This window comes from Streptomyces sp. NPDC023723 (assembly GCF_040639815.1).
In the GTDB taxonomy this organism is placed as follows: domain Bacteria; phylum Actinomycetota; class Actinomycetes; order Streptomycetales; family Streptomycetaceae; genus Streptomyces.
The window spans coordinates 1-48,072 of sequence record NZ_JBFAAP010000055.1 but is presented as its reverse complement, the minus strand read 5'-3'; the positions used below and the strand labels follow the sequence as shown (position 1 = coordinate 48,072).

33 protein-coding genes are annotated in these 48,072 nt (G+C 71.2%); 15 read left to right on the top strand and 18 right to left on the bottom strand.

Annotated features, from left to right (window positions below):
• Positions 1–248: 248 nt before the first annotated feature.
• A complete protein-coding gene (locus AB0G32_RS33965) occupies positions 249–2,096 on the top strand; it encodes a cellulose synthase catalytic subunit (protein ID WP_361172405.1) in 1,848 nt (615 codons plus the stop codon).
• Positions 2,097–2,099: 3 nt separating this feature from the next.
• Positions 2,100–4,058 (top strand): kelch motif-containing protein, encoded by a 1,959-nt coding sequence (locus AB0G32_RS33960; RefSeq protein WP_361172396.1) that lies wholly within the window; start codon positions 2,100–2,102, stop codon positions 4,056–4,058.
• Between the two features lie 3 nt (positions 4,059–4,061).
• Here the strand turns inward: AB0G32_RS33960 and AB0G32_RS33955 are convergent, their stop codons facing one another.
• Entirely contained in the window at positions 4,062–5,045 is a 984-nt protein-coding gene (locus AB0G32_RS33955; protein ID WP_361172393.1) for a glycoside hydrolase family 6 protein, read from the bottom strand.
• 174 nt (positions 5,046–5,219) lie between these two features.
• On the opposite strand from AB0G32_RS33955, the gene AB0G32_RS33950 reads away from it, so the two are divergent.
• The 3 genes from AB0G32_RS33950 to AB0G32_RS33940 all read left to right on the top strand — a co-directional run bounded on the left by AB0G32_RS33950 (position 5,220) and on the right by AB0G32_RS33940 (position 7,907).
• The gene (locus tag AB0G32_RS33950; protein WP_361172390.1) at positions 5,220–5,729 is read left to right on the top strand and encodes a MarR family transcriptional regulator; all 510 of its coding nucleotides are present in this window, start codon (positions 5,220–5,222) and stop codon (positions 5,727–5,729) included.
• A gap of 54 nt (positions 5,730–5,783) precedes the next feature.
• Positions 5,784–6,122, top strand: coding sequence for a DUF3817 domain-containing protein (locus tag AB0G32_RS33945; RefSeq protein WP_361172387.1), 339 nt, complete (start codon positions 5,784–5,786; stop codon positions 6,120–6,122).
• Positions 6,123–6,206: 84 nt separating this feature from the next.
• Positions 6,207–7,907, top strand: a complete 1,701-nt coding sequence (locus AB0G32_RS33940) for a methylmalonyl-CoA mutase family protein (protein WP_361172384.1) — start codon at positions 6,207–6,209, stop codon at positions 7,905–7,907.
• Positions 7,908–7,968: 61 nt separating this feature from the next.
• On the opposite strand, the gene AB0G32_RS33935 is transcribed toward AB0G32_RS33940, so the two are convergent.
• Both AB0G32_RS33935 and AB0G32_RS33930 read right to left on the bottom strand, forming a co-directional pair.
• The gene (locus AB0G32_RS33935) at positions 7,969–8,727 is read right to left on the bottom strand and encodes a sporulation protein (protein WP_361172381.1); all 759 of its coding nucleotides are present in this window, start codon (positions 8,725–8,727) and stop codon (positions 7,969–7,971) included.
• An 82-nt stretch (positions 8,728–8,809) separates the two neighbouring features.
• Entirely contained in the window at positions 8,810–9,445 is a 636-nt protein-coding gene (locus AB0G32_RS33930; protein ID WP_361172378.1) for a TetR/AcrR family transcriptional regulator, read from the bottom strand.
• Positions 9,446–9,680: 235 nt separating this feature from the next.
• Between AB0G32_RS33930 and AB0G32_RS33925 the strand changes: the two genes are divergently transcribed.
• From AB0G32_RS33925 to AB0G32_RS33910, 4 genes are all read left to right on the top strand, one after another.
• The gene (locus AB0G32_RS33925) at positions 9,681–10,655 is read left to right on the top strand and encodes a tetratricopeptide repeat protein (protein WP_361172375.1); all 975 of its coding nucleotides are present in this window, start codon (positions 9,681–9,683) and stop codon (positions 10,653–10,655) included.
• 652 nt (positions 10,656–11,307) lie between these two features.
• Entirely contained in the window at positions 11,308–11,937 is a 630-nt protein-coding gene (locus AB0G32_RS33920) for a DUF6230 family protein (protein ID WP_361172372.1), read from the top strand.
• A 91-nt stretch (positions 11,938–12,028) separates the two neighbouring features.
• Positions 12,029–12,514, top strand: coding sequence for a DUF6114 domain-containing protein (locus tag AB0G32_RS33915; protein WP_361172369.1), 486 nt, complete (start codon positions 12,029–12,031; stop codon positions 12,512–12,514).
• The gene (locus tag AB0G32_RS33910) at positions 12,504–13,862 is read left to right on the top strand and encodes a hypothetical protein (RefSeq protein WP_361172366.1); all 1,359 of its coding nucleotides are present in this window, start codon (positions 12,504–12,506) and stop codon (positions 13,860–13,862) included. The genes AB0G32_RS33915 and AB0G32_RS33910 overlap by 11 nt, the downstream gene beginning before the upstream one ends.
• A 69-nt stretch (positions 13,863–13,931) precedes the next feature.
• On the opposite strand, the gene pyk is transcribed toward AB0G32_RS33910, so the two are convergent.
• From pyk to pta, 3 genes are all read right to left on the bottom strand, one after another.
• Entirely contained in the window at positions 13,932–15,362 is a 1,431-nt protein-coding gene (gene pyk / locus AB0G32_RS33905) for a pyruvate kinase (RefSeq protein ID WP_361172364.1), read from the bottom strand.
• Positions 15,363–15,447: 85 nt separating this feature from the next.
• Positions 15,448–16,662 carry an acetate kinase gene (locus tag AB0G32_RS33900; RefSeq protein WP_361172361.1) on the bottom strand — a complete coding sequence of 405 codons (1,215 nt, stop codon included), beginning with the start codon at positions 16,660–16,662 and terminating at the stop codon, positions 15,448–15,450.
• On the bottom strand, positions 16,659–18,764 hold the full coding sequence (gene pta, locus AB0G32_RS33895) for a phosphate acetyltransferase (RefSeq protein ID WP_361172358.1): 2,106 nt from the start codon (positions 18,762–18,764) through the stop codon (positions 16,659–16,661). The genes AB0G32_RS33900 and pta overlap by 4 nt, the downstream gene beginning before the upstream one ends.
• A 190-nt stretch (positions 18,765–18,954) precedes the next feature.
• On the opposite strand from pta, the gene AB0G32_RS33890 reads away from it, so the two are divergent.
• Positions 18,955–19,980 (top strand): ATP-dependent 6-phosphofructokinase, encoded by a 1,026-nt coding sequence (locus AB0G32_RS33890; RefSeq protein ID WP_361172355.1) that lies wholly within the window; start codon positions 18,955–18,957, stop codon positions 19,978–19,980.
• Positions 19,981–19,991: 11 nt separating this feature from the next.
• Here AB0G32_RS33890 and AB0G32_RS33885 read toward each other — a convergent pair whose 3' ends face one another.
• The 6 genes from AB0G32_RS33885 to AB0G32_RS33860 all read right to left on the bottom strand — a co-directional run bounded on the left by AB0G32_RS33885 (position 19,992) and on the right by AB0G32_RS33860 (position 33,502).
• Positions 19,992–20,696 (bottom strand): helix-turn-helix transcriptional regulator, encoded by a 705-nt coding sequence (locus AB0G32_RS33885; protein ID WP_361172352.1) that lies wholly within the window; start codon positions 20,694–20,696, stop codon positions 19,992–19,994.
• 100 nt (positions 20,697–20,796) lie between these two features.
• Positions 20,797–21,630 carry a carbohydrate ABC transporter permease gene (locus AB0G32_RS33880; RefSeq protein WP_361172349.1) on the bottom strand — a complete coding sequence of 278 codons (834 nt, stop codon included), beginning with the start codon at positions 21,628–21,630 and terminating at the stop codon, positions 20,797–20,799.
• Positions 21,627–22,493, bottom strand: coding sequence for a sugar ABC transporter permease (locus AB0G32_RS33875; RefSeq protein ID WP_361172346.1), 867 nt, complete (start codon positions 22,491–22,493; stop codon positions 21,627–21,629). The genes AB0G32_RS33880 and AB0G32_RS33875 overlap by 4 nt, the downstream gene beginning before the upstream one ends.
• Positions 22,490–23,857, bottom strand: coding sequence for an extracellular solute-binding protein (locus AB0G32_RS33870; RefSeq protein ID WP_361172343.1), 1,368 nt, complete (start codon positions 23,855–23,857; stop codon positions 22,490–22,492). Before AB0G32_RS33870 ends, AB0G32_RS33875 begins: the two co-directional genes overlap by 4 nt.
• A 246-nt stretch (positions 23,858–24,103) precedes the next feature.
• Entirely contained in the window at positions 24,104–24,460 is a 357-nt protein-coding gene (locus tag AB0G32_RS33865; protein ID WP_361172340.1) for a hypothetical protein, read from the bottom strand.
• Positions 24,461–24,538: 78 nt separating this feature from the next.
• Positions 24,539–33,502, bottom strand: a complete 8,964-nt coding sequence (locus tag AB0G32_RS33860) for a polymorphic toxin-type HINT domain-containing protein (RefSeq protein ID WP_361172337.1) — start codon at positions 33,500–33,502, stop codon at positions 24,539–24,541.
• A 454-nt stretch (positions 33,503–33,956) separates the two neighbouring features.
• Between AB0G32_RS33860 and AB0G32_RS33855 the strand changes: the two genes are divergently transcribed.
• Positions 33,957–34,232: a hypothetical protein gene (locus AB0G32_RS33855; protein WP_361172334.1), complete on the top strand. Its 276-nt coding sequence runs from the start codon at positions 33,957–33,959 to the stop codon at positions 34,230–34,232.
• A 414-nt stretch (positions 34,233–34,646) separates the two neighbouring features.
• Here the strand turns inward: AB0G32_RS33855 and AB0G32_RS33850 are convergent, their stop codons facing one another.
• Complete coding sequence (locus AB0G32_RS33850) at positions 34,647–35,324, bottom strand: response regulator (protein WP_361172331.1); 678 nt, start codon at positions 35,322–35,324, stop codon at positions 34,647–34,649.
• Positions 35,321–36,922, bottom strand: a complete 1,602-nt coding sequence (locus AB0G32_RS33845) for a sensor histidine kinase (RefSeq protein ID WP_361172328.1) — start codon at positions 36,920–36,922, stop codon at positions 35,321–35,323. Before AB0G32_RS33845 ends, AB0G32_RS33850 begins: the two co-directional genes overlap by 4 nt.
• Before the next feature lie 145 nt (positions 36,923–37,067).
• Between AB0G32_RS33845 and AB0G32_RS33840 the strand changes: the two genes are divergently transcribed.
• The 4 genes from AB0G32_RS33840 to AB0G32_RS33825 all read left to right on the top strand — a co-directional run bounded on the left by AB0G32_RS33840 (position 37,068) and on the right by AB0G32_RS33825 (position 41,735).
• On the top strand, positions 37,068–38,456 hold the full coding sequence (locus tag AB0G32_RS33840) for a cation:dicarboxylase symporter family transporter (RefSeq protein WP_361172325.1): 1,389 nt from the start codon (positions 37,068–37,070) through the stop codon (positions 38,454–38,456).
• Positions 38,457–38,622: 166 nt separating this feature from the next.
• Entirely contained in the window at positions 38,623–39,021 is a 399-nt protein-coding gene (locus AB0G32_RS33835; RefSeq protein ID WP_361172322.1) for a MerR family transcriptional regulator, read from the top strand.
• 11 nt (positions 39,022–39,032) lie between these two features.
• Positions 39,033–39,347, top strand: coding sequence for a thioredoxin (gene trxA, locus AB0G32_RS33830; protein ID WP_361172402.1), 315 nt, complete (start codon positions 39,033–39,035; stop codon positions 39,345–39,347).
• 165 nt (positions 39,348–39,512) lie between these two features.
• On the top strand, positions 39,513–41,735 hold the full coding sequence (locus AB0G32_RS33825; RefSeq protein WP_361172399.1) for an ATP-dependent DNA helicase: 2,223 nt from the start codon (positions 39,513–39,515) through the stop codon (positions 41,733–41,735).
• Positions 41,736–41,940: 205 nt separating this feature from the next.
• On the opposite strand, the gene glgB is transcribed toward AB0G32_RS33825, so the two are convergent.
• The 4 genes from glgB to AB0G32_RS33805 form a co-directional block, all read right to left on the bottom strand.
• Complete coding sequence (gene glgB, locus AB0G32_RS33820) at positions 41,941–44,448, bottom strand: 1,4-alpha-glucan branching enzyme (protein WP_361172319.1); 2,508 nt, start codon at positions 44,446–44,448, stop codon at positions 41,941–41,943.
• A 37-nt stretch (positions 44,449–44,485) separates the two neighbouring features.
• A complete protein-coding gene (locus AB0G32_RS33815) occupies positions 44,486–45,877 on the bottom strand; it encodes a maltokinase (protein WP_361172316.1) in 1,392 nt (463 codons plus the stop codon).
• 75 nt (positions 45,878–45,952) lie between these two features.
• Complete coding sequence (gene treS, locus AB0G32_RS33810) at positions 45,953–47,656, bottom strand: maltose alpha-D-glucosyltransferase (protein WP_361172313.1); 1,704 nt, start codon at positions 47,654–47,656, stop codon at positions 45,953–45,955.
• Positions 47,653–48,072, bottom strand: a 420-nt coding sequence (locus AB0G32_RS33805; protein ID WP_361172310.1) for a DUF3459 domain-containing protein, incomplete at its 5' end; no start/stop codon positions are given. The genes treS and AB0G32_RS33805, both read right to left, overlap by 4 nt.

The following is a 48,072-nucleotide window of genomic DNA, read 5'->3' as shown; positions in this document are numbered from 1 at the left end:
GGGCGCCTCTCCCGGTTACCCCCCGTTTTTCCCCCCCCCCCGGCCCGCCCCCCCCCCCCCCCCCCCCCCCCCCGGCCCCGACCCACCACCCCACCGTGGGCGCTACGCGCACCCCCACCGAACCCGCACAGGCGCCGCAGGCACACCCGTACCCCCACCCACCTGGACGCCCCCAGTTCGACACGCCCCCAAATCTCCACTTTTGTATGGGTAGATCGCTGGATCACTCCCACTCACTGGAGGGCGCTGTGCGGCCGGAGGGCTACGACTACGACACCCACAGCCGACTGGCCGGACCGCTCATGGAGCCGTCCGGCACCGCCTACCGGGTGCAGTACACCTCGCTGCTCTCCCGCGAGCCCCAGCGAATAAAAGCCGTCCTCCTGATGACCCTCGCGCCGCTGCTCACCGGCGCCCTGCTGGTCTACCTCGTCTGGCCCACCCACTGGGTGGAAAGAGAGGGCGCCGACGCCTGGCTGACCACCCTCGACGTCATCATGCTCATATCGATCGGCCTGATCGAACTGTTCATGGTCGTCAACGTCGCCTCCGTCGCCCACGCCACGATGGTCGCCCGCGACCCCGTCCCCGTCACCCCCGAACCCGGCACCCGCGTCGCCTTCCTCACCACGTACGTCCCGGGCAAGGAACCCCTCGGCATGGTCCGCGCCACCCTGGAGGGCGCCACCCGCCTCACCCACACCGGCACCCTCGACGTATGGCTCCTCGACGAGGGCGACGACCCCGAGGCCAAGGCGCTCTGCGCGGAGCTGAACGTCCGCCACTTCACCCGGCACGGCATCCCCGACTGGAACCAGGCCACCGGCGTCCACAAGGCCCGCACCAAGCACGGCAACTACAACGCGTGGATCGCCATGCACGGCGACGCCTACGACTTCTTCGCCTCCGTCGACCCCGACCACGTCCCGCTCCCCAACTTCCTGGAGCGGATGCTCGGTTACTTCCGCGACCCGGACGTCGCCTTCGTCGTCGGCCCCCAGGTGTACGGCAACTACCACAACCCCGTCACCAAGGCCGCCGAGTCCCAGCAGTTCCTCTTCCACGCCCTGATCCAGCGGGCCGGCAACCGCTACCGCGCCCCCATGTTCGTCGGCACCAACAACGTCGTACGCCTCACCGCCGTGAAACAGGTCGGCGGCCTGTACGACTCGATCACCGAGGACATGGCCACCGGCTTCGAGATCCACCGCCGCAAGAACCCCCGCACCGGCCACCACTGGCAGTCCGTCTACACCCCCGACGTGCTCGCCGTCGGCGAGGGCCCGGCCTCCTGGACCGACTTCTTCACCCAGCAGATGCGCTGGTCCAGGGGCACCTACGAGACCCTCATCAAGCAGTACGGCAAGGCCGTCTTCCGGATGCCGCCGGGCCGTCTGCTGTCCTACACCCTGATGCTCGTCTACTACCCGATGACGGCCGTCAACTGGTTCCTCGGCATCCTCAGCTGCCTGCTCTTCCTCTGCTTCGGAGCCTCCGGCACCGAGGTCGCCGCCTCCGTCTGGCTGATGCTCTACAGCGATGCCGCCGCCCTCCAGGTCGGCCTCTACCTCTGGAACCGCCGCCACAACGTCTCCCCGCACGAACCCCAGGGCTCCGGCGGCCTGGCCGGCATGGCCATGTCGGCGATCTCCGCGCCGATCTACCTGAAGTCCTTCAGCGAAGCGCTCCTGCGCCGGCCCAGCCGCTTCGTCGTCACCCCCAAGGGCGACGGCGCCAGCCCCGACCGCCCGCTCACCTTCCGCATCCACCTCACCTGGGCGCTCGTCCTCGGCACCGCCCTGACCGCGTCCGCCGTCCTGGACCACACCCACGTGGCGATGCGCACCTGGGCGTTCCTGGCCATGGCGATCTCGCTGGCCCCGTTCACGGTCTGGGCCACCACCGCCTGGCGCGCCCGCGGGGCCGCACCCGCCGGCGCCCAGGCCACCGCCCAGCCGATCCAGCCGATCCCGCCGATGCCGGCCTCGCCCCCCGAGGCCACCGCGCCGGCCACCTCGGCCACCTCGGCCACCCCCGCCTTCGCCGCCACCGGCATCACCTCGACCGTCTCCGGCACGATGACAGGAGGCAACTAGGCCATGGCCTACACCCTCTCGCAGAAGACCAAGAAGACCGTCCTGGGCGTCGGCGGCCTGGCGGTCCTGGCCGCGCTCAACGCCCCCGCCGCCCTCGACTTCGCCGGCGAGAAGTACCACGCGTACAAGATCTCCCGCCCCTCCTACAAGGCGAAGTACGGCTCCTGGAACCAGATCGGCATTCCGGAGGAGTACCGCACCAACGCCATCCACGCCGCCCTCCTGCACACCGGCAAGGTGCTGATCGTCGCGGGCTCCGGCAACGAGCAGAAGAAGTTCGACAAGGGCTCCTTCGACACCGTCCTGTGGGACCCGGAGAAGAACACCTTCAAAAAGGTCGACACCCCCGACGACTTCTTCTGCTCCGGCCACGCCGCCCTCCCCGACGGCCGCATGCTGGTGGCCGGCGGCACCGCCCGCTACGAACTCCTGGACGGCGAGGTGGACCGGGCCGGCGGCGGCATGCGGGTGAAGAACGAGAACCCCGACAAGCCCGTGCACCTGCCCAAGGGCACCCGCTTCCGCTCGCCGGCCGGCGTCGAGTACGTCTCCAGGTTCGACGTCACCCTGCCGAAGGCCAAACGCGCCTTCGAGATCACCCGCGACGAGCGCGGCGTCGTACAGCCCTACAAGACGAAGATCACCGCCAGCGAGCGCCGGGTCTTCGTCGAGGCCGCCGAGAAGGGCCCGCTGTCGGTCACCGACAGCCAGGCCCAGTACGAGATCGTCGGCCTGAAGGGCGAGGCGGCCGACAACACCTACGGCCTCAGCGAGAAGATCACCCTGGAGAAGCAGGACTTCCAGGGCATCCGCGCCGCCTACGAGTTCGACCCGGTCGCCGAGAAGTACGTCCCGGTCGACCCGATGGACAAGGCCCGCTGGTACCCGACCCTGGTCGGCCTCGACGACGGCCGCATCCTCGCCGCCTCCGGCCTGGATGACGTGGGCGTGATCGACCCCGGCGACAACGAGATCTACGACCCGGACACGAAGAAGTGGTCACCGGGCCCCAAGCGCTACTTCCCCACCTACCCGGCCCTGTTCCTCACCAAGGGCGGCAAGCTCTTCTACTCCGGTTCCAACGCCGGCTACGGCCCCGCCGAGAAGGGCCGCGTCCCGGGCCTGTGGGACCTGAAGGACAACAGCTTCAAACCGGTCCCCGGCCTCACCGACCCCGACCAGCTCGAAACCTCCGCGTCCCTCCTGCTGCCCCCCGCGCAGGACCAGAAGGTGATGGTGCTGGGCGGCGGCGGGGTGGGCGAGTCGAAGAAGTCCACCGAGCGCACGGCCGTCGTCGACCTCAAGAAGGAGAACCCGGCCTTCGAGCCCGGCCCCGACCTCCCGCAGGGCACCCGCTACCTGAACAGCGTGATCATGCCGGACGACACCGTCTTCACCTCCAACGGCTCGTCGGACTACCGGGGCCGCAGCGCCAGCAACATCCTCAAGGCCCAGGTCTACGACCCGAAGAGCAACGCCTTCCACGAGGCCGCGTCCCCCGCCGTCGGCCGCAACTACCACTCCGAGGCGCTGCTGCTGCCCGACGGCCGGGTCGCCACGTTCGGCTCCGACCCGCTCTTCGACGACCAGCAGAACACCAAGCTGGGCCACTTCGAGCAGCGCATGGAGGTCTTCACCCCGCCGGCCCTGCACCGCAACACGGCCGCCCGCCCGGTCCTGAAGGACGGCCCGAAGACCGTCGACGCCGGCCAACGCGTCACGTACCGTACCGCGCACCCCGACCGGATCGCCAAGGCCCGGCTGATGCGCCCCAGCGCGGTCACCCACACCACCGACGTCGAACAGCGCTCCATCGAACTCGACGTGACCAAGAAGGGGAAGGCGGTCACCTTCGACATCCCGAAGGACCGCGCCCTGGTCCCGCCCGGCTGGTACATGCTGTTCGTCACGGACGCCGACGGCACCCCGTCGAAGGCGAAGTGGATCCAGGTGAAACCCTGAGCCTCACTCGGAGTTGCGGGCCAGCCCGAGCGCGTACTCCGGCCACCACCGCCCCGCGTCCGGCCCGCCCGCACAGGTGCCGTCCGACTCCCCGGGCCGCTTGATCCACAGATAGGCGTCGACCACCGGGTCACCGGTCCGGGTGGTCGGCCGGGTGCCCAGCGCCCGGCCCGGCGGGTTGCACCACACCCCCGGCAGCGGCCCGTTCCCGTTGCGGCTGGTGTCGATGACGAAGTGCTTACCCCCCAGCCCCTGGGACAGCTTCTTGCCGTACTCCGTGGTGTCCTCGTCGGTCTGGAAGTTGGAGACGTTGAGCGCGAAGCCGTCCGCCGCCGCGATCCCGGCCCGCTTCAGCGGGTCGACCAGCGCCCAGGGGTCCTTGATCCACGCCGGATTGCCCGCGTCCAGGTACACCGCGACGTTCGGCTGGGCCTTCAGCCGGATGATCGCCTCGCCCAGCAGCGCCTCCCGCTCGGCGTGCAGCTCGCGCGGGGTGCAGCCGTCCACGATGTGCGCGACGGCGTCCGGCTCCAGCACCACCAGTGCCTCGGCGTCCCCGATCGCGTCGGCGAACCGGCCGATCCACTGCCGGTAGGCCGCCGCGTCGGCCGCGCCCCCGGCGGAGTGCTGGCCGCAGTCCCGGTGCGGGATGTTGTAGGCGGTCAACAGCACCGTCCGGCCGGCCTCCGCCGCCGCCCCGGTGGCCCGCCGCACCAGCGGCGTGGGATCGATCTCGCCGGCCGGCCACAGCGCGGCCGGCTGCCCGGCGATCCGCTGGAGCAGTTCGGCGTCCTGGCTCCGGCCCTGCCGCTGCCACAGCCGGCCCTGCCGGGCGGCCGGGCTCTCCGGATCGACCCAGAACTCGGAGCCGGCCTTCTTGGAGGGGACACCGGCCACCGACGCCTCGTCGACGTCGGCGGCGGAAGAGCAGCCCGCGGTGAGTCCGAGGGCGGTGAGGACGGCGAGGGTCTGGATCAGCCGGAACATGCTGCTCCCTGAAGCAGAGGTAACGATGCGTAACGATCCGGTGCTTATCGTGACATATCGGGCGTGTCGCGCGGTGCACCGCCATGCCCGCAACCGGGTCGGCCGGCGGCCCCCGCGGTCCGAAAAGCGGGACGGAGCTGACCAGCATGTGACCGGCCGGTAAGGTCTGATGCCGTGCCGAAGCCGCTCAGTCTCTCCTTCGACCCCATCGCCCGCGCCGACGAAAGCTGGAAGCGCCGCTGGGGCAGCGTGCCCTCCATGGCCGCGATCACCTCGATCATGCGGGCGCACCAGATCCTGCTGGCCGAGGTCGACGCGGTGGTCAAGCCGTACGAGCTGACCTTCGCGCGCTACGAGGCGCTGGTGCTGCTCACCTTCTCCAAGTCGGGCGAGCTGCCGATGTCCAAGATCGGCGAGCGGCTCATGGTGCACCCCACGTCCGTGACGAACACCGTCGACCGCCTGGTCACCTCGGGGTTCGTCGCCAAGCGCCCCAACCCCAACGACGGCCGCGGCACCCTCGCCTCGATCACCGACCGGGGCCGCGAGGTGGTCGAGGCCGCCACCCGCGACCTGATGGCGATGGACTTCGGCCTGGGCGCCTACGACGCCGAGGAATGCGGCGAACTCTTCGCGATGCTCCGCCCGCTGCGGGTGGCGGCGGGGGACTTCGAGGAGGACTGAGCGGCGCGGAACCCGCCGCAAGATCGCCCGGAACGCCTCGTTACGCTCATACCCATGAAAAAGAGCGTGCTGACCCGCTACCGGGTCATGGCGTACGTCACCGGCGTGCTGCTGATCCTGCTGTGCCTGAGCATGATCGCCAAGTACCTGCTGGACATCAACGGTGCCGACGACCTCACCCGCGTCGTCAGCATCGCGCACGGCTGGCTCTACGTCATCTACCTGATCTTCGCCTTCGACCTCGGCGCCAAGGCGAAGTGGCCGGTCAAGAAGCAGCTGTGGGTGCTGCTCGCCGGAACCATCCCGACGGCCGCGTTCTTCGTGGAGCGCCGGATCACCCCGGAACTCCAGGCGAAGATCACCGACGGCCGCCCCGTGGTCGCCAAGGCGTAACGGCCCGCGCCGCGTCGTACCGCCGTACACACGTACGGCGGTCTGCCATCGACATTTACTAGGACGTCCTAGTAAATTTGGAGTATGGACGCTGACGCGATACAGGCGGGCCGCCGACGCTGGCAGGCCCGGTACGACGCGGCGCGCAAGCGCGCCGCGGACTTCACCACGCTCTCCGGCGACCCCGTGGAGCCGGTGTACGGGCCCCGGCCCGGGGACACGTACGAGGGCTTCGAGCGGATCGGCTGGCCGGGCGAGTACCCCTTCACCCGCGGCCTGTACCCGACCGGCTACCGCGGCCGGACCTGGACGATCCGCCAGTTCGCCGGGTTCGGCAACGCCGAGCAGACCAACGAGCGCTACCGCATGATCCTGCGCAACGGCGGCGGCGGACTCTCGGTCGCCTTCGACATGCCCACCCTGATGGGCCGCGACTCCGACGACCCGCGCTCGCTGGGCGAGGTCGGCCACTGCGGGGTGGCCATCGACTCGGCCGCCGACATGGAGGTCCTCTTCCGGGACATCCCGCTCGGTGACGTCACCACCTCGATGACGATCAGCGGCCCGGCGGTCCCCGTCTTCTGCATGTACCTGGTCGCGGCGGAACGCCAGGGCGCCGACCCGGCCGCGCTGAACGGCACCCTTCAGACGGACATCTTCAAGGAGTACATCGCCCAGAAGGAGTGGCTCTTCCAGCCCGAGCCGCACCTGCGCCTGATCGGCGACCTGATGGAGTACTGCGCGGCCGGCATCCCCGCCTACAAGCCGCTCTCCGTCTCCGGCTACCACATCCGCGAGGCGGGCTCGACGGCCGCGCAGGAACTGGCGTACACGCTGGCGGACGGCTTCGGCTACGTGGAGCTGGGCCTGTCCCGCGGCCTGGACATAGACACCTTCGCCCCCGGCCTGTCCTTCTTCTTCGACGCGCACCTGGACTTCTTCGAGGAGATCGCGAAGTTCCGCGCGGCCCGCCGGATCTGGGCCCGCTGGCTGCGCGACGTCTACGGGGCGAAGTCGGAGAAGGCCCAGTGGCTGCGCTTCCACACCCAGACCGCCGGCGTCTCGCTCACCGCCCAGCAGCCGTACAACAACGTGGTCCGGACCGCGGTGGAAGCCCTGTCCGCCGTCCTCGGCGGCACCAACTCGCTGCACACCAACGCCCTCGACGAGACCCTCGCCCTGCCCTCCGAGCAGGCCGCCGAGATCGCCCTGCGCACCCAGCAGGTCCTGATGGAGGAGACCGGCGTCGGCAACGTGGCCGACCCGCTCGGCGGCTCCTGGTACGTCGAACAGCTGACGGACCGGATCGAGGCGGATGCGGAGAAGATCTTCGAGCAGATCAGGGAGCGCGGTCTGCGCGCCCACCCCGACGGACAGCACCCCATCGGTCCGATGACCTCCGGCATCCTGCGCGGCATCGAGGACGGCTGGTTCACCGGCGAGATCGCCGAGTCGGCCTTCCGCTACCAGCGGTCCCTGGAGAAGGGCGACAAGCGGGTCGTCGGCGTCAACGCCCACACCGGCTCGGTCACCGGCGACCTGGAGATACTGCGGGTCAGCCACGAGGTGGAGCGGGAGCAGGTGCGGGCGCTGGGCGAACGCCGGGCCGGCCGGGACGACGCGGCCGTGCGCGCGGCCCTGGACACCATGCTGGACGCGGCCCGCACCGGCGCGAACATGATCGCCCCAATGCTGGACGCGGCCCGCGCGGAGGCGACCCTCGGGGAGATCTGCGGGGTGCTGCGGGAGGAGTGGGGGGTTTATACGGAGCCGGCGGGGTTCTGAGTGGCGTCGAGGAGCCTGCCCGCTGCTTGGTACAAGCGTACGAGCTGAGCCGCCGGGAAGGTCAGCCCGTCCTCACCTGGCGCAGCCAGTCGCCGACCAGCCCGTTCCAGTCGGTGCGGTCGAGATCGTGGTGCGCCGCGACGAAACGGCGGGCCGGGGCCTTCTCTTCCCAGGACCGGACGCCGTGGCCGGAGCGGCGCAGCAGGATCTCGCAGCCGACCGCGTTGGTGAGCAGCACGAGTTCGAGGTCCGTGCCGACCCCGTCCGTCGTACGGTCCCGCAGTTCGAGCAGCTGATAGAAGTCGAACGGTTGGTCGACGTCCGGAATCCACTCCTCGACCAACCGCCCCGCCTCGCAGGTGTACCCGTGGCCGGCGAAGGCATCGAGGACGGCCTCGTGCAGGGGCAGGGGCGAGACGTGCAGCAGGTCGTCGTCCGAACCGGTTCTGAGCGCACTGTCGTCCACGTGGGTCCGCAGCTCCAGGACGGCTCCCAACGCACGCCCCGCCACTTCGGTGAACGGCGTCGCCCAGGGCAGCCGGACGGTGAACGGCACGACGACCTCCTCGCCCCTCGGGATCGAGTAGGGGCCGTACGCAAAGGCGCGGTTGACCTCGTCGTCCCCGGCACGGACACCGGGGGACGCGGGCCAGGACGCGAGCACCCTGAAGGAAAAGCCCTGGACCTCGGTGCTGAGCAGACCGCCCCGCACGACCACCTGGCCGGGGACCGTGTCTCCCGGACGAATGACTCCGGCGAGTAGCTGGGCGTCGACGTCCACCGGGCCTCCACCCGCCCGCGCGAGTATTCGAGTGAGCATCCGCGGAGCTTACCGCCGCCGGGAATTCGCGCCGCATGTGTGGGCAGCCGCGCACCACGCGACCGGGTCCTTGCCGCAGCGGCTACGTCTCCCGCGGCTTCCGGCCGCTTTCCCGCAGCCCCAGCAGCAGCACCCGCGACAGCCCCTGGATCCACTCCGCGTCGGCCGGCTCCGCGCTCACCAGGGTGCGGTGCACCACCGCGCCCGCCACCATGTCGAAGATCAGGTCGGCGGTGCGGGCGGCCTCGGTCGGGTCGGGCTGGGGCGGGAGTTCGCCGCGGGCCTGGGCGCGGGCGCGGCCCTCCAGGACCAGGCGCTTCTGGCGCTCCACGATCGAGCAGCGGATGCGTTCGCGCAGGGCCGCGTCGCGGGTGGACTCGGCGACCACCGCCATCAGACCGCTGCGGGCCTCCGGGCGGTCCAGGATCGTCGCGAACTGGTGGACCACGCCCTCGATGTCGGCGGCCAGACAGCCGCGGTCCGGGAGGCGGAGTTCGTCGAAGAGTTCGGCGACCGCGTCCACCACCAGTTCGTTCTTGCCCGCCCAGCGGCGGTAGAGGGTGGTCTTGGCCACCCCGGCCCGCATCGCCACATCGCCCAGGGTCAGTTTCGACCAGCCCAGCTCCACCAGCGCCGCCCGCGTCGCGGCCAGGATCGCGGCGTCGGCCGTCGCGCTGCGCGGACGGCCGGAGCGACCGGTGGGGGAGCGGTTCGGCATCCTCCGACCATAACCGCGGGTTTGCCGGGGGCGGCCGTGAGGGAGATCACCGAGGGGCCGTTTCGCGGGGGGTGCGGCGGGCATTACGCTACGAGCCGTAGCGAAAGCCGGAGCGACTTCGCGCTGGAGCGACGACCACCGGCGCCGGGTGGGGACCCGGCGCCGAACAGCACACATCAGAGCGGGTTTCAGGCCGCTTTTCACGGACGCGCGCGGTACGGGGGAGGATAGGCGTATGCAGCCACGGAACATGTCCATGAGCGGAGTCGTCGACCTCGCCGCGGTGAAGGCGGCCCAGGAGGCCAAGGCGAAGGCGGAGCAGGCGCGCGCCCAGGCCGCGCAGCAGGGCGGCGGGGGTGCCGTCTCGCCCGCCGACCTCGTCCTCGACGTCGACGAGGCGGGCTTCGAGCGCGATGTCCTCCAGCGGTCCACCGAGGTCCCGGTCGTCATCGACTTCTGGGCCGAGTGGTGCGAGCCCTGCAAGCAGTTGAGCCCGGTCCTGGAGCGGCTCGCCGTCGAATACAGCGGCCGGTTCGTGCTCGCCAAGATCGACGTCGACGCCAACCAGATGCTGATGCAGCAGTTCGGCATCCAGGGCATCCCGGCCGTCTTCGCGGTGGTCGCCGGGCAGGCGCTGCCGCTCTTCCAGGGCGCCGCCGGCGAGTCCCAGATCCGCGAGACCCTGGACCAGCTGGTGCAGGTCGCCGAGCAGCGCTTCGGCCTGACCGGCCTGGTCGTCGACCCCGAGGCCGACCCGGGTGCCGTGCACGAGGCCCCGGCCGCGCCGGCCGGACCGCACGACGCCGCGCTGGAGGCCGCCGTACAGGCCCTGGACGCGGGCGACCTGGGCGGCGCGGTCCGCGCGTACCAGAACGTACTGAACGAGGACCCGGGCAACATGGAGGCCAAACTCGGCCTCGCGCAGGCCGAGTTGCTCCAGCGGGTGCAGAACCTGGACCCGCAGCGGGTGCGCAAGGACGCGGCCGACAAGCCCGCCGACGCGCAGGCCCAGATCGCCGCCGCCGACCTCGATCTGGTGGGCGGTCACGTGGAGGACGCCTTCGGGCGCCTCATCGACACGGTACGGCGCACCTTCGGCGACGAACGGGACACCGTACGGGTGCGGTTGCTGGAGCTGTTCGAGGTGGTCGGCGCCGACGACCCGCGGGTGGCGGCGGCCCGCCGCGCGCTCGCCCGCGCTCTGTTCTGACCGGGCCGTACCTCTTCCGACCGCCCGGCCGATGATCTTGCGGTCGGGCGGTGCCGGTGTGAAGGGAAACGTCGGCGGAGCCGCAGTACAGCCGTGTTTTGCCAAAACTTGGTAATTCGGGCCGCTGTTACTGCGAGTAAGTCGACGGCGGTGGAGTGTCAGTCTCTGTCCGGCGAAGAGTGGTTTTGTCCCCTCGCCCGGCGACACCGAGCGTCGCCGGGTTCTACCGCTGCGTCGACCCTTGGTTATCGCCCCGTTACTAGCCAGTAACGGCGCCCCTTGTGCGGGCGGCGAGAATGCACCACGATCGGCCACGCTCGGTCCGTTCCCGTCCCCCGACAGCCAATCGGGTCGCGGGCTTCCTGGGTCCCCACCGAGCAGGACCGGCGGCAGAGGAGCCGGCCCTTGGGCAGGGGGGTCTTCGCCTCCGTGGCGGAGCCTGTCCGGCAGGGTTGTGCGTGATGTGTGTCAGGCGCGACCAGTGGTTGTCGCTCGGGGGTGATCGCCGGTGATTCGGGCGCGTGGTGCGCGCCGTCGAGTACGGGCGCTCTCCTTCCCGAGGACGTAGCACTTCTCCCATCCCTGCCCGGCCGAGCCGCCGCTCTAGGGGGCGAGCCGAGGCCAGGAGATGTACGTCCGAGAAGGAGGACATATGGAGTCCCAAGCGCGTGGTGGGACCAGATGGAAGCGGTTCGCTGTGGTCATGGTGCCCAGCGTTGCCGCGACGGCCGCGATAGGCGTCGCCCTGGCACAGGGTGCGCTGGCCGCTTCGTTCAGTGTGTCGGGGCAGCAGTTCAAGGTCAGTGCCGACAAGCTCACCGGTACCGGGTTCTCGCAGTACGGGGCATACGACGTGGGGGCCGACGGCAATAATCGCGCCGTGGCGGTCTCCGCGTTTGACGAGGCATACATCAAGAACCTGTGCCAGTCGGTCGTCACGCCCAACATTCCGGTGATCGGTACCGTCACCCTGCGGTTGGGCGCGGGTGACAGTACCGAGAAGAAGAACCAGGTTTACGCCAAGGGGCTGTATATCGACCTTGACGACCTGGAAGCGGACGCCACGTTCAAGGACATCGACATCGGCGTAGCGGCTGGTTCGATGGACAAGGGCCCCGGTATGAAGAGCGGGGACCACGCCAGCGCGGGGGGTTTCTCCCAGCAGGCCACCTCCGCCGTGTTGACAGACGTGCAGCAGACGGCGTGGGCCACCACCGCCGGGACCTTCAAGCTCCCGAACTTGAAGATGTCCATCGTCGCGGGCAAGCAGGAGTGCTACTAAGTACTCGCTGACGGGCGGGGGCCGGCCGTGTCCCCGCCCGTTCCCTCTCACATCACCACCACAGCAACGCTGTACCAGGGAGCTGTTTTCCATGAGCGCCGAGACTCCTGCCGCCGCCGGTCAGTTCACCCGCCGGAGGGCACAGTTCCGAGACTGGCGGGGGACCCGGCCGTTCTGGGCCGGCCTGCTCGTTCTGCTCGGCGGCGTCCCGATCATGTACTTCCCGTACGCGCACCTGAAGTTCGGCGCTCTGACGCTAGCGATGTCCACCACCGCCGGTGCCGGGTCGCTGATCATCGGTGTGCTGCTGGTCGTCCTCGGCGTCAGCCTCTGGTTCCAGAAGCATGTGCGGACCTTCGCTGGGGTCGCGGCGATCCTGCTCGCCCTGGTGTCCATCCCGGTGTCCAACTTCGGCGGCTTCGTCATCGGCTTCCTGCTTTCGCTCATCGGCGGGGCCATGGCCGTGTCGTGGGCGCCGGGCGAGCCGAAGCCGGTGACGGACGCCGTGGACGAGCCGAACCATCTGTCAGGAACGATCCCGGCCAACGGGGCGAACGGGAGGCACAGTGCCGGCTGACGAGGTGACTCACGGGGCTGACGCGGAGGCGTCCCGCGTGAGAACCGGGCCGCGCCACGCGGCACCCAAGAAGCCGCTGTTCACCAGGTTCCATGTGCCGGCCGGCAAGGCGATAGCCCTGGCGGCGATGCCGACGGCGGTCCTCATGGGGATGGGGTTCACGCCGACGCTCGCCGTCGCCGACGGCAACGACCCGGCGGCAACGTCCTCGAAGAGTCTGACGGCCGACGAGTACAAGGCCTGCGTGGCGGCCATGGCGGGTGACGAGGACGAGAAGGACTACGCGGACGCGTCGGCCTCGCCCTCGGCCACGGCTTCGGCGTCGTCCTCGCCTTCGCCCTCCGCGAGTGCGAGTGTGAGCGGCGGGGCGGAGTCCGAGCCGAGTCCGTCCGCCTCTTCCAAGGACACGGCCAAGGACACGGCCAAGGACACGGCCAAGGACACGGCCAAGGACACGGCCACGGACTCGTCCTCTTCGTCGGATTCAGGTTCCGACGACGAGGGCGCCGAGTCCGAGCCGTCCGCCTCCGCCTCCGCCTCCGCGAGCAGCGGCGGTGTGCTCCAGGGCATCGGCGACGCCATCGAGGACTTCTTCACCGGAGGCAAGAGCAGCGAGGAGTCCGCGAGCGCCTCGGCGACCCCGTCGGCATCCGCATCGCCCTCCGCGTCCGCGTCCGGCGAGGACGCCGTGGAGGAGACGACGGAGAAGGCCACCGACACGGTCGGCGACACCGTCGAGGACGTCGAGAAGGGCGTTGAGAAGGCCACCGAGGCGGCCGGGGACGCCGTCGACGAGGCCACCGCCTCGCCCAGCGCCGACCCCTCCGCCAGTGCTTCCGCCAGCGCCTCCACCGACCCCGGCGAGGACTGCCCGGTCGCCACCGACGACGAGGGCGGCGTCGACAACACCCTGGCGGTGCCGAACGACCCCTGGTACCTGGACGCCAGTTCGCTGACCCTCAAGGGTGCCTCGTACAAGGGGATCGTCGAGGTGCGGACCGCCAGTGGTGCCACCAAGAAGGTGCTGAAGTACGTCATCTCCAACGGCACCGACATCGGTGACCTGCACCAGACCGTCAAGGACCCGGTGACCGGCAAGACCTACCACGTGCAGGCGGCCGAGGGCACCACGTCCACGATCCGCGACGGTGAGACGGTGATGTACACCGAGAGCATCTCCGGCAACCTGCTGGGGCTGCTCCCGATCACCTTCGACGTGGAGAACCCGCCGCCGCTGGACATCCCGCTGATCTACTTCACCAAGGTGAAGGTCGTGCAGGCGGGGCAGTTCGGCGGGACGCTCACCGTGCCGGGGCTGCATCAGTACATGACCGACACGGCCGGCTGACCCCCTCGTACGACAGCAGAGGGCGCCCCCCGCCGACCGCGGGGGGCGCCCTCGACGCCGTTCGAAGGGCTAGCCGCGGACGGCCTCGCCCAGGTGGTGGACGCGGACCATGTTCGTCGTCCCCGGCACGCCGGGGGGCGAACCGGCCGTGATCACCACGATGTCACCGGGGTTGAAGCGGTTGAGCTTCACCATCTCCTGGTCCACCAGGTCGACCATCTCGTCGGTGGAGTTGACGAACGGCACGACGTGCGACTCCACGCCCCAGCTCAGCGCCAGCTGGTTGCGAGTGGCCTCGTCGGTGGTGAACGCGATGATCGGCTGGACCGCGCGGTAGCGGGACAGCCGGCGGGCGGTGTCGCCGGACTGGGTGAACGCCACCAGGCCCTTGCCGCCGAGGAAGTCGGCGATCTCGGCGGCGGCGCGGGCCACCGAACCGCCCTGGGTGCGCGGCTTCTTGCCGGGGACGAGGGGCTGGAGACCCTTGGAGAGCAGCTCTTGCTCGGCGGCGATGACGATCTTCGACATGGTCTTGACCGTCTCGATCGGATACGCGCCCACGCTCGACTCCGCCGACAGCATGACCGCGTCCGCGCCGTCCAGGATGGCGTTGGCGACGTCGGACGCCTCGGCGCGGGTCGGGCGGGAGTTGGTGATCATCGACTCCATCATCTGGGTCGCGACGATCACCGGCTTGGCGTTGCGCCGGCACAGCTCGATCAGGCGCTTCTGCACCATCGGGACCTTCTCGAGCGGGTACTCGACGGCCAGGTCGCCGCGGGCCACCATGACGGCGTCGAACGCCGCGACGACGTCCTCCATGTTCTCGACCGCCTGCGGCTTCTCCACCTTGGCGACGACGGGGACCCGGCGGCCCTCCTCGTCCATCACCCGGTGCACGTCCTGGACGTCCTTGGCGTCCCGGACGAAGGAGAGCGCGACCAGGTCGCAGCCCATGCGCAGGGCGAAGCGGAGGTCCTCGATGTCCTTCTCGGACAGCGCGGGGACGTTGACGGCCGCGCCGGGCAGGTTGATGCCCTTGTGGTCGGAGATGACACCGCCCTCGATGACGATCGTCCGGACCTTCGGGCCCTCGACCTCGGTGACCTTCAGCTCGACGTTGCCGTCGTTGATCAGGATCGGGTCGCCCTTGGTGACGTCGCCGGGCAGGCCCTTGTACGTGGTGCCGCAGATCGTCTTGTCGCCCGGCACGTCCTCGGTGGTGATGGTGAACTCGTCACCGCGCACCAGCTCCACGGGGCCCTCGGCGAAGGTCTCCAGCCGGATCTTCGGGCCCTGGAGGTCGGCGAGCACACCGATGGCCCGGCCGGTCTCCTTCGCGGCGGCCCGGACCCGGTCGTACCGGCCCTGGTGCTCGGCGTGGGTGCCGTGGCTGAAGTTGAAACGGGCCACGTTCATGCCGGCCTCGATCAGCGAGACGAGCTGCTCGTGGGAGTCGACCGCGGGGCCGAGAGTACAGACGATTTTCGAACGGCGCATGGGGCGATCCTATCGGTTTGTTTCGCTCCGGAATATTCCGCCTGGCGGAACGTGCATATGGGCGCGGGCGTGCTCACCCGTGAATTTATCGGCTGTTCTTTTCGACCAGTGCGTACGTCTGTGTCGCGATCTCCAATTCTTCATCCGTCGGCACCACGGCGACCTTCACCCGGGCGTCCGCGGGGGAGATCAGCCGGGGACCGTCGCCGCGTACGGCGTTCAGCCCGGCGTCGACCGCCAGGCCCAGCCCCTCCAGGCCCGCCACCGCGGCCTCCCGCACCGGTGCCGCGTTCTCCCCGACCCCGGCGGTGAAGGCGACCGCGTCCACCCGTCCGAGAACGGCGTAATAGGCGCCGATGTACTTCTTCAGGCGGTGAATGTAGATGTCGAAGGCGAGCCGTGCCTGCTCGTCGCCCTCGTCGACCCGGCGCCGGATCTCCCGCATGTCGTTGTCGCCGCACAGACCGAACAGGCCGCTCCTCTTGTTGAGGAGAGTGTCGATCTCGTCCGTGGACATTCCGCCAACGCGTTCCAAATGGAAGATGACCGCCGGGTCCAGGTCTCCGGACCGCGTACCCATCACCAGTCCCTCCAAAGGCGTCAGCCCCATCGAGGTGTCCACGCACCGGCCGCCCTGAACCGCCGAGGCCGAGGCGCCGTTGCCGAGGTGCAGCACGATGACGTTCACGTCCGCCGGGTCCTTGCCCAGCAGCCGGGCGGTCTCCCGGGAGACGTACGCGTGCGAGGTGCCGTGGAAGCCGTAGCGGCGGATGCGGTGCCGGTCGGCGATCTTCGGGTCGATGGCGTAGCGCGCCGCCGACTCCGGCATCGTGGTGTGGAACGCCGTGTCGAAGACGGCGACCTGGGGCAGGTCGGGGCGCAGGCCCTGGGCGGTGCGGACGCCGGTGAGGTTGGCCGGGTTGTGCAGCGGGGCCACCGGGACCAGGCGCTCGACCTCGGTCAGCACGGAGTCGTCGATCAGGGTCGGCTCGGTGAAGAACATGCCGCCGTGCACCACCCGGTGGCCAATCGCGGCCAGCTCCGGGGAGTCCAGGCCCAGTCCGTCCCGGGCCAGTTCCTCGGCGACCGCCTTCAGGGCCGCCTCGTGGTCGGCGATCGGCCCGTGCTGCTCCCGGGTGTCGTCGGCGGCCACGTGGGTGTGCTTGAGCCGGGAGGTCTGCTCGCCGATGCGCTCGACCAGTCCCACCGCCAGCCGGCTGCTGTCCCGCATGTCCAGCAGCTGGTACTTCAGCGACGAGGAGCCGGAGTTGAGGACGAGGACGCGGGTGGGGGAACTCACTGTTCGGCAGCCTTCTCGATCGGGGACTGGGCCTGAGGGGACTGGGCCTGGATGGCCGTGATGGCGACGGTGTTCACGATGTCCTGCACCAGCGCGCCGCGGGACAGGTCGTTGACCGGCTTGCGCAGGCCCTGGAGGACCGGGCCGACGGCGATCGCGCCGGCCGAGCGCTGCACGGCCTTGTAGGTGTTGTTGCCGGTGTTGAGGTCGGGGAAGATCAGCACGGTGGCCTGCCCGGCGACCTCGGAGCCGGGCAGCTTGGTCGCGGCGACCGACGGCTCGACGGCGGCGTCGTACTGGATCGGGCCCTCGATCATCAGGTCCGGGCGGCGGGCGCGGACCAGCTCGGTGGCCGCGCGCACCTTGTCGACGTCGGCGCCGGAACCGGAGGTGCCGGTCGAGTACGACAGCATCGCGATCCGCGGCTCGACGCCGAACCGGGCCGCCGTCGCCGCCGCCTGGACGGCGATGTCCGCGAGCTGCTCGGCGTTCGGATCGGGGTTGACCGCGCAGTCGCCGTAGACCAGCACCTTGTCGGCCAGGCACATGAAGAAGACCGAGGAGACGATGGACGCCTCCGGCTTGGTCTTGATGATCTCGAAGCCGGGGCGGATGGTGGCGGCGGTGGAGTGCACCGACCCCGACACCATGCCGTCGGCCAGGCCCTCCTGCACCATCAGGGTGCCGAAGTAGTTGACGTCGGAGACGACGTCGTAGGCCAGCTCCACGGTGACGCCCTTGTGGGCGCGCAGCTCGGCGTAGCGCTCGGCGAAGCGGTCCCGCAGGTCGCTGGTGGCCGGGTCGATCAGCTGCGAGTCGCCGAGGTCGATGCCGAGGTCGGCGGCCTTCTTGCGGATCTGCTCGACCGGACCGAGCAGGGTCAGCTCGCACACGCCCCGGCGCAGCAGCACCTCCGCCGCGTGCAGCACGCGCGCCTCGGTGCCCTCGGGCAGCACGACCCGGCGCAGATCGGAGCGGGCCTGTTCGAGCAGCTTGTGTTCGAACATCATCGGCGTGACACGGTCGCTGCTCGGCGCCTGGACCCGCTTGTCCAGGGCGGCGGTGTCGACGTACCGCTCGAACAGGCCGAGCGCGGTCTCCGCCTTGCGCGGGGTGGCCGCGCCCAGCTTGCCCTCCAGGGAGAACAGCCGTTCGGCGGTGGGGAAGCTGTTGCCCGGCACCGACAGCACCGGGGTGCCGGGGGCGAGCCGGGCGGCGAGGGTGAGGACGTCGTCGCCCGGCACCTCGTCCAGGGTGAGCAGCACCCCGGCTATCGGCGGGGTGCCGGCGCTGTGCGCGGCCAGCGAGCCGATCACCAGGTCGGCGCGGTCACCGGGGGTGACGACCAGGCAGCCGGGGGTCAGCGCGCCGAGGAACTTGGCCAGCGAGGCGCCGCCGAAGACGAAGTCCAGCGCGTCCCGGGCCAGCCCCGAGTCGTCGCCGAGCACCACCCTGGCGCCGAGCGCGTGGGCGATCTGCGAGACGGTCGGCGCGGACAGCGCGGGCTCGTCCGGGACGACGAAGGCGGGCGCCGGGAGCAGCCCGGCCAGCCGCTCCGCGATCAGGTCCCGGTCCTCGCGGGCCACCCGGTTGGTGACCATCGCCAGTACGTCGCAGCCCAGCGAGTCGTAGGCGCGCAGCGCGTTGCGGGTCTCGGCGAGGACGGATTCCGCGCTCTGCCCCCGGCCGCCGACGACCGGGATCACCGACGCGCCGAACTCGTTGGCCAGCCGGGCGTTCAGCGACAGTTCGTCGGGGAGCTGGGTGTCGGCGAAGTCGGTGCCGAGGACGAGCACCACGTCGTAGTCGCGGGCCACCAGGTGGAAGCGGTCGACCAGGGCGGAGACCAGTTCGTCGGTGCCCTGCTCGGCCTGGAGCGCGGACGCCTCGTGGTAGTCCATGCCGTAGACCGTCGCCGGGTCCTGGGAGAGCCGGTAGCGGGCGCGCAGCAGCTCGAAGAGGCGGTCCGGGCCGTCGTGGACCAGGGGACGGAACACGCCGACCCGGTCGACCTGCCGGGTCAGGAGTTCCATGACCCCCAGCTCGACGACCTGGCGGCCGTCGCCGCGGTCGATACCGGTCACGTACACGCTGCGGGTCACGCGCGCTCTCCGTTCCATAGCTGACATGGGCCGTCATAAAAATCGCCCACCGAGGTGAGCGGAACCCTCTTGACAATACCTCTCGCGATATATAAGGCGCCTGTCAATGCGGCGTCGGCACTCCCTGGTGGGACGTGGAAGAATCGACAGTGCCTCACCGGTGTCCACAGGGAGCAGGAGACACAGCACGATGCGTATCGGAGTTCTCACCGCAGGCGGCGACTGTCCCGGCCTGAACGCAGTGATCCGGTCGGTCGTGCACCGAGCGGTCGCGCAGTACGGCGACGAGGTCATCGGCTTCGAGGACGGCTACGCGGGCCTGCTGGACGGCCGCTACCGCACCCTCGACCTGAACGCGGTCAGCGGCATCCTGGCCCGCGGCGGCACCATCCTCGGCTCCTCCCGGCTGGAGCGCGACCGGCTGCGCGAGGCGTGCGAGAACGCGGCCGACATCGCCCGCGACTTCGGCATCGACACGCTGATCCCGATCGGCGGCGAGGGCACGCTGACCGCGGCCCGGATGCTGTCCGACGCCGGGCTGCCGGTGGTCGGCGTGCCGAAGACGATCGACAACGACATCTCCTCCACCGACCGCACCTTCGGCTTCGACACGGCGGTCGGCGTGGCGACGGAGGCGATGGACCGGCTGAAGACGACGGCCGAGTCGCACCAGCGCGTCATGGTCGTCGAGGTCATGGGCCGGCACGCCGGCTGGATCGCCCTGGAGTCCGGCATGGCGGCCGGCGCGCACGGCATCTGCCTGCCCGAGCGGCCCTTCGACCCGGCCGACCTGGTCAAGATGGTCGAGGAGCGGTTCGCCCGGGGCAAGAAGTTCGCGGTGATCTGCGTGGCCGAGGGCGCCCATCCCGCCGAGGGGTCGATGGACTACGGGCACGGCGCGATCGACCAGTTCGGCCACGAGCGCTTCCAGGGCATCGGCACGGCGCTGGCGTACGAGCTGGAGCGCCGGCTCGGCAAGGAGGCCAAGCCGGTCATCCTCGGCCATGTGCAGCGCGGCGGCACGCCCACCGCGTACGACCGGGTGCTCGCCACCCGCTTCGGCTGGCACGCGGTGGAGGCCGCGCACCGCGGCGACTTCGGCCGGATGACGGCGCTGCGCGGCACCGACGTGGTGATGGTGCCGCTCGCGGAGGCGGTGACCGAGCTGAAGACGGTGCCGCAGGACCGGATCGTCGAGGCGGAGTCGGTCTTCTAGGAGGGGCTCTTCTACGGGGCCTCGCCGGTCTCCTTCTCGACCGCCGACCAGAAGTACTCCAGCACCCGGTCGCGCAGCTCGCGGCCCAGGGGGGTGGCCAGGCGGGCCTGGTACTCGGCGTGCAGCTCCACCAGGACGTCCTCCAGGACGCCCCGGTCCAGCAGCGGGACGAGCTTGCTGATCGCCCGGGTCTGGCCGCCCGGCCGGCGGCCGGTGACCGCGGCGCGCAGCAGTTCGGTGAGCCGTTCCTCGTTCCCCGCCACGGTGACGAGGTCCGGCAGTGACAGGCCGAGCAGCCCGGCCAGCGCCGTCGACTGGCGGTCGGTGCCGCGCCACGCCTGCCGCTCCTCCATCCGCAGGTAGGACCGGGGGTCGACCCCGGTGGCCCGGGCCACCTCCTCGGGCGGCAGGCCCCGGGCGACCCGGTGTTCGAGCAGGGTGCGGGGCCGGGCGACCAGGTCGGTGGGGGCGCACCACAGGGCGCCGGCCAGGGCGGTGAGTTCGGCGGCGGCGGGCAGCGCCTCGCCGCGCTCCCAGGCGAGTACCAGGTCCGGACCGACGTACGGCAGTCCGTACGACACCCGCATGTCGCGGGCGACGTGTTCGGGGCCCATGCCGAGGGCGGTGCGGAGCCGGTGGGCGGCCAGGGGGTCGAAGGGGGAGGCGGGCTGGTCGGGCTGGCCGGGCTGGTCCGGGAGGGCTTCGGGTCGGGGCACGGCCACAAGGTAGGGGGCCGGACGTGCTTTGACTACAGTCCGTCCGGCCAGGAACACGGATCGTAGGAAGCTACGGTTACGCGTGTCCGTGCCCTGGCCGTCACCCCTTGACGGCACCTCCCAGCGCGAAGCCGCCGCCCAGCCGCCGGGAGATCAGTACGTAGAGCAGGATCACCGGCGTCGAGTAGACGATCGAGAACGCGGCGAGCTGACCGTACGCCACCATGCCCCGGTTGCCGAAGAACTCGTTGACGCTGACCGAGGCCGGCAACTGGTCCGGGGTGAGCAGCAGCATGAAGGGGACGAAGAAGTTCCCCCACATCATCACGAACGAGAACACCGTCACCACCGCCACCCCCGGCCCCATCAGCGGCAGCACGATCCGCAGCAGGGACTGGAGGGCGGACGCCCCGTCGGTCCAGGCCGCCTCCTCCAGCTCCTTCGGCACGCCGTCCATGAAGTTCTTCATCAGCCAGATGGCGAACGGGAGTTGGGAGGCGGCGAAGAAGAAGACCGTGCCCTGGAGGGTGTCGATGAGGTTGACACGTACGAACAGGGCGTACACCGGCACCATGATCGCCGTGATGGGCAGGGAGGTGGCGAACAGGACGGTGAGCAGGAAGGGGCGGTTGAGGCGGGAGCGGAACCGGGACAGCGGGTACGCGGCGAGCGCCGCGCACGCCACCGTGAGCGCCGTCGCGCCGCCGCACAGGATCAGGCTGTTGCGCAGCGGGGTGAAGGTGATCTCGTCGGTGAGGATCGCGTCGAAGTGGTCGAGGGTGACCCCGTCGGGGACCCGCACCCGCAGGCCCGCGTGCGGGTCGACGGCGGACAGCAGCACCCACAGCAGTGGCAGCGCGAACGCGGCGGCGGCCACCAGCAGCCCGGCGTCGGCGGCCAGCGTCCGGCTTCTCGAACGGGTCACACCCCTCACACCTCCGTCCGCAGCAGCCGCAGGTACCCGACCGAGAACAGCGAGCCGATCAGCAGCAGGAGCAGCGCGACCGCGGTGCCGTAGCCGATCAGGCTGTTCTGGAACGCCTGCTCGTACATGTACAGCGGCAGCGTCTGGCTCTTGCCGCTGGGTCCGCCCCGGGTCATCACCCAGATCAGCCCGAAGACGGACAGTGTCTGGAGGGTGTTGAGCATGAGGTTGGTGGCGATGGAGCGGCGGATCATCGGCAGGGTGACGTGCCACATCCGCCGCCAGCCGCCCGCCCCGTCGACCTCGGCGGCCTCGGTGACCTCTTTCGGGATCTCGTCGAGGGCGGCGGAGTAGACGAGCATCGAGAACGCCGTGCCCCGCCACACGTTGGCGAAGGAAACCGCAAGGATCGGCAGGGTGAACAGCCAGTTCTGGGAGGGCAGACGCAGCCAGTCCAGTACGGCGTTCAGGGTGCCCTCGCGGCGGAAGAACGCGTACAGCAGGAACCCGGCGACGACCTCCGGCAGCACCCACGCGGTGACGACGATGCCGCCGGTCAGTGTCCGCACCGGCTTCGACGCACGCCGCATCAGGGAGGCGAGCGCCAGCCCCAGCGTGTTCTGCCCGACCAGCGACGACAGCACGGTGAACACCAGGGTCAGCCATACGGCGTTCAGGAACGCGTCGTCCCGGAACGCCCGCCGGAAGTTCTCGAACCCGACGAACGACTCCTCGGCCTGCCCGGTCAGTTGCAGGTCGGTGAAGGCGATGACGACGCAGTAGGCGATCGGACCGGCCAGGAAGAGCAGCAGCAGGACGGTGGCGGGGGCGACGGGGGACGCCCGGACCAGGGCCCGGCGCGCTGGGCTCACTTCTCGACCACCTGGTCGTCGGTGGCCTCGCGCAGGGCGCTGTCGTAGTCGCGTGCCGCCTCCGCCACCGACCGGTCGCCGGTCGTCACCCCCTCCATCGCCTCCTGGATGGCGGTGGAGACCTTCGGGTACGCCGGGTAGGCGGGCCGGTAGTGGGTGTGGGCGACGAGGTCGGTGAAGAACTCGATGCCGGGCTGGGCGTCGACGTAGCCGGGGTCGGCCGCGACGTCCTCGCGCACCGCGATGCCGGAGTTGGCGACGTACCACTTCTGGGCGTTGGCCTTGGTCTGCATCGTCTTGATGAACTCGAAGGCCAGGTCGGGGTTGCCCGCCCTGGCCGGGATCGACCAGGTCCAGCCGCCGGACATGCTGACCTTGCCGGGCGCCTGCCCGGCTTGCGTCGGCATGGCGGCCAGCCCCAGTTCCTTCGACCACTCGGGCCACTCGTGCCCGCTGCCCGGCAGCCAGTCCTGCGGCAGCCAGGAACCGTCCAGCGCGATGCCGAGCTTGCCCTCGGGCAGCCACTCGCCGCGGACGGCGGTGCCGACGTTGGGATCGAGCGCGTCGGACACCTCGGGCCCGAGCTTCTCGCCATACACCGTCTCCACGAAGGAGAGCGCGTCCCGGAACCCCTTCCCCGCGGTGATCCACTTCTTGGACGCCTTGTCGTACAGCGGGTCCGTGCTTCCGTCATTGGTCCCGTACAGCAGCATCTGGAACCCCTGCATAGTGGCGCCCTCGCCGACCGGCTTGCCGGTGTACACGTTGAGGGGGATGACGCCGGGCACCTTCTCCTTGATGGTGCGGGCGGCGGCCAGCAGGTCGTCCCAGGTCCTCGGCTGCCAGTCGGCGGGCAGCCCCGCCTTGGCGAACACGTCCTTGCTGAACCACAGCCCCCGGGTGTCCGTGCCGTCCGGCACGCCGTACGTCTTCCCGTCCTCGCCCCGGGCCGCGGCCTTCGCGGTGCCGATGAACCGGTCCCAGTCCGGCCACTTGGCCAGATAGTCGTCGAGGGGCTTCAAGTACCCGCTGGTGATGTCGGAGTTGATGAGGAAGGTGTCCTCGTAGACCAGGTCGGGCGCGGTCTTCGGCGACCGCAGCATCTGCTGCACCTTGGTGTAGTACTCGGAGTCCGGCGCCTTGATCGGCACCAGCTCGACCTTCTTGCCGGGGTTCGCCTTCTCGAACTGCTTCCGGACGCCGTCGAGGTAGTCGTCCATCACCTTCACGGAGTTGTCCGTGGACTGCTTGAAGGAGACCTTGAGGGTGTCCGGATCACTGCCGGAACCACCGGAACAGGCGGTGAGGGCGGTGGCGGCGAGGGCGGTGGCGAGGAGCAGGGCTGCGGTGGGGCGCACGGGCATGACCTCCTGCGGGCACGACGCTGTGGCCGGGATGGCTGCGAGGTGAACGTAGGAGGGGTGGTCTGGCCGGGTCAATGCGTGTGCGTCGGACGGGGGATAAGCGGTCCGATAAACATCGGGGCCGGGGGAATCCGCTCACCGCAGGGTGGAGGGGAACACGTCATGGGGGACTTCCTGACCCCGCTTGCTCGTGCGAGCGGGCGAGAGCCGGTCGTCATAGGCTCCTTCGGACCGTTTCCCGGTTGGTCACCGCTCCGCCTGGCTGACGACCAGTTCGCCCGCTCGTTCGCCCGTCGCCTCGCGCACCTCGTAGCCGGCGTGCTCCAGGACCGTGGTGATGGCGGTGTACATCGCCCGTTGCGCGGTGAGCATCGTCCGTACCTGCGGGTCCTCCGTCAGCTCGGCGTGACCCAGGCTCAGGAAGTGGTCGAGGAGAGCGGAGTGGACCCGCCACTGAAGGAAAACAGCCGGCGGCGTGCTGTCGTCGATGGTCTCCAGGTAGACGCCGGACGACAGGGAGGGGGAGGCGGTAGGGGCGATGGGGAGGCCGGCTCGTACCAGGTCGGCGGTGAGCTTCTCCCGGAACAGTTCGTGCGTGAACACATCGGGTCCTTGCGGTAGCGGGTGGTACGGAAGCGGGTGGGGCGGGCTCGCGTGCGAACCCGCCCCACCCGGCGCCGGTCAGAGGCCGAAGGCCTTGAGGAGCATCTGCTTCAATGTCTCGTTCGACTGCTTGTTGATCAGAGCGCCCAGTTCGGTGTCCGGATCGCCCCAGGGTACCGACCAGCTGACCTCGGCGTCGTCCGCCATGTGGTCGCCCAGATTGCTCGCACAGCGCGGGCAGGGCTGCCGCTCGGAATAGAGTGCGGTGATCTTCTCGCCCGGCTTGAGCTGCGAGATGAGGTCGTCCTCGGAGTGGAAGTCCTCACCGTTGCTCATGCCGTAGATGGGCGTGTCACGGCCTTCGACCTTCGCCACCGCGACGTTCCTGAGCTTCAGCCCCAGCATCTTCTGCCGGTAGTTGAACGCCAGGCTGGCGAGGCCGCCGCCGTTGATGCCGACCGACGTGCCGACCGGGCAGGTGGTGTTGTGGACCAGGAGCGGTGTGGAGCCCGCGAGCACGAAGTACGTGTGCGCTTCGTCGACGGTCAGGTCGTAGGTGACCATCGACGAGGTGTAGTTGCGCACCGTGATCACGGTGACCGCACCGGCGCCGGTGCTCTGCAGCAGGTCTCCGGCGGTCAGTTCGGAGGCCCGGACGAACGTCCCGCGCGTCAGGTCGTAGTACGGATGGTTCTGGGTGCTGGTGATCTGCTGCGGTCCATCGGGCGTGCTGACCGTGAGATCGGTGAAGTCGGTGTCGTCGTGGGTGGTGAACGTACGGCTCACCCGGTCCTGCCGGAGCCCACCGCCTCCCTCGGCGGACTGCACCGTGTCACCGGCCTGGATGTCCTGGATCGGCGTGGCACTGCCGTCGGCCATCAGCACCTGGGTGCCGGCCGGGAAGCTGTGCGTGGGTGTGCACGGCAACCCGTACACCGGGAACCTCTTCAGCCACGCCGCTACGGCGCCGGCCTTGAGCCGGGAAGCCGTCACCGCGTCGATGACCGCCGTCTTGGACAACTGGGTCAGGACGTTGAGTCCCGCGTCCATGCCGGCCAGGTCGCCGATGACCACCGCCGCGCGTACCGAGTACGCGGCCTTGAAAGCACCCTTGAGGACGGCCGGGGCGACCAGGCTGCCGACGGCCCAGGCGCAGGCGCTGGCCTTGTGGTCCCAGGCGCATTCCTTGTAGTCGCTGATCAGGCCGTAGGCGAAACCCTTCAGCAGTTGCAGATCGAAGTCGAGGACGTTGAAGTCGATCACCTGGTGGGTGGTCACGTCGATCGGCGCTTCGCCGATGTAGTCCTTGCTGTAGTCGCCGCCGGCCATGCACTGGGCCGCGGTGGCGTTCAGCTCGTCACAGGTGACCAGGTAGAACTTGTTGGTCCCGGTGATATGGATGTCGGCGGGCAAGTTGCAGTGGCCGATCTTGGTGGAGATGGCGCAGTTGCCGGTGGCCTGGGCGTCCTCCTTCAGATTGACCGGCACGATCTCCAGGCCGGGGATCTCCTCGTCCCACGGCACCGCCTCCTGCGGCGGCGGGTTCTGCTCCAGCTGGGTCGCTGCCTCCGCGTTCTCCTGGGCCTCTTTCGCGTCGGCCCTGGCGTTGGCCGCGGACTCGTCGGCGTTGGCGGCCGAGGTCTCCGCCTCGTCCGCGAAGTAGTCCGCGTTGTTGGCGGACACCTGCGCCCGGTCGGCCGCATCACGGGCGGAAGCGGCCGATGCCTCGCCGTCGGTGGCCGCGGCACGGGCCGCCGCGGCCTCGTCGCCCGCCTCGCTCGCCGAGCGGTTGGCGTTGTAGGCGTCGGTCTGTGCCTGCTCGTTGAGCGTGTCCAGCCGCTTGGACGAGGCCTGTACGTCCTTGGAGTCGGCGGACGCCTGAGTCGCCGACTTCAGCGCGTCGGCGGCCGCGCGGGACGCCTTGGCAGCCGAGTCCGCCGCGTCCGCCGCCGCCTGCGCGGCGAGCTTGGCGTCCCCGTCCGCCCGGTCGGCCGCGTCCTGGGCGGCCTCGGCGAACGCCGCCGCCTCGTCGGCGCGGAGTTCCGCGACCGCCACCTCCTGCTCCGCCAGCGTCTTGGCGGTGTCGGCGACCACGACGGACAGGCCCGCCGTGGCGTCAGTGGCCGCGAAGGCCATACCCAGCTCGATCGCCTGGTCGGCGGGGGCGGTCACGGCGTTCGCGGTGTCGCGGGCGATCTCCGCCTGTTGCGAGGCCGCGTAGGCCTGGCCGGAGGCGGTGGCGCTGTCGTCGGCGGCGGCGTCCGCCTCCTTGCGGGCTCCGACGGCCGCGGCGGTGGCGTCGGCGCTGTCCTTGGCCGCCTGCGCGGCGAGCGCGGTCGCCTCGTCCGAGTTCCGGCCGGCGATCTCGGACTGCTCGATCGCCTCGGCGGCGAGGTAGTGGCCCTCCGTGGCGTTGGCGCTGGTCTGCGCCGCCGCCGCGTCCGCCACCTTGGCCGCGGCGGCCGACTTGGCCGCCGCGGCGGTGCTGACCGTCGCCGCTTCCCTGGCTGCCACGGCCGCGGAGGCCGCCGTATCGGCGTCCTCGTCGGCGCGGCTCGCCGCCAGGGCGGCCGCGTTGGCCGCCGCCCTGGCCGACCGCGCGGCGGCCTCCGCGTCCTCCGCCGCGCTCGTGCCCTCCGCGGCGGCCGCGGCGGCGTCGGCGGCGGCGGCCTTCGCCCGGGCCGAGTCCATCTCCTTCCGTGCGGTCTCCGCCTTGGACCTGGCGGTCGCCGCGTCGCTCTCGGCCTGGCGGGCCGTCGCCTCGTCGCTCGCCGCCCGGTCGGCGTCGGCCTTGGCGGCGTCCTCCTTCTCCGCGGCGGTGGCGGCCTGCTGCTGGGCGTCGGCGTTGGCGGCCTCCGCCTTGTCGCGCTCCTTCTCCGCGGTGACGCGGGCGTCCGCGGCCTTCTGCCGCTGCTCCTCCGCGGTGGCCGCGGCATCCTTCGCCCGGGCGGCCGCGGCCTCGGAGCTGGTCTCCAGGGTCGCGATCTTCTTCTTGTCCTGGGCCACGACCGCGGCCGCCGCCGCTGCCGCGTCCGCCTTGTCCTGCGCGGCGGTGGCGTCGGCAGCTGCCTTCTGCGCGCTGTCCTGAGCGGTGGCGCGCAGGAAGGCGGCGCGGGCGGCGTGTGCCTGGGCGCTGGCGTTGGCCAGTAGGGCGGCGCTGTCCGCGACAGTGGCGTTGGTCGCGGCGACGGCGGTCTTCATGGCCAGCGAGGTGGCCTCGGTGGCCGCCGCTGCCGCCTTGGTGACCTGGGCGGACTCGTTGGCGTACGAAAGGGCGCGTCCCTCGGGGACGCCGGCCGCGTCGGCGGTCTGTGCGGCGGCGGCCTCGGCCGCGGTCACCTGGGCCGCGGCGGCCGTGGCGTCCTTGGCGTTCTGGGTCGCGGTGGCCGACAGGTCGTCGACGCGCTTCTTGACGGTGGCGAGGTCGTCGGTGACGGAGACCGGCTCGCCGTCGGACGAGAAGTTCCCGCCCATGGTGGTGGGCCAGTCCTTGATGAAGGTGTTCCAGGCGCTGTTCGGGTCGGTCTGGGCCTCCATCAGGTTGTTCGCGACCCAGGCGTTGCCCAGGGCGTCGTGCATGGCCACGGCGCTGGACTGGAGCGCGGTGAGCGCCTTGATCTCGGCGTTGGTGATCTGGTCGCGCTGCTTGGCCTGGGCGGCGTACTCCGCCTCCCACTCGGCGGAGGCGACCTCCTCGACCTCCACCATCACCTGGTTGGGGTCCACCGGGTTGGTCGGGTCACCGTTCGCCCAGCGGGCCTTGAGGCTCTCGACCTCCAGCCGGAACTCGGGGGTGCCCTTCTCCGGGGCCACGGTCGGGTAGCCCTGGTACTGGATGAAACGGCGGACGTCGTCGGCGGAGCCGCGCTCTTCGGGGTTGTCCAGGAGCAGCTGCCACCAGCCGTAGGGATCGTTCTTGGCGATCTTGTCCTGGAGGATCTCGGTGACCCGGTCCTGGGCGGCCTGGCTGGCCTGCGGCACCTGGGCGGGGCTGACCCAGCCCACCGCCTGGGCGATCCGCTGATAGACGGTGTTGGGACTGAGGGCCTTGGTGACGGCGGTGTCGTACTCGGGTTCGGTGTTGGCGAAGTCGGAGGTGAAGTACTTCCAGACGGTCTCCTGGCGCTCGTCGGTCCGGGTGCTCATCCCCTCGGCCTGGTCGCGCGCCTGCTGGACGTCCGCGTCCCAGGCATCCCAGATCTCCTGGTCGAAGAGCGTTCCGGCGATGCCCACCACCTGGCCCGGGCCGGCCAGCCGGGTCTCGGCGAGCGTCTTGGAGGCGACACCGCCGACGTGCAGCAGATAGGCGAGGTTCTCCCGTCCGACACGGATCTGGGCCTGCTCGTCCATGATCTTCGCGCGGGCGTCCAGGTCGTGCTTGGCCTGGGCGGCGGCCTGGGCCGCGGCGACCTGCGCGGCGAGCGCCGCCTGGTCCTCGCGCAGTTGCCGCTCGGCCGCGGCGGCGGACTCCTCGGCCGCCGCGGAGTCCGCCTGGGCGGTGGCGGCGGCCTTCTCCGCCGCGTCCGCGTCCTGGCCGGCCTTGTCGGCGACCTCGCGGGCGTTCTTGGCGTTGTCGTCGGCGGCCTGCGCGGTCGCGGCGGCCACCGTGGCGTCCTTCTCCGCCGCGCTCGCGGCGGCGTCGGCGGCCTGGGCCTCGGCGTCGGCGGCCTGGGCGGCGGCGGAGGCCGCCTTGGACTGGGTCTGGGCGGCGGCCTCGGCCGCGGCGGTCTTCTCCGCCGCGTCCTTGGTGGCCTGGGCGTCCAGACCGGCCGTCGCCGCGGACTGCTGCGCCTTGGCCGCGGAGGCCGCCGCGTCGGCCGCGGAGGCCGCGGCGTCCGCCGCCGCCTGGGCGGCCAGCTTGCCGTCACCGGTGGCCGCCTCGGCCGCGGCAGCGGCCTCCGCGGCGGCCTTGGCGGCGCCGTCGGCCATGGCACTGGCGGCGGCGGCCTGCTGCTGGGCGAGGTTCTGCGCACCCTGGGAGATGAGGGTGGCCAGACCCGCGGAGGAGTCCGTCTCGGCGTACGGAGCGCCGAGATCGATCGCCTCGGCGGCCGGGGCGGCCACCTCGGCGGCGGCGTCCCGGGCCACCTCGGCCGCCAGCCCGGCGGCGTACGCCTGTCCGGCCGCCTCGGCGGACGCGGCGAGCGCGTCGTCCACCTGCCGTGCGGCGGCGTCGGACGCGGACCGGGCGGCCAGCGCGGCCTGAGCGGCGTCGGAGGCCTGTCCGGCTGCTTCGACGGCCTTCTTCGCCGCCGCCTGGGACCGGTCGATGGCGGTCGCCGCGGCCGACTCGGCCGACATCGCCGCGTGGTAGCTGATCAGTGCGTTGGCGTCGGCGTCGGCGGCCCAGGTGGTGGCCCGTGCGGCGGCCGCGGTGGACTTGGCCGCCGCCGACCGGGCGGCGACGGACGCCTCGGTGGCCGTGACCGCGTCGGTGTCGGCCTTGTCGGCCGTGGCGGCGGCTTCCCTGGCGGCCTGGGCGGCCTTGTCGGCGGCGGCCTGGGCGGCCTCGGCCGCCGAGGTTCCGGCGGCGGCCACCGCGGCGGCTGCCAGTGCCTGCGCGTTGGCTTCGGCGGCGTCATGCTGCCGCCGGGCGGCAGCCGCGTTCTCCCGCGCGACGGCGGCCTTGGCGGCGGCCTTCGCCGCGGCCGAGCTCGACGTACGGGCGTCGGAGCCGGCGCTCGCGGAGGCCGACCGCTTCTCGGCGGCGGTCTTTCCGTCGGCCAGCGACTGCTTCAGCGCGTCGGCGGCCTTGCCGCGTTCGGCCTCGGCCTCCGCCCTCGCGTCCGCGGCGTTCTGCCGTTCCTTCTCCGCGTTGGCCGCGGCCGTGGTGGCCCGCTCCTGGGCGGCGGTGGCGTCGGCCTCGGCCTTGGTGGCCTGGTCCTTGGCGTCGGCGACGTCGGCGGCGGCCGAAGCCGCCTGGTCGGCCCGGGTCTTGGCGGTGGCCGCCAGATCGGCGGCGTCCTGCGCGGACTGCTGGGCGGACTGGCGCAGGAACTCGGTGCGGGCGGCGGCGGCCTGGGCCTTGGCGTCGGCGAGCAGCGTGGCACTGTCGGCCTGGGACGCCTCAACCGCGGCGACCGCGGTGTCCATCGCCTTGGCGGTGGCCCGGGCGGCGGCCGCGGACGCCTTGGTCACCTGCGCGGACTGCTGGGCGTAGGACAGGCCCCGGCCGCGCGGAACGTCGTTGTCGTCGGCGATCTCGTTGGCGGCGGTGACGGCCGCGTCCGCCTTGCCGGCGGCGTCCTGTGCGGTGTCGGCGGCCTGGTGCGCGATCTCCGCCTGCTGGCTGACCAGGTTCTTGATGGTGGCGAGGTCGGCCGTGGCCTGGGCGCTGGTCTTCGCCGTGCTGCGCCGGTCGTCCGGGTTGGCCTGCCAGCTGGTGATCTGGCTGGCCGCCCAGCCGTAACCGAGCGCCTGGTGCATCGCCCTGGCGCCGGTCTCCATCTGCTTCAGCGCGCTCAGTTCGGCCTTGAGGATGTCGCTGCGCGGCTCGGCCTGAGCGGCCAGTTCGTCGTTCCACTCGGCGGAGGCGACCTCTTCGGCCTCGACCAGGACGTTGTTCCAGTCCATCGGGTTGGAGGTGTCGCCACTGGCCCAGCGGGCCTTCAGCGCCTCGACCTCGACGCGGAACTCCGGGCTGCCCTTGGGCGGCGAGACGGTCGGTATGCCGTGGTACTGGATGAACCGGCGTACGTCGTCGGCGGAGCCGCTCTTGGCCATGCTGCCCAGCAGGGTGTACATGCCCCAGGGGTCGCCGTCGTTCTCCTCGATCAGCTCCTGCGTGATCTCGTCGACCCGGTCCTGGGCCTCCTGGCTCGCCTTGGCCGGAGCGGGCACCGTCCAGACACCCCAGTCGCGGTCGAACACCCCTGCCGTCGACATGTAGTTGGTGACGTCCGTGTCGTACTGCGGCAGTGCGAAGCCGGCCGTGGTGGCGTAGGGGCGGACGAAGTCCTCCAGCCCCGTGTCAGTGGCGGACCGGCCGGTCTCGTAGGCCTGGGCGGCACGGTCGTCCTGGGTGTAGGCGTCGTCGACCGAGGGCACGGCGAACTCGCTGATGTGTACGTCGCCGCCGGGCAGCTGGGACACCGAGACGCTCTTGGCGTACGGCAGGGCCCAGTCGTACTGGGTGACGTCCTCCTCCCACTCGCCGTCGGCACCGAGCAGGTAGCCGTTGTAGGTGCCGGCTTCGGTGTCCAGGACGACCATGCGGAGCGTGCCGTCGGCGAGACCGGTGGCGGCGAGGGCGTCGGCCTTGTGGTCGTCGTAGGGGACGGCGGCCGGTTCCTTCCAGCCGCCGTCGGCGGCCCGGACGGTGTCCCACGCCCGGCGGTCCGCGTCGGCGGTGAAGACGTGCAGGGCGCCGTCGGTGGTGGTGGCGACGGCCACCGCGCGGGCGGAGTGGGCGGGGACGGCCGCGGTGGTCCAGTCGCCGCCGTCCTCGCGGGCGACGTCGGTGACGGTGCCGTCGGCGCGGCCCACGACGATGTGCTCGGTGCCGTCGGCGGTGACGGTCGTGGAGATCTCGCGCGCGGTGCCGCTGTCGTCGGCCACGGAGGGCGCGGACCAGCCGCCGTCGGGTTCGCGCGCGTAGTCGCGGACGGTGTGACTGTCGTCCAGCACGACCGCGTGCGCGGTGCCGTCGGGAGCGCCGGTCACGGCGATGGCGGTGGCGTGGCCGGAGTCGTCCAGCATGACCGAACCGGTCAGGGCCTCGGTCCAGGCGTCCGCGGCGGCGGTCCGCACCTGGTCCCACACGGTTCCGTCGTCGGCGAGGGTGAGCAGGTGCAGGTCACCGTTGGGCAGGGCCGCGGTGGCCAGGTCGGCGAGGTGGCCGTTGGCCCCTTCCACCACGTCGGGCTCGCTCCAGCCGTCGCCGGTACGGCCGGTGTGCCACAGCCTGCCGTCGTCGGCGGAGACGTGCAGGTGGAGTTCGCCGGTGGTGGTGGCGCCGACGGAGAGCGCGGTGGCGTGCGGGGCGGTGATGGTGGACCGGGTCCACTTGCCGCCGCTCTGCGCGGCGTTGTCGGCGACCGTGCCGGTGTCGGTGAGGGTGGTGACGTGCAGCCGGTCGCCGGTGGCGCCCACGGCGGACACGGCACGGGCGGTGCCGGTGGAGTCGACCACGGTGGCGGCGGCCCAGGTGCCGTCGGAGCCACGGACCCGGTCCCGTACGACGTGGTCGGTGCCGAGCAGTTCCAGATGCACCTCGCCGCCGGGCGCGGTGGCGAGGGCGAGGGCGGAGGTGGGGACGGTGCCCGCGTCGGCGGTGGTCACCGCTTCCCAGCCGCCGGCACTGTGCCGGACGGTGCTGTGGACCTTGCCGTCCCCGGTCAGCAGTGCCAGGTGCAGGTCGCCGGCGGAGGTGGCGGTGGCGGCCAACCCCTCGACCTGTCCGGGCAGGGCGTCGTACAGGACCCGTTTGGTGCCGCCGCCCGCCATGTAGTAGGTCGGGAAGTCGTCGGGGTGGTACAGCCGGTCGGTGACCGTTCCCTCGTCGCTCAGCGACTCGATGTGCAGTTCGCCGTTGGGCAGCGCCGCCGTCGCGATCGCGGTGGTGGTGGTCCCGCTGTCGATCAGGATGGGGCCGGTCCAGGTGCCGTCGGGGTACCTGACATCGTCGTACACGCTTCCCTCGCGGGTGAGCATCACGACGTGCGAGTGGCCGTTGGCCAGGGTGGCCTGCGCGCTTTGGGCCACGGCGCCGATGCCCTCGACGAGGCCGGATTCGTCGCTCTCCGCGCCCTCGGTGTCGAGGACCACGTCCCGGGAGCGGGAGCCGAGGTAGACGTTCCAGCCGGGCCAGGGGCCCTGGTCGCGGCCGGCCAGTTCCTCGCCCGCCACGGTCTTCATGGCCGGTCCGCCGCTGTGCATGATGTGGGCGTACATGGCCTGGTCACTGCGGGCCTGGGCGGCTTCCTCCATCGCCTGCAGGCGGGAGTCGAGGTCGTCGGCGGCGGTGGCGGCCGTGCTCTCCGCCGTGGCCGGCGCCGCGGTGGCCGGCGCGGCGCCGGCCTGCCCGGCGGTCGCCACGGCCATGGAGGCCCCGAGGGTCAGGACGACGGCGGTCGCGGCCGTCCGGGAAACACGTCTTATCCAGCGATTAGGTCTCAGAAACACAGCCCCGCCCTCGATAGTCCCCAAGATCGCAAAACGCGTGCACTGTACAACGCCGCTTTTTGACAGGCAACGGTCAATTGCTTGGTAAGAAAACGGTTAATCGGCAGACAGAACGCGGTAGTTGCCGACTTGTTGACGCGAACCTGGCAACGTGATCAACTCTCTCGGCCGCACCCATCACGAAGAGAAGGCGATCCCCATGGCAGGCACTACGTCACGACGGCCGGCCGCTCTCGCGCTGACGGTTCTGGCCCTGGCGACGGCGACGGGATGCTCGGGCTCCGAGTCCGGAACGGCAGCCCACGCGGGGGCGAGCACTTCCCCGAGCGTCTATGCCACCGCCCCCGGCAAGGGGGGTCCCTGCAAGGCGACGATGGATCACATCACCGACGTCGGCGCGAAGATATCCGCCGACGCGAAGGACCGGGACAAGGCCGCGGCCGATCTCCAGGACGCCGCCGACCAGTTCACGGCCGACGCCGAGAAGATCAAGAATCCGGAGGCCAAGAAGGCCGCGAAGCAGCTCGGTGATGTCTACGACGGCCTTGCCGACAGCGCCGAGCACAACCGCAGCCCTGATCTGAAGACCCTGCCCAGCAAGGTCCAGAGCGCGGTCACGGCGCTGTCCACCTGCGCGGCCGGCGAGTGACCCGCCGGCCTCAGCCGCTGTACGACACACCAGCACTTCACGCGTGCCTCCCCGAGACTCGGCGTGCGGTGCAGGCGTTGTCGTGGCGGTCGGTGCCTGTGACCGGTGTTTGATAAGTGGGGCTTCGGAGTGAGTGAGCTCCCCACCGTGTGCCGAAGGCGAGTTGACGCCCGACAGCGCGGTGCGCGTGTCCCTGCGGTACCGGGGCGGGGAACTGGGCGTCGTCCTCCGCGACCGGCATGCCCGGCATGACCGCCCCGGCTCGGCGCCGCCCGTGACGCGCGGCGGCGGGGCGCGTTGCGGGTATTGGGGCGGGTGGTGCGGGCGCGTATTAGGGGGAGTGGGGGTTCGGGGAGGGACCGGGGACGGGACGCGGATGCGGGCCGTGCTGCCCGGGGTGTGAAGCCGGCGCGGCTACCGCCCCCGCACCCACCGGTACTGCAACTCCGGCCGCCCCACCGCCCCGTACTGCGGGTGCCGCTGTGCGCGGCCGGTGTCGACCAGGTGTTCCAGGTAGCGGCGGGCGGTGATGCGGGAGATGCCGGTCTCCTCGGCCAGGGCGGCCGCCGTCAGGCCCTCCTCGGCGGCGCGCAGCGTGTCCCGTACCCGCTGGAGGGTCGGTGCGCTCAGGCCCTTGGGCAGGGACGCCGGGCCCGGTGGACGCAGGGTCGCCAGGGCGCGGTCCACCTCGTCCTGGCCGCTCGCCTCGCCGGCGGCCTCCCGGAACTCGGCGTAGCGGACCAGGCGGTCGCGCAGGGTCGCGAAGGTGAACGGCTTCAGGACGTACTGGACGACGCCCAGGGAGACGCCCTCGCGGACCACCGTCAGGTCCCGCGCCGACGTCACCGCTATCACGTCGGCCCGATGCCCGGCGGCGCGCAGCGAACGCGCCAGTTGCAGACCGTGCACGTCCGGCAGGTGCAGGTCGAGCAGGATCAGGTCGACCGGCGTGCGGTCCAGCACCCGGCGGGCCTCCGCGCCGGAGTGGGCCTTGCCGACGGCGGTGAACCCCGGCACCCGGCCCACGTACATCACGTGCGCGTCGGCGGCGACCGGGTCGTCCTCGACCACCAGGACGCGGATGGCCGTCATGCCCGTACCGCCGTCAGCGGCAGCTCCGCCGCGAAGGACGCCCCGCCGCCCGCAGCCTCCGTCACCGTCAGGGTGCCGCCGTGCCGGTGGACGGCCTGGCGGACCAGGGCGAGGCCCAGGCCCCGTCCGCCGGGGCCGGCCGGCTTGGTGGAGAAGCCGCGCTGGAAGAGCAGGTCGGCGTGGTCCGGGTCGACCCCGGGGCCGGTGTCGGTCACCCGTACCACCAGCCGGTCCCGGTCCGTGTACGCCGTCACCGTGACCCGCGCCCGCACCCCGCCCTGCGCCGCGTCCACCGCGTTGTCGATCAGGTTGCCCAGGATGGTGACCAGGTCGCGGGCGGGCAGGGACGGGGGGAGCAGGCCGTCGTCCAGGCGGGAGTCGGGGGAGACCACCAGTTCCACGCCCCGCTCGTTGGCCTGGGCCGTCTTGCCCAGCAGCAGCGCGGCCAGAACGGGTTCGCCGACGGCCGCCACCACCTGGTCGGTGAGCGCCTGGGCCAGTTCCAGTTCGGCGGTCGCGAACTCCACGGCCTCCTCCGACCGGCCGAGCTCGATCAGCGACACCACCGTGTGCAGGCGGTTGGCCGCCTCGTGCGCCTGGGAGCGCAGCGCCTGGGAGAAGCCGCGCTCCGAGTTCAGCTCGCCCATCAGCGACTGGAGCTGGGTGACGTCGCGCAGGGTGACGACCGTGCCGCGCCGCTCGCCGCCGGAGACCGGGGAGGTGTTCACCACCAGGACGCGGTCGGCGGTGAGGTGCACCTCGTCCGTCCGCCGCTCGGCCGCCAGCAGCGCGCCCGTCAGGGGGGACGGCAGTCCCAGTTCCGCGACCGGGGCGCCGACCACCGCACCGCTCACCCCCAGCAGCTCCCGGCCGCCGTCGTTGATCAGCGCCACCCGGTGCTGTCCGTCCAGCATCAGCAGCCCCTCGCGCACCGCGTGCAGCGCCGCCTGGTGGTAGTCGTGCATCCGGCTCAGCTCGGCCGCGTTCATGCCGTGGGTGTGCCGGCGCAGCCGCGCGTTGATGACGTACGTGCCGATCGCGCCGAGGGCCAGCGCGCCCGCCGCCGCTGTGAGCAGGGCGGTCAGCTGTTCGCGGGCCAGCTTGCTGATCTCGTCGACCTTGATGCCGGCGCTGACCAGGCCGACCACCCGCTCCCCGTCCCGGACCGGGGTGACCGCGCGCACCGACGGGCCGAGCGTGCCGGTGTAGGTCTCGGTGAAGGTGCGGCCCTCCAGCGCCGGCTCTATGTGGCCCTGGAAGGTGCGGCCGATCTGGTCGGTGTCGGGGTGCGTCCAGCGGGTGCCGTCCGGGCTCATGATCGTGACGAAGTCGACCTCGGTGTCCGCCATGACCCGCACCGCGTACGGCTGGAGGCGCGCCGACGGGTCCGGCGTGGCGATCGCCTCCCGCACGGACGGCGAGTCGGCGATCGACAGGGCGACCGCCCGCGCCTCGCGCCCGGCGGCGTCCTCGGCCTGACCCCGGTCGTTGACGTACGTGAACACCGCGTACCCCGCCACCAGCACCGCGATCAGCACGGCCTGCACGGCGAAGAGCTGTGCGGCCAGGCTGCGGGGGCGGGGGACGCGGAGGTGCATGCCGTCAGTGTCTCTCCTGGCCGCGCGGTGAACTAAATGAACGAAAGGGTGACCGCGCTCACAGGGCGCGAGATAGTCACCGGGTTCCCCCACCCCGGACGTGAGCCGCACGCCGGTGACACCGACGTCGCCAAGGAGGGCCGCCGTGACCAGCGCAGCCGATACGGCACCAGCCGCACCCCCCGCCAAGCGGGACCGCACCCACTATCTCTACATCGCGGTGATCGTCGCGGTCGCCCTCGGTATCGCCGTCGGCCTGATCGCGCCGGACTTCGCGGTCGAGCTGAAGCCGATCGGTACCGGCTTCGTCAATCTGATCAAGATGATGATCTCGCCGATCATCTTCTGCACGATCGTGCTCGGCATCGGTTCGGTCCGCAAGGCCGCGAAGGTCGGCGCGGTGGGCGGTATCGCCCTCGTCTACTTCATGGTGATGTCGCTGGTCGCGCTCGCCATCGGGCTGGTCGTCGGCAACATCCTGGAGCCGGGCACCGGCCTCGCGGTCACCGACGCGATCAAGGAGACCGGGCACGCGCAGGTCGACGCGGAGGCCAAGAACACCACCGAGTTCCTGCTCGGCATCATCCCGACCACGATCGTCTCGGCGTTCACCGAGGGCGAGGTCCTCCAGACCCTGCTGATCGCCCTGCTCTGCGGGTTCGCGCTGCAGGCCATGGGCAACGCCGGGCAGCCCGTGCTGCGCGGCGTCGAGCACATCCAGCGGCTGGTCTTCCGGGTGCTCGCCATGATCATGTGGGCGGCGCCGGTCGGCGCGTTCGGCGCGATGGCCGCCGTCACCGGTTCGGCGGGTGTCGATGCCCTGAAGAGCCTGGCCGTGCTGATGCTCGGCTTCTACGTCACCTGCATCCTGTTCGTCATCGTGGTGCTGGGCGCCCTGCTGAAGATCTGCACCGGCGTCAATGCGCTCTCGCTCTTCAAGTACCTGGGCCGGGAGTTCCTGCTGATCCTGTCCACCTCGTCCTCGGAGTCGGCGCTGCCGCGCCTGATCGCCAAGATGGAGCACCTGGGCGTCAGCAAGCCGGTGGTCGGCATCACCGTCCCGACCGGCTACTCCTTCAACCTCGACGGCACCATGATCTACATGACCATGGCCTCCCTGTTCATCGCGGACGCCATGGGTACGCCGATGTCCATCGGTGAGCAGATTCCGCTGCTGCTGTTCCTGTTCGTCGCCTCCAAGGGCGCCGCCGGGGTCACCGGCGCGGGCCTGGCGACGCTGGCCGGCGGCCTCCAGTCGCACAAGCCCGCCCTGGTGGACGGCATCGGCCTGATCGTCGGCATCGACCGCTTCATGAGCGAGGCCCGCGCCCTGACCAACTTCGCGGGCAACGCGGTGGCCACCGTGCTGATCGGCACCTGGACCAAGGAGATCGACCGGGCCCGGGTCGACGAGGTGCTGGCCGGACGCATCCCGTTCGACGAGCGGACCCTGCTGGACGACGGGCACGGCTCCCAGGAGGCCGGCCTGCCCGAGCAGGGCAGCAGCGGTGACAAGGAGCTGGCCAAGGCCTGACGGCCCCACCGGCACTGGCCCCACTGGCCCCACCGGCCCCACGACCCCGGGCGGCTGAGATCCCCCCGTCGCTCAGCCGCCCGGTCCTCCTCCCCCGACTGTTTGCCTTGACTGTTCGCCTTGACTGTTTGCCTTGACGTCCGCGTCAAGGCATACGTTCGTCGGTATGCGAATCGGCGAGCTGGCCGCACGCGCCGGGACCACGACGCGCACGCTGCGGTACTACGAGGCCCGCGGGCTGCTGCCCGCCCGGCGGGACGACCACGGGCACCGGACCTACGACGAGCGTGACGTGAAGCTCCTGGAGCAGATCAGGACGTTGCGGGACTTCGGGTTCGACCTGGAGGAGACCCGGCCGTTCGTGGAGTGTCTGCGGGCCGGGCACCCCGAGGGCGACTCCTGCCCGGCGTCGCTCGCGGTGTACCGGCGCAAGCTGGCGGAGCTGGACGCGCTGATCGGCGAGCTGCGCGGGGTGCGGGCCACGGTGGCCGGGCAGCTGGCGCGGGCCGAGGCGGCGGCTGCGGAGTGTCCGCAGCCGCGCTGCGAACTGGGAGGACACGCATGAAGATCAATGGGGTGGCCGAGGTGACCGACGCGGATTTCGCGGCGGAGGTGCTCGGGGCCGAATTGCCGGTGCTGGTGGAGTTCACCGCCGACTGGTGCCCGCCGTGCCGGCAGATGGGCCCGGTGCTCAGCGCGCTGGCCGAGGAGGAGTCCGGGCGGCTGCGGGTCGTCCAGCTGAACGTGGACCAGAACCCCGACACGACCAACGCGTACAAGGTGCTGTCCATGCCGACCTTCATGGTCTTCCGGGACGGTGAGCCGGTGCGGTCCATGGTGGGCGCCCGGCCCAAGCGCAAGCTCCTGGAGGAACTCTCCGAAGTCCTCTGACCGACCGTAAACGACAAAACCCCCGAGCAATTGCGCTCGGGGGTTTTTCACGCGTACATTAGGTGGTTCGCGACTTTATACTCGTATGAGCCGCATGGAAGTTCATGAGCACAGTATATCCGGGCGGGAGTAGAATTGTCAAACACCGAATTTCCGGACGATGAATTGCGGCAGGAGCAGGAATTCATCGACGGACTGTACGCGCGTGTGGACGCGCTGCGCGGCGACACCGAGTCCTCGGTCACCGACGCGCTCGCGCAGGGCAACACCCCCATGCAGGCCCGGCTGGAACGGGACATCCTGGTCGCCGAGCGCTCCGGGCTGCTCGCCGCGCTCAACGCGGTGGACGGCTCGCTGTGCTTCGGCCGGATCGACCTCACCTGCGGGGACGACCACCACATCGGCCGGATCGGACTGCGCGCCGACGACGCCGAACGCACCCCGGTCCTGATCGACTGGCGGGCCGACATCGCCCGCCCCTTCTACCTGGCCACCGGCCACACCCCGATGGGCCTGCGCCGCCGCCGGCACCTCACCAGCGAGGGCCGCCGGGTGACCGCGCTGCACGACGAGATCCTCGACCTCGGCGACGCCACCCGCACCGGGCACGAGGACCCGGCCGGCGACGCCGTACTGCTGGCCGCGCTGAACTCGGCGCGCACCGGCCGGATGGGCGACATCGTGCAGACCATCCAGGCCGACCAGGACCGCGTCATCCGCGCCCCGCACCGCGGTGTGCTGGTCGTCGAGGGCGGCCCCGGCACCGGCAAGACCGCCGTCGCCCTGCACCGGGCCGCGTACCTGCTCTACGAGCACCGCGAACTGCTCGCCAAGCGCGCCGTGCTGATCGTCGGCCCGAACCCGGCCTTCCTCGGCTACATCGGCGAGGTGCTGCCCTCACTGGGCGAGACCGGCGTGCTGCTGGCCACGGTCGGCGAACTGTTCCCCGGGGTGAAGGCGACGGCCACGGACACCCCCGAGGCGGCGGCGGTGAAGGGCCGGGCCGGGATGGCCGACGTACTCGCCGAGGTGGTCCGGGCCCGGCAGGCACTGCCCGAACCGGTGATCGTCATCGAGCACGAACGCGAGATCCTGATGCTCGACGACGACCTGGTGAGCGTCGCCCGCGAGCGCACCCGGGCCGCGAAGCTGCCGCACAACGCGGCCCGCGAACACTTCGAGGGCCACATCCTCAACACGCTCACCGATCTGTACGCCGAGCGCATCGGCACCGACCCCTACGACGGCGGCAGCCTGCTGGACGCCGCCGACATCACCCAGATCCGCGACGACCTCGCCGAGAACCGGGAGGTCTGGTCCGCCATCGCCCGGCTCTGGCCGAGGATCACCCCGCAGCGGCTGATCGCGGACTTCCTCGCCGCGCCGGAGGACTTCCTGCCCGCCGAGGACGCCGCCGCCGTACGCCGCCCGGTGACCCGGCGCTGGACGGTCGCCGACGTACCGCTCCTCGACGAGGCCGCCGAACTCCTCGGCGAGGACGACCGCCTGGCCCGCGACCGCGCCGCCCGCGAGCGCGAGACCCAGATCGCCTACGCGCAGGGCGTCCTGGACGTCTCCTACGCCTCGCGGACCTACGAGTTCGAGGACAAGGACGAGGAGGACTCCGAGGTCCTGTCCGCGCACGACATCATCGACGCCGAGCGGTTCGCCGAGCGGCAGGAGGAGGACGACCACCGCAGCGCCGCCGAGCGCGCGGCGGCCGACCGCACCTGGGCCTTCGGCCACATCATCGTCGACGAGGCACAGGAACTGTCGCCGATGGCCTGGCGGCTGCTGATGCGCCGCAGCCCGACCCGCTCGATGACGCTGGTCGGCGACCCGGCGCAGACCGCCGAGGCGGCCGGTGTCGGCTCCTGGTCCAAGATCCTCGCCCCGTACGTCGAGGACCGCTACGAGCACACCCGGCTCGGCGTCAACTACCGCACCCCCGCCGAGATCATGGAGCTGGCGGCGGCCGTGGTCCGCGCCGAGCACCCGGCCTTCGAGCCGCCCAGCTCGGTACGGTCCACCGGCGTACGGCCCTTCGTGCGCGCGGTCGACGACCTCCCGGCCGCGGTGGCCGACGCGGCCGCCGAACTCACCCCCGCCGAGGGCCGCCTCGCCGTCATCGCCCCGCGCGACCTGCATGAGCGGATCGCCGCCCGGCTGGACGGCGTCACGGCGGGCACCGAGCCCGACCTGACCCGCGGGGTCGTCCTCCTCGACCCGCGCCAGTCCAAGGGCCTGGAATTCGACTCCGTACTGGTGGTGGAGCCGGACCGGTACGGGACCAGCGACCTGTACGTGGCGCTGACCCGGGCCACCCAGCGGCTGGGGGTGCTGCACACGGGGGCGTTGCCGAAGGGCCTGGAAGATTCCGCCTTCTGACTGAGACCGGCCGCCGCGCCGAAATACCGCGCGGGAACACGTGCGGCGGCCGACACCGTCCTTCACCAGGATTTCGCATCCGAGGCAAGGGTGTGGAGGGAATGCAGCCCGCCCGCGAACGCGGCAGCCGCTGGACATTCCCCGCATCCTGAAACTGCTGCGGGAGATTCCCGAACTGGCCCAGACACTGGCCGAATCCTGAGCCTCAGGCCGGCCGCAGCCACACCGTCGCCAGTGGTGGCAGCGTCAGCCGGATGCTCGCCGGGCGGCCGTGCCAGGCCTGGGGTTCCGGCTTGACCGGGCCCGGCTGGGTCACGTCGGAGCCGCCGTAGGCCGCGGTGTCCGTGTTGAGGACCTCCGTCCAGGCGGGGACGTCGTCGGGGACGCCCAGGCGGTAGTCGGGGCGGACCACGGGGGAGAGGTTGGAGACCGACAGCAGCGGGGCGTTGTCGGTGTCGCGGCGCAGGAAGGCGAAGACGTTGTCCTCGGCGGCGTCGCCGACCACCCACTCGAAGCCGCCGGGGTCGGTGTCGCGGCACCACAGGGCCGGGGTGTCCCGGTAGACCGTGTTCAGGTCCCGGACCAGGGCGAGGACGCCCCGGTGGTCCGGTTCGGCGCCGTAGCCGGGGTCGAGCAGCCACCAGTCCGGGCCGGTCGCCTCCGACCATTCGGCGCCCTGGGCGAACTCCTGGCCCATGAAGAGCAGTTGCTTGCCGGGGTGGGCCCACATGTAGGCCAGGTAGGCGCGCACGCCCGCGCGCTGCTGCCACCAGTCGCCCGGCATCTTCGACACCAGGGAACGCTTGCCGTGGACGACCTCGTCGTGGGAGATGGGCAGGACGTAGTTCTCGCTGTAGGCGTACACCATCGAGAAGGTCATCTCGTGGTGGTGGTACTTGCGGTGCACCGGCTCGTGCGCCATGTACTGGAGCGAGTCGTGCATCCAGCCCATGTTCCACTTCAGGCCGAAGCCGAGGCCGCCGAAACCGCTCGGGCCCTTGTGGTGGGTGGCGCGGGTGACGCCGTCCCAGGCGGTCGACTCCTCCGCGATCGTCACGACGCCGGGCGCCCGCCGGTACACGGTGGCGTTCATCTCCTGGAGGAAGGCCACCGCGTCCAGGTTCTCCCGGCCGCCGTGCTCGTTCGGCGTCCACTGGCCCGGCTCGCGCGAGTAGTCCAGGTAGAGCATGGAGGCGACGGCGTCCACCCGCAGGCCGTCGATGTGGAACTCCTCGCACCAGTACACCGCGTTGGCGACCAGGAAATTGCGCACCTCGCGGCGGCCGAAGTCGAACTCCAGGGTGCCCCAGTCGGGATGCGCGGCCCGCAGCGGGTCGGAGTGCTCGTACAGCGGGCGCCCGTCGAACTCGGCCAGCGCCCAGTCGTCGCGCGGGAAGTGGGCCGGCACCCAGTCCATCAGGACGCCGATCCCGGCCTGGTGCAGCCGGTCCACCAGGTACTTGAAGTCGTCCGGGTCGCCCAGCCGGGCGGTGGGCGCGTAGAAGCCGGTGACCTGGTAGCCCCACGAGCCGCCGAAGGGGTGCTCGGCGACCGGCATCAGCTCCACATGGGTGAAGCCCAGGTCGGCGACGTAGGCGGGGAGTTCCTCGGCCAGTTCGCGGTAGCCGCGGCCGGGCCGCCAGGACGGCAGGTGCAGCTCGTAGACCGAGAACGGCGCCTCGTGCGCGGGCGTGCCCGCCCGCCCGGCCAGCCACTCCTCATCGCCCCACTCATGGCGTGAGGCGTGCACGATCGACGACGTGTCGGGCGGCACCTGGGTGCGGCGGGCCATCGGGTCGGCGCGCAGCGTCCGCGAGCCGTCCGGCCGGGTGATCTCGAACTTGTACAGCTCGCCCTCGCCGACCCCCGGCAGGAACACCTCCCACACCCCCGAGGACCCCAGCGACCGCATCGGATGGCCGGTGCCGTCCCAGAAGTTGAAGCCGCCGGCCACCCGGACGCCGCGCGCGTTCGGCGCCCACACCGTGAACCGGGTGCCGGCCACGCCCTGCCAGGTCATCGGGTGCGCGCCGAGCGCCTCCCAGAGCCGCTCGTGCCGGCCCTCACCGATCAGATGCAGGTCCAGGTCGCCCAGCGTGGGCAGGAAACGGTAGGCGTCCTCGGTCTCGTGCACGGCGTCGTCGTAGGTGACGAGGAGGTGGTACGACGGGACATCCTGGACCTCCGGGAGCGGCAGCAGCGCGGAGAAGAAGCCGTCGCCGTCGTCGTGCAGGCCGGTCCGGGACTCCGCTCCGGTGACCACGGACACCGCCCGCGCGTACGGCCGGAAGACGCGTACGGCGATCCCGCCGCCGGGCAGCGGATGGGCGCCCAGCACGGCGTGCGGGTCGTGGTGCGTGCCGGCCAGCAGCCGGTCGCGGTCGGCGGCGGGGAGCGCGGGGGAGGGAGGGGGCTCGGTCATGCGCTGGGCGGGGACCGGCTTCTTCCGGGCGGGGGGCGTCTTCTGCGCCGCCTTCTGCGCCGACTTTTGCACCGACTTCTGCGCCGCCTGCTGCACCGGCTTTGTCGCGGCTGCCTTTTTCGCGGTCGCCTTCTTGGCCGTTGCCTTCTTCTGCTCAGCCGTCGTCTTCCGCTCAGCCGCCTTCTTGGCGGCCACCTTCTTCTGTACGGCCGTCTTCTTCTGCTCAGCCGTCTTCTTCGCTGCCGTGTTCTTCTGTTCAGCCGTCTTCTTGGGGTCCGGGCGGGGGGTCACAGGGAGAGCCTCCTAGAGGTCGAGCCGGTCAGGCCGGTCAAGCCGGTTCGGACGCGGCCAGGCGGCGGGCCGCGGACAGCGGGACCGGGAGCCAGTCGGGGCGGTGCCGGGCCTCGTACACCACCTCGTAGACCGCCTTGTCCGTCTCGCAGGCGCGCAGTAGCACCGGATCGGTACGCGGGTCGACACCGCCGGCCGCCGCGTACCCGGTGCAGTACGCGGCCCGGCAGGCCGCCGCCCAGCCCGGTGGCGCGTCGGCCGCGTGCGCGGCGTAGTCGAAGGAGCGCAGCATCCCGGCGATGTCCCGGGCCGGCGGCTGCGGCAGCCGGCGTTCGGCGAGCGGCCGGGCCGGCTCGCCCTCGAAGTCGATCAGCGACCACTGTCCGGCCGGGGACCGCAGGCACTGCCCGAGGTGCAGATCGCCGTGGACCCGCTGGGCGGTCCAGGTACGGCCCTCGGCGGCCAGCGAACCCAGCGCCGTGTACGCCGAGCGCAGCCCCGGCGCGTACGGCAGCAGCGCGGGCACCGCGTGCACCGCCTGGTCGAGCCGCTCGGTCATCTGGGCGACCAGTTGCTCCAGGTGACCGCGGCCCAGGGTGACGGTCGGCAGGGCGGCGGCCAGCGCCGTGTGCACCTCGGCGGTGGCCCGGCCCAGCTCCCGCGCCTCGGCGGTGAAGTCCTCGCCCTTGGCCAGTTCCCGCAGCGCCAGCTCCCAGCCGTCGGCCGCGCCCTGGACGAAGGGCTGGAGCACGCCGAGCACCCAGGTCTCGCCGGCCAGGTCGGCCGTCATCCACCCGGCCGGGGCCGGCACCCGGGGGCAGCCGGCCCGGGCCAGCGCCAGCGGCAGTTCCAGGTCGGGGTTGACGCCCGGCACGATCCGGCGCAGCAGCTTCAGGATGAACGTGTCGCCGAAGACGACCGAGGAGTTGGACTGCTCGGCGGTCAGCAGCCGGGGGGTGAGCCCGGTACGGATCTCCTGGTCCGGGGCCCGTTCGAAACGAAGCCCGCCGACCCGGGCCCGGCTGCGCAGTGCCTCCAGGACCAGTTCGGCGGGCCGGTTGTCGTACAGGGCGTCGTAGACCGTCCGATCGGTCAGCGGGCCCTGGCGCACATGCCCGATCAGCGCGGGCGCCAGCCGGGGCGGCAGCGCCTCGCGCACGCCTATCAGAAGCTGGTAGACGTCGCCCGGGTGGCCGGGCGCGGCGGCGGCCGGGACGTCCGGCTGGTGCGCGCGCAGCAGGACGTGCAGCAGGCCGAGGCGGGCGGTGGCGGGCAGCAGTTCGGTGGCGGCGACGAGGGTGAAGCCGGTGACCGGGCGGCCCTTGCCCGCGAACCACCGCTGCCGCGGCAGCCACTCCCGCAGCAGGGGGTCCAGTGAGGCGAGCAGATCGGGGGTGCTGGTGGCGGTACGGGTGTCGGCTTCCGGCATGGCGGCGCGTTCCCTTCCGGCGATTACTGTTGCGTGCCCCGGGCGGGGCGGCGGAAACCGCCCCGCCCGCGGCTTTCAGGCCCGGTCCTCCGCGCGGAGCCGGAACCAGTAGAAGCCGTGGCTCGCGAGGGTCAGCAAGTAGGGCAGCTCCCCGATGGCCGGGAAGCGCACCCCGCCGAACAGTTCCACCGGGTGGCGCCCGCGGAAGGCGCTGAGGTCGAGCTCGGTGGGCTGCGCGAACCGGGAGAAGTTGTGCACGCACAGCACCAGGTCGTCCTCGTACTCGCGCAGGAAGGCGAGCACCGCCGGGTTGGTGGACGGCAGTTCGGTGTACGAGCCGAGGCCGAAGGCCGGGTTCTGCTTGCGGATCTCGATCATCCGGCGGGTCCAGTGCAGCAGCGAGGACGGCGAGGACATCGACGCCTCGACGTTGGTCACCTGGTAGCCGTAGACCGGGTCCATGATCGTCGGCAGGAAGAGCCGGCCCGGGTCGGACGACGAGAACCCGGCGTTGCGGTCCGGTGTCCACTGCATGGGGGTGCGCACCGCGTCGCGGTCGCCGAGCCAGATGTTGTCGCCCATGCCGATCTCGTCGCCGTAGTACAGGATCGGTGAACCGGGGAGGGAGAGCAGCAGGGCGGTGAACAGCTCGATCTGGTTGCGGTCGTTGTCGAGCAGGGGCGCGAGCCGCCGCCGGATGCCGATGTTGGCGCGCATCCGGGGGTCCTTCGCGTACTCCGCCCACATGTAGTCGCGTTCCTCGTCGGTGACCATCTCCAGGGTCAGCTCGTCGTGGTTGCGCAGGAAGATGCCCCACTGGCAGCGCGACGGGATGGCCGGGGTCTTGGCGAGGATCTCCGAGACCGGGTACCGCGATTCCCTGCGCACCGCCATGAAGATGCGCGGCATGACCGGGAAGTGGAACGCCATGTGGCACTCGTCGCCGCCGCTCGGATAGTCGCCGAAGTAGTCGACGACGTCCTCGGGCCACTGGTTGGCCTCGGCCAGCAGCACGGTGTCCGGGTACTGGTCGTCGATCTCCTTGCGCACCCGTTTGAGGAAGGCGTGCGTTGCCGGAAGGTTTTCGCAGTTGGTGCCCTCCTCCTGGTAGAGGTACGGCACCGCGTCCAGCCGGAACCCGTCGATGCCCAGGTCCAGCCAGAACTTCAGCGCGGAGATCATCTCCTCCTGGACGGCCGGGTTCTCGTAGTTGAGGTCCGGCTGGTGGGAGAAGAACCGGTGCCAGTAGTACTGCTTGCGCACCGGGTCGTAGGTCCAGTTGGACGCCTCGGTGTCGACGAAGATGATCCGCGCGTCCTGGAACTGCTTGTCGTCGTCGGCCCAGACGTAGTAGTCCCCGTAGGGGCCGTCGGGGTCCTTGCGGGACTCCTGGAACCACGGGTGCTGGTCGCTGGTGTGGTTCATGACGAAGTCGATGATCACCCGCATGCCGCGCTGGTGGGCGGCGTCGACGAACTCCACGAAGTCGGCCAGGTCGCCGAACTCGGGCAGTACGGCGGTGTAGTCGGAGACGTCGTAACCGCCGTCCCGGAGCGGTGACTTGAAGAACGGCGGGAGCCAGAGGCAGTCCACGCCGAGCCATTGGAGGTAGTCGAGTTTGGCGGTCAGGCCCTTCAGGTCGCCGACGCCGTCGCCGTTGCTGTCCTGGAAGGAGCGGACCAGGACCTCGTAGAAGACGGCTCGTTTGAACCAGTCCGGGTCCCGGTCCCCCGCCGGGGTGTCCTCGAAGGTGTCCAGTACGGGCTCATTGACGATCATGTTGTGGGTGACCCTCCGATCTGCGGGGTGGACGGTCGCAGAACCGCGAAGACGTGCGCGGGCCGACGGCCCGGTTCGAGGCGCACATAGTTGGCCCTGCCCCAGTGATAGGTCTCACCGGTGAGCTCGTCGCGCACCGGTACCGACTCGTGCCGGTCCAGGCCGAGTTGCGGCATGTCCAACGAGACCGTGGCCTCCTGGGTGTGGTGGGGGTCGAGGTTGACGACCACCAGAACCGTGTTCGAGCCCTGCCGCTTCGAGTAGGCGATCACCTCCTCCTTGTCGGTGTGGTGGAAGTGCAGGTCGCGCAGTTGGCGCAGGGCGGGGTGGGTGCGCCGGATGTCGTTCAGGCGGGTGATGAGCGGGGCGAGGGTGCGGCCCTCGCGGGCGGCGGCGTCCCAGTCGCGTGGTTTGAG

Excerpts from the sequence above, each read along its gene's own strand:
- AB0G32_RS33920 (WP_361172372.1), top strand. The coding sequence starts at position 11,308 with ATGGAGTCCCAAGCGCGTGGTGGGACCAGATGGAAGCGGTTCGCTGTG.
- AB0G32_RS33935 (WP_361172381.1), bottom strand. The coding sequence starts at position 8,727 with ATGCTCACTCGAATACTCGCGCGGGCGGGTGGAGGCCCGGTGGACGTC.
- AB0G32_RS33850 (WP_361172331.1), bottom strand. The coding sequence starts at position 35,324 with ATGACGGCCATCCGCGTCCTGGTGGTCGAGGACGACCCGGTCGCCGCC.
- AB0G32_RS33890 (WP_361172355.1), top strand. The coding sequence starts at position 18,955 with ATGCGTATCGGAGTTCTCACCGCAGGCGGCGACTGTCCCGGCCTGAAC.
- AB0G32_RS33855 (WP_361172334.1), top strand. The coding sequence starts at position 33,957 with ATGGATCACATCACCGACGTCGGCGCGAAGATATCCGCCGACGCGAAG.
- AB0G32_RS33940 (WP_361172384.1), top strand. The coding sequence starts at position 6,207 with ATGGACGCTGACGCGATACAGGCGGGCCGCCGACGCTGGCAGGCCCGG.
- AB0G32_RS33925 (WP_361172375.1), top strand. The coding sequence starts at position 9,681 with ATGCAGCCACGGAACATGTCCATGAGCGGAGTCGTCGACCTCGCCGCG.
- treS (WP_361172313.1), bottom strand. The coding sequence starts at position 47,656 with ATGATCGTCAATGAGCCCGTACTGGACACCTTCGAGGACACCCCGGCG.
- AB0G32_RS33845 (WP_361172328.1), bottom strand. The coding sequence starts at position 36,922 with ATGCACCTCCGCGTCCCCCGCCCCCGCAGCCTGGCCGCACAGCTCTTC.
- AB0G32_RS33860 (WP_361172337.1), bottom strand. The coding sequence starts at position 33,502 with ATGGCCGTGGCGACCGCCGGGCAGGCCGGCGCCGCGCCGGCCACCGCG.
- AB0G32_RS33930 (WP_361172378.1), bottom strand. The coding sequence starts at position 9,445 with ATGCCGAACCGCTCCCCCACCGGTCGCTCCGGCCGTCCGCGCAGCGCG.
- AB0G32_RS33955 (WP_361172393.1), bottom strand. The coding sequence starts at position 5,045 with ATGTTCCGGCTGATCCAGACCCTCGCCGTCCTCACCGCCCTCGGACTC.
- AB0G32_RS33815 (WP_361172316.1), bottom strand. The coding sequence starts at position 45,877 with ATGCCGGAAGCCGACACCCGTACCGCCACCAGCACCCCCGATCTGCTC.
- AB0G32_RS33945 (WP_361172387.1), top strand. The coding sequence starts at position 5,784 with ATGAAAAAGAGCGTGCTGACCCGCTACCGGGTCATGGCGTACGTCACC.
- pyk (WP_361172364.1), bottom strand. The coding sequence starts at position 15,362 with ATGCGCCGTTCGAAAATCGTCTGTACTCTCGGCCCCGCGGTCGACTCC.
- AB0G32_RS33870 (WP_361172343.1), bottom strand. The coding sequence starts at position 23,857 with ATGCCCGTGCGCCCCACCGCAGCCCTGCTCCTCGCCACCGCCCTCGCC.
- AB0G32_RS33915 (WP_361172369.1), top strand. The coding sequence starts at position 12,029 with ATGAGCGCCGAGACTCCTGCCGCCGCCGGTCAGTTCACCCGCCGGAGG.
- AB0G32_RS33960 (WP_361172396.1), top strand. The coding sequence starts at position 2,100 with ATGGCCTACACCCTCTCGCAGAAGACCAAGAAGACCGTCCTGGGCGTC.
- AB0G32_RS33835 (WP_361172322.1), top strand. The coding sequence starts at position 38,623 with ATGCGAATCGGCGAGCTGGCCGCACGCGCCGGGACCACGACGCGCACG.